At 53.6% G+C, this 47,405-nt stretch carries 37 protein-coding genes, 1 tRNA gene and 2 pseudogenes; 35 read left to right on the forward strand and 5 right to left on the reverse strand.

The window, feature by feature from the left end; genetic code table 11:
• Nucleotides 1-42: 42 nt before the first annotated feature.
• The 3 genes from ENN66_04535 to ENN66_04545 all read right to left on the reverse strand — a co-directional run bounded on the left by ENN66_04535 (nt 43) and on the right by ENN66_04545 (nt 3,026).
• Nucleotides 43-846, reverse strand: coding sequence for a methyltransferase domain-containing protein (locus tag ENN66_04535; GenBank protein HDS15874.1), 804 nt, complete (start codon nt 844-846; stop codon nt 43-45).
• Nucleotides 758-2,071, reverse strand: coding sequence for a DUF1015 domain-containing protein (locus ENN66_04540; protein HDS15875.1), 1,314 nt, complete (start codon nt 2,069-2,071; stop codon nt 758-760). Before ENN66_04540 ends, ENN66_04535 begins: the two co-directional genes overlap by 89 nt.
• A 70-nt stretch (nt 2,072-2,141) precedes the next feature.
• Entirely contained in the window at nt 2,142-3,026 is an 885-nt protein-coding gene (locus ENN66_04545) for a 4-hydroxybenzoate octaprenyltransferase (protein HDS15876.1), read from the reverse strand.
• A 323-nt stretch (nt 3,027-3,349) separates the two neighbouring features.
• Here ENN66_04545 and pdxA point away from each other — a divergent pair, with 323 nt between their 5' ends.
• From pdxA to ENN66_04695, 30 genes and pseudogenes are all read left to right on the forward strand, one after another.
• Nucleotides 3,350-4,354 (forward strand): 4-hydroxythreonine-4-phosphate dehydrogenase PdxA, encoded by a 1,005-nt coding sequence (gene pdxA, locus ENN66_04550; GenBank protein HDS15877.1) that lies wholly within the window; start codon nt 3,350-3,352, stop codon nt 4,352-4,354.
• A gap of 187 nt (nt 4,355-4,541) precedes the next feature.
• Entirely contained in the window at nt 4,542-5,366 is an 825-nt protein-coding gene (locus tag ENN66_04555; protein ID HDS15878.1) for an IclR family transcriptional regulator, read from the forward strand.
• 272 nt (nt 5,367-5,638) lie between these two features.
• The gene (gene hemW / locus ENN66_04560; GenBank protein ID HDS15879.1) at nt 5,639-6,883 is read left to right on the forward strand and encodes a radical SAM family heme chaperone HemW; all 1,245 of its coding nucleotides are present in this window, start codon (nt 5,639-5,641) and stop codon (nt 6,881-6,883) included.
• 55 nt (nt 6,884-6,938) lie between these two features.
• Nucleotides 6,939-7,326 (forward strand): annotated as a pseudogene (locus ENN66_04565) (cytoplasmic protein).
• A gap of 129 nt (nt 7,327-7,455) precedes the next feature.
• Entirely contained in the window at nt 7,456-8,451 is a 996-nt protein-coding gene (gene cysK / locus ENN66_04570; protein ID HDS15880.1) for a cysteine synthase A, read from the forward strand.
• Between the two features lie 300 nt (nt 8,452-8,751).
• Nucleotides 8,752-9,201: a prepilin-type N-terminal cleavage/methylation domain-containing protein gene (locus tag ENN66_04575; GenBank protein HDS15881.1), complete on the forward strand. Its 450-nt coding sequence runs from the start codon at nt 8,752-8,754 to the stop codon at nt 9,199-9,201.
• A 110-nt stretch (nt 9,202-9,311) separates the two neighbouring features.
• The gene (locus ENN66_04580) at nt 9,312-11,732 is read left to right on the forward strand and encodes a tetratricopeptide repeat protein (protein HDS15882.1); all 2,421 of its coding nucleotides are present in this window, start codon (nt 9,312-9,314) and stop codon (nt 11,730-11,732) included.
• A gap of 7 nt (nt 11,733-11,739) precedes the next feature.
• Entirely contained in the window at nt 11,740-12,249 is a 510-nt protein-coding gene (locus ENN66_04585) for a prepilin-type N-terminal cleavage/methylation domain-containing protein (GenBank protein HDS15883.1), read from the forward strand.
• Between the two features lie 73 nt (nt 12,250-12,322).
• Nucleotides 12,323-13,915, forward strand: coding sequence for an oxidoreductase (locus ENN66_04590; GenBank protein ID HDS15884.1), 1,593 nt, complete (start codon nt 12,323-12,325; stop codon nt 13,913-13,915).
• A gap of 26 nt (nt 13,916-13,941) precedes the next feature.
• Nucleotides 13,942-14,889, forward strand: coding sequence for a glycosyltransferase family 2 protein (locus ENN66_04595; GenBank protein ID HDS15885.1), 948 nt, complete (start codon nt 13,942-13,944; stop codon nt 14,887-14,889).
• A 54-nt stretch (nt 14,890-14,943) separates the two neighbouring features.
• Nucleotides 14,944-16,179, forward strand: a complete 1,236-nt coding sequence (locus ENN66_04600) for a glycosyltransferase family 4 protein (protein ID HDS15886.1) — start codon at nt 14,944-14,946, stop codon at nt 16,177-16,179.
• 11 nt (nt 16,180-16,190) lie between these two features.
• The gene (locus ENN66_04605; GenBank protein ID HDS15887.1) at nt 16,191-16,697 is read left to right on the forward strand and encodes a class I SAM-dependent methyltransferase; all 507 of its coding nucleotides are present in this window, start codon (nt 16,191-16,193) and stop codon (nt 16,695-16,697) included.
• Nucleotides 16,698-16,913: 216 nt separating this feature from the next.
• Nucleotides 16,914-18,188, forward strand: coding sequence for a hypothetical protein (locus ENN66_04610; GenBank protein HDS15888.1), 1,275 nt, complete (start codon nt 16,914-16,916; stop codon nt 18,186-18,188).
• 282 nt (nt 18,189-18,470) lie between these two features.
• The gene (locus ENN66_04615; GenBank protein HDS15889.1) at nt 18,471-18,713 is read left to right on the forward strand and encodes a CopG family transcriptional regulator; all 243 of its coding nucleotides are present in this window, start codon (nt 18,471-18,473) and stop codon (nt 18,711-18,713) included.
• The gene (locus ENN66_04620; GenBank protein ID HDS15890.1) at nt 18,710-19,126 is read left to right on the forward strand and encodes a PIN domain-containing protein; all 417 of its coding nucleotides are present in this window, start codon (nt 18,710-18,712) and stop codon (nt 19,124-19,126) included. Before ENN66_04615 ends, ENN66_04620 begins: the two co-directional genes overlap by 4 nt.
• A 449-nt stretch (nt 19,127-19,575) precedes the next feature.
• Nucleotides 19,576-19,887, forward strand: a complete 312-nt coding sequence (locus ENN66_04625; protein ID HDS15891.1) for a hypothetical protein — start codon at nt 19,576-19,578, stop codon at nt 19,885-19,887.
• Nucleotides 19,888-20,084: 197 nt separating this feature from the next.
• On the forward strand, nt 20,085-21,788 hold the full coding sequence (locus tag ENN66_04630) for a glutamine--tRNA ligase/YqeY domain fusion protein (GenBank protein ID HDS15892.1): 1,704 nt from the start codon (nt 20,085-20,087) through the stop codon (nt 21,786-21,788).
• A 117-nt stretch (nt 21,789-21,905) separates the two neighbouring features.
• Nucleotides 21,906-23,420: a UDP-N-acetylmuramoyl-L-alanyl-D-glutamate--2,6-diaminopimelate ligase gene (locus tag ENN66_04635; protein HDS15893.1), complete on the forward strand. Its 1,515-nt coding sequence runs from the start codon at nt 21,906-21,908 to the stop codon at nt 23,418-23,420.
• Between the two features lie 123 nt (nt 23,421-23,543).
• A complete protein-coding gene (tsaD, locus tag ENN66_04640; GenBank protein HDS15894.1) occupies nt 23,544-24,542 on the forward strand; it encodes a tRNA (adenosine(37)-N6)-threonylcarbamoyltransferase complex transferase subunit TsaD in 999 nt (332 codons plus the stop codon).
• A complete protein-coding gene (gene rsmA, locus ENN66_04645; protein HDS15895.1) occupies nt 24,539-25,417 on the forward strand; it encodes a ribosomal RNA small subunit methyltransferase A in 879 nt (292 codons plus the stop codon). Before tsaD ends, rsmA begins: the two co-directional genes overlap by 4 nt.
• Nucleotides 25,418-25,419: 2 nt before the next feature.
• On the forward strand, nt 25,420-27,822 hold the full coding sequence (locus ENN66_04650; protein ID HDS15896.1) for a PBP1A family penicillin-binding protein: 2,403 nt from the start codon (nt 25,420-25,422) through the stop codon (nt 27,820-27,822).
• Between the two features lie 410 nt (nt 27,823-28,232).
• Nucleotides 28,233-28,718 (forward strand): hypothetical protein, encoded by a 486-nt coding sequence (locus ENN66_04655; protein ID HDS15897.1) that lies wholly within the window; start codon nt 28,233-28,235, stop codon nt 28,716-28,718.
• Between the two features lie 129 nt (nt 28,719-28,847).
• The gene (locus ENN66_04660) at nt 28,848-30,890 is read left to right on the forward strand and encodes a flagellar hook-length control protein FliK (protein HDS15898.1); all 2,043 of its coding nucleotides are present in this window, start codon (nt 28,848-28,850) and stop codon (nt 30,888-30,890) included.
• Between the two features lie 24 nt (nt 30,891-30,914).
• Nucleotides 30,915-31,628, forward strand: a complete 714-nt coding sequence (locus ENN66_04665; GenBank protein HDS15899.1) for a hypothetical protein — start codon at nt 30,915-30,917, stop codon at nt 31,626-31,628.
• An 84-nt stretch (nt 31,629-31,712) separates the two neighbouring features.
• The gene (locus ENN66_04670; GenBank protein ID HDS15900.1) at nt 31,713-33,863 is read left to right on the forward strand and encodes a flagellar hook-basal body complex protein; all 2,151 of its coding nucleotides are present in this window, start codon (nt 31,713-31,715) and stop codon (nt 33,861-33,863) included.
• Nucleotides 33,864-34,091: 228 nt separating this feature from the next.
• Complete coding sequence (locus tag ENN66_04675) at nt 34,092-34,772, forward strand: response regulator (GenBank protein ID HDS15901.1); 681 nt, start codon at nt 34,092-34,094, stop codon at nt 34,770-34,772.
• Complete coding sequence (locus ENN66_04680) at nt 34,769-36,235, forward strand: HAMP domain-containing protein (protein ID HDS15902.1); 1,467 nt, start codon at nt 34,769-34,771, stop codon at nt 36,233-36,235. Before ENN66_04675 ends, ENN66_04680 begins: the two co-directional genes overlap by 4 nt.
• Nucleotides 36,236-36,555: 320 nt before the next feature.
• Entirely contained in the window at nt 36,556-38,004 is a 1,449-nt protein-coding gene (locus ENN66_04685) for a DegQ family serine endoprotease (protein HDS15903.1), read from the forward strand.
• Nucleotides 38,001-38,918 (forward strand): 50S ribosomal protein L11 methyltransferase, encoded by a 918-nt coding sequence (gene prmA / locus ENN66_04690; protein HDS15904.1) that lies wholly within the window; start codon nt 38,001-38,003, stop codon nt 38,916-38,918. Before ENN66_04685 ends, prmA begins: the two co-directional genes overlap by 4 nt.
• A 218-nt stretch (nt 38,919-39,136) precedes the next feature.
• A tRNA-Glu gene (locus tag ENN66_04695) sits at nt 39,137-39,214 on the forward strand.
• A gap of 152 nt (nt 39,215-39,366) precedes the next feature.
• On the opposite strand, the pseudogene ENN66_04700 reads toward ENN66_04695, so the two are convergent.
• A pseudogene (locus tag ENN66_04700) lies at nt 39,367-40,523 on the reverse strand (Fic family protein).
• A 586-nt stretch (nt 40,524-41,109) separates the two neighbouring features.
• Here ENN66_04700 and ENN66_04705 point away from each other — a divergent pair.
• The 4 genes from ENN66_04705 (at nt 41,110) to ENN66_04720 (ending at nt 43,883) form a co-directional block, all read left to right on the forward strand.
• Nucleotides 41,110-41,646, forward strand: a complete 537-nt coding sequence (locus ENN66_04705) for a hypothetical protein (GenBank protein ID HDS15905.1) — start codon at nt 41,110-41,112, stop codon at nt 41,644-41,646.
• Nucleotides 41,647-41,927: 281 nt separating this feature from the next.
• Nucleotides 41,928-42,137: a hypothetical protein gene (locus ENN66_04710; protein ID HDS15906.1), complete on the forward strand. Its 210-nt coding sequence runs from the start codon at nt 41,928-41,930 to the stop codon at nt 42,135-42,137.
• Complete coding sequence (locus tag ENN66_04715; protein ID HDS15907.1) at nt 42,092-42,487, forward strand: tail fiber domain-containing protein; 396 nt, start codon at nt 42,092-42,094, stop codon at nt 42,485-42,487. The genes ENN66_04710 and ENN66_04715 overlap by 46 nt, the downstream gene beginning before the upstream one ends.
• A gap of 298 nt (nt 42,488-42,785) precedes the next feature.
• Nucleotides 42,786-43,883, forward strand: a complete 1,098-nt coding sequence (locus ENN66_04720) for a ketoacyl-ACP synthase III (protein ID HDS15908.1) — start codon at nt 42,786-42,788, stop codon at nt 43,881-43,883.
• Nucleotides 43,884-44,016: 133 nt separating this feature from the next.
• On the opposite strand, the gene ENN66_04725 is transcribed toward ENN66_04720, so the two are convergent.
• Nucleotides 44,017-46,230 (reverse strand): hypothetical protein, encoded by a 2,214-nt coding sequence (locus ENN66_04725; GenBank protein HDS15909.1) that lies wholly within the window; start codon nt 46,228-46,230, stop codon nt 44,017-44,019.
• A gap of 763 nt (nt 46,231-46,993) precedes the next feature.
• On the opposite strand from ENN66_04725, the gene ENN66_04730 reads away from it, so the two are divergent.
• The coding region (locus ENN66_04730; protein ID HDS15910.1) for an integrase at nt 46,994-47,405 on the forward strand (412 nt) is incomplete at its 3' end.

The raw sequence follows: 47,405 nt of genomic DNA on the forward strand, positions 1-47,405 counted from the left end.
AAATAAGTATTTTGTCCCTATATTTTTTCATAGATTTTTTCTTTATATCAGAATGGGATTTCCGACCGTGATTCCGGGGGAGCCGTAACGGCGAGCGGCCAGTAACAGGGTCGCCGCCCGGTCCGAGTCGCGCGGGTGAAGGAAGAGCAGTTCCTTGGGCTCAAGTTGAACCCTCTGCAGCTTGGTGAAAAGTTCGCTCAGTCGTTCGGCCGGAAAGATCAGAAAAAAGGTGCCTCGGTTTTTGAGGAAACGGGAAACCGCGGCCAGCAGTTCGTCGAGGTCGCCGGCGATCTCGTGACGGGCAAGGCGTTTCTGAGGGCATTGGTTCAGGCGGCCGGCGGCCGCCGGGTAGTATGGCGGATTACAGACGATGAACTCAAAACGGTTCTGGAATTCGTGTCGTTTCGCCGTTTCACGGTAGTCATCGGTAATGATGCGAATGCGGTCGGCCAAATGGTTGCGTTTGACGTTGGCGGCCGCCAGGTCGGCCAGATCGGACTGAATTTCGAGGCCGGTAAAGTTGAGCCCGGGCAGGGCCCGGGCCAGAAGCAGCGGCAGAATCCCGACGCCGGTGCCCAAGTCGAGGGCTTCCCCGGCGGGGGCGCAGATCCCTTTCTCAAGCCGACTGCGCACGAAACGAAAAAGATGAAAAGGATCCTGGTTGTAGCGGTAACCCTTTTTCGGCTGTTCGATAAGCAGGTCGACGCCGGGAGGGCTTTCCAGGGTGGTCTTCTTGATCGTCAAGGTTCTCGGTTTCTTATTCGAGGTGGTTGATAACCAGGCCGCTGGCCAGCTTGGGATAGAAAAAGGTTGATTTTTGCGGCATTTTCTCACCTTCCCGGGCAACTTCCCGAACCTGCTTAATCAAGGTGGACTTGAGCAGAATCGCGATCTGGGCGTCGCCGCGCGCCACCGCGGCCAGGGCTTCGCCGGCATCCTGGGTGTAGCGGATATAACTTTGTTGTTCCATGTCGGCCGCGCTGATGCCGAGAATATGTCCGAAAACCAGCTGTTGCAGCACTGAAACATCAAGCGCGGCCAGGGCGCGCGGCAGCTGTCCGAGAATTTCGGCCGCGGGTTCCGGTTTCAGGGTCAGCAGCAAAGGTTGTTCAAGGTTGCCGGCCGCCAAAATAAAGCTTGAGTGGGCGCCGCGTTGTTCAAGTCGGGCCAGGAGCTCTGTGACCGGAGTCGGGTCGGCCGGCTTTTCCAGAGTGAAATAGGTTTTCAGTCTCCGCCGCAGCTCCTCGGTTGCCGGCAGGGGGAAATTTGAGAGCAGGCGATGGGTTGGTAAAATGGCCAGGCCGGGGCTTGACATGCTGGAAAAATAACTCATGACGTAATCCCAGGGCCGGTTGTGATCCTGGTTGTCGGGATGGGCGGCATTCATTTCCTGCTGGTAAAGCAAGGCGGTTTCATAGCGATGGTGGCCGTCGGCGATAAAAATTTCCCGGTCTTGAAGATGCTTCTGGGCGGCGGCGATGGCCTTTTTGTCGGTAATGCGCCAGAGCCGCCGCGTGACGCCCTCATCGTCCGTGAAGGTCAGCATGGGTTCGGCGGAACGCGCCTGTTGCAGGGTCTTTTCCAGGGTGTTGCGCTCGTCTTCGTAGAGGGTGAAAATCTGGCTGAAGTTGGCCCGGCAATGGCGGGTCAGTTGCAGGCGGTCTTCCTTGGGGGCGCGCATGGTTTTTTCATGGGGGCGCACCGTGTTTTTTCCCGCTTCAAGTTTAAAGCGGCCGATAAAGCCCCGCCGGCAGTAGTTTTTGCCCAGAGCAGTGAATTCCTCTTCGAGGTCGTAAAGCGCCGGTGTGGTATCGCTGATCAGAATTTTGTCGGCCAGCCATTGCCTGAAGGTGGTCGCGGCGTCGGCGAATTCACTCTCGGGGCGACTGCCGCCCATCTCCTGGGCCGCCTTGCCGAGAATCAGGCGGATGATATTGTAGGGGTTGCGCTTTTCGAGAGCGGATTTGCCGGCGGCAGTGATGACGTCATAGGGCGGCGCCGTTACCGCCGCCATGTCGTCGATCAGTTCAGGATTGTAAAAGATGCCGTTGAAAGCCTCGATCTGGGGCATGGAAATTCTCCGGTTGTGTCTGAAGGTTTGAGTTGATCTCGTTTTTATTTCAATTCAGGCCGTTGCGATTTCAGCCACCCAGAATATCCAGGGCTCCGACCACGAAAAGAATAATGCTGACATAGCCGTTGACCGTGAAAAAGGCGGTGTCGATGCGGCTGAGGTCGTCCGGGCTTAAAAGCTCGTGTTCATAATGAAGCAGGGCGGCAACCACCAGCAGAGCGCAAAAGAAAAGCCAGTCCAGTGCCGGCGTTATGAGAAAGATAACAAACAGGGCCCCGAGCATGAGCAGGTGCAGCTTGCGCGCCAGTGTCAGCGTGGCTGCGACGCCGATGGCGGCGGGGATTGATTTGAGCCCGACGCTTTGGTCGAAGTCGATATCCTGCAGAGCGTAAAGCAGATCAAAACCGCTGACCCAGCAGCCGACCGCCAGCCCCAGAATCAGCGGGGTCGGGGCGAGGGCGCCGGTCACCGCGATCCAGGCGCCGAGAGGAGCCAGGGCCAGGCAGAAGCCAAGAATGTAATGGGTGTGGGGGGTAAAACGTTTTGCCAGGGAGTAGGAGGTCAGAATTATGATAATGTAGGGCGCCAGGTGCAGGCAGAGCGGATTGAGGGCGGCGGCGGCCAGAATGAAAACCAGATAACTGAGCATGGTCAGCCACAGAACCTGGCGGATGGTAATCAGGCCGGCGGGCAGGGCGCGGTCGCGGGTGCGGGGGTTTTTCGCGTCAAAGCCGGCATCCAGCAGGCGATTGGCGCCCATGGCTCCGGTTCGGGCGCCGGCCATGGCGACGATAATCCAGAAGATCTTCCAGATTCCCGGCAGGCCGTCAGCCGCCAGCATGGCGGCCAAAAGAGCAAAAGGCAGGGCGAAAATCGTATGAGAGAACTTGACCATTTCCAGAAAAGTGCGTATCTGAGGCTTGGTTTCTTTGCGGACGGCTTGCTTTTCCATGTTCTTTGTCCTCAAAAAAAAGAATTGTAATGATTCGGTCCCGGGTCTGGGGAAAATGGGTTGTTCCGGGGTCGTTGGCTTAAGACCTGGATTCCCCGGATGACCTGATGGGCTGAATAGTTACAAAAGGGATTTGCCTTTTTGGTTCAGCCGTGCGGGCCGGAATCGGTTACTGTCCGGGACTTGTCCGGTCTTGACGACCGAGCCCCTTTACTCTATTTGGCGTGATGTTGCAAGGGCTGTTTTGCCTGGCCGGGGTTCATCGTCCGGGTTTTCAGTCTTGAGATATTATCGTTTTACGGTTGCTTGCAGGTCGGGAGTTGATGATGGCGGATTTGGCGGTTTCAATGGGGGATCCGGCCGGGGTCGGACCCGAGGTCACGGTTCGGGCCCTGGCGCGGCAGACACCGGAACAGCGTCGGGAGATTGTGGTGGTGGGCGAAGCGGCTTGGTTGCGCCGGGTTGCCGAGCGGCTCGGCGGCGCCGCCCGAAGCCTGGTTTTTGCTGAAACTGGAGGCGGCGAAGCGGATTTAGGCGCCGGGGGTTCGGCTGAGATTGTCAGGGTCAGCAATCCTCTGGCCCGGGCGCTGCCGGCGCTGCTTTTGGGGCTTGATCACGCGGCTTTCGGCGAGGCTTCGTTTCGCTACGTCGAACGTGGAGTGGAACTGGTGCGTCAGGGCCGTTGCCGCGCTCTGACCACCGCTCCGATTTCAAAACATGCCTGGCATCTGGCCGGTCATAATTATCCCGGGCATACCGAACTGCTGGGCGAGCTGGCCGGGGTCGCGGCTGTCGGCATGATGTTCTGGGGCCGTCGGCTGAAGGTTCTGCTGGCGACGACTCATATTCCCCTGGCCCGGGTGGCGGAGGCCCTGACCCCTGATCTGCTGCGCGACAAGGTGCTGATGCTGCATGCTTTCATGGGGAAAATCGGAATGGCCGGGGAGATCGGGGTGGCGGCCTTGAATCCGCATGCCGGCGAACGGGGGGCCTTCGGCGATGAGGATGATCGTCTCTTGCGTCCGGTGTTGGCGGAGCTGCGGCGCGAAGGAGTGCCGGTGTCCGGTCCGGTGCCGGCGGACACGCTTTTTTATCAAGCCTTGCAGGGGCGCTATGCGGTGGTGGTCGCGCTCTATCATGATCAGGGGCTGGCGCCGTTCAAGATGCTCCATTTCCATGACGGGGTGAATCTGTCTCTGGGTTTGCCTTTTTTCAGGACTTCCGCTGATCATGGTACGGCGTTTGATATTTCTCGTGATTTTATCGCCGACAGTCGCAGTATGGAAGAGGCGCTGGATCTGGCCCGCAGATTGTCAAGTAATTATTAAAATATTTTGTTTTAGCATTATTATAAATCCGTTTTGCCGGGCGCATGAAAAGCTTGACAGTGGTTTTTTTTTCGGCTATAACGCTTGCCGTGTAACTTTTTTTTAAGCTGCTGTTTGTTTGTGGCAGGCGCCACTTCGCAGTATTTTTTATTCAGGGTTTGATGCGGCGGGCAAGGGGGCTCGGATGATGGTTAAAAGGGAAAAATCAAATTATATAATTCAGGCCGTGGTGCACGCCCTGTCATTGCTTGAAGAATTCAGCGGGGATGTCGACGAACTTGGGGTCACTGAGCTCAGTAAGCGCCTTAAACTGCATAAAAACAACGTGTTTCGTTTGTTGGCGACGCTGGAGGAAAAGGGTTATATCGAGCAGAATAAAATCACCGAAAATTATCGTCTGGGCATCAAAAGTCTGGAGTTGGGGCAGACCTTTATTCGGCAGATGGGGGTTCTGCGTCAGGCCCATCCGGTGATGGAAAAGCTTTGCAAGGATTTACGCGAGAACGTTTATGTCGGGGTGATCCGCAATCATAATGTGGTTTATCTGGACGTGGTTGAGTCGGATCAGGCGGTGCGGGTGGTTTCCCGGGTCGGCTCGCAGCTGCCGGTCTGGTGTTCCGCCATCGGCAAGGCGCAGGTCGCCTCGATGAATGCCGGAGAACTGGAAAAGATTCTGCCTCCGGTCAAGAACTGGGAGGCCTGTACGCCCAAATCAATTCGGGACAAGGATGCTTTTTTTAGTGAACTGGAGCGGATTCAGGGGCAGGGCTACGCCATCGATGACGAGGAATATGATCATGACGTCAAATGCGTCGGGGCCGCGATCCGTGACTATACTAAAAGGGTGGTGGCCGGGATCAGTGTTTCCGGGCCTTCTTTCCGGTTGACGGATGAATGCATCCAGAATAAGGTCGCGCCGGCGGTCAAACAGGCGGCGGCTGAAATTTCCCGTCGTCTCGGTTATGAAATCACCCTGCAGATCGAAGAAAAAAGCGGGCCGGCATCCGTGTGACCGCTGGCGGAGTTGCAGCTTGCAAAGCATCCTCAGGGGTGAAACTCCGAGGATGTTTTGCTGAAAATGTGTAACCCCGGTAAGGGCCGTGTCAGCAGCTCACAGTTTAGATTGGTTTGAAAAATCAAGTCAATGCAGGGTGAGGGAGCTTGTTCTCAGGCCGCAATAGCCGTTAGGGGCCGGCGGCTTGCTTCGCGTTGAGCTTATGTTTTGGTCCGGTTTCGCTGATGTTCTGAAAAAAAAGTTGTTTTTAACGCCTTGGCGGGTGCAAGTTGAATAAGCCGTCGGCCGCAGGCCATGTCTATATTCATTTACCGTTCTGTCACTCGCGTTGCTCTTATTGTTCCTTTGTCTCGGTCGCCGTTGATCGGGTTCCGGAAGCCGAATACCTGGAGGCTCTGCTGGCCGAGCTTGATTGTCGCCGCCGGCTTTTCCCCGAGCTTTTCCACCCTCTTGCCAGCCTTTATTTCGGCGGCGGTACGCCGTCGCTTTTTTCGCCCTCTTTTTTTTCCAAGATTATCGAGTATCTGAGTGAGACCCCGGGGTTTGCCGAAGACTTCGAAATTACGCTGGAAGCCAATCCCGCCGATGTCGAGCTTTGGCGGATGGAAGGCTATCGCGCTGCCGGGGTCAACCGGGTAAGTCTGGGCGTGCAGACCTTTGACGAGCGGGGTTTGAAAATCCTGGGCCGTCGGCATGATGCCGAGAGCGCGGTTCAGGCAATCTCCGTATTACGTCGGGCCGGATTCGAGAATCTGAGTTTTGACCTGATCTATGCCTGGCCGGAACAAGAAATCAGTCAGCTGGAGGTCGATCTTGAACGATTGGTTTCCCTCGCGCCCGAACATGTTTCCGCCTATGTTCTCTCGCTGGAACCGGGGACTCAAATGAAGGCCGAGGTCGCGGCGGGCCGCTTGCGGTCTTTAAGCGAAGCCGTCCAGCGGGAAATGATGGAACTGGTGAGTCGCCGCCTGGAAAGGGGAGGGCTGCGGCGGTATGAAGTTTCGAACTATGCCCGGGAGCGAAAGTTTCAGGCGCAACACAACCTGGCTTGTTGGCGGATGCGGGATTTCATCGGGCTTGGCGCCGGGGCCTGCGGTAATTGGAAAGGCCGCCGTCATCAGGATTCGTGGGCCGAGCACTATTGCAATCTGGCCGATCCTTTTTTGTATATGGAAAAGCTCGCCGCCTGGCGTCGGGCCGCGGCGGCGGGTTTAGGTTTTCGACCCGAGGACCGGCTTTGGTCGGCGGTCGGCCGGGAGAGTTCCTGGAGCGAGACCGAAACCGTGGACCGCGAGGTTTCTTTTTCGGAAAGTCTGATGATGGGTCTGCGCCTGCGTCAGGGGGTTGAACTGGCTGAGCTTAAGGACGAGTTTGGCTGCGAATTGGTAGCCGACCTGCTGTCGCGGGCCCGTCCGCTCGAGTTGGAAGGTCTGCTGGCCCGCGACCGGCATGCTCTTAAAATAACCGACCAGGGTCTTTTTTTAAGTGACTCTATCCTGGCATTTCTGTTATGAAGATGGGGCTGAAGAGTTGCATTTCAGATAAAATTTCAGACGGAGAGATATAGGCATGAGCGCAAACGCCCGGCAGGCAATGACGGAATTTAAGGTAGACACGGAAAATCTTTATCGGGAAGAAAGCGTGACCGATCTCAAGGTCGCCTCGATCAGGGTTCTGATCCCGATTCACCCCGACGGCAGAGATGAGCTCGATCGCGACCGGGTCTATGTCGGCAGCACCCAGTTGATGTCGCCCGAAGGCCCGATACCGCTGCAGGCGCCGCTGCCCGCGGAGACTCTGGAGGAGGCGATGGCGGTTTTTCCCGAGGCGATGGCGGTTTTTCCCGAGGCGATGCGCCGGGCCCTGAACGACATGGTCGAAAAAAATCAAGGAAATGCAACAACAGCAGAAAATGCAGAGTATGGAAAAATCACGGATTATCATTCCCGGTCGCTGAGTCGGCCGCCGCTGAAAAATTTGGTCGGGTAAAAAATTGGCCGCCGATTAATCGTTGGGCTGAGTTGTGGTGCCGGATTGATAAGGCCGGTTGTCTCGCGTCGTTGGCGGAGGGGGCTGGAGGAAATTTATGAAAATCGCCAACCGTCTGAGTTCCCTGGTGGGAGCGACCCCGCTTTTGCGCCTTGATTTTTTAAGCCGCGAGAGCGGCGCGGAAGTGGTCGCCAAACTGGAGGCTTTTAACCCGCTTTCCAGTATCAAGGATCGGCTTGCGGTCGCCATGATTGATGCCGCCGAGGCGGACGGCGAATTGCTTCCCGGCGGTCTGATTATCGAGCCGACCAGTGGTAACACGGGTGTCGGCCTGGCCTTTGTCGCCGCCGAACGGGGTTATGGCCTGCTGCTGACCATGCCGGAGACGATGAGCCTGGAACGGCGCCGCTTGTTGTGGGCCTTGGGGGCGAAGCTGGTTCTGACTCCCGGTCCTGAAGGTATGAAAGGGGCCATCGCCGAAGCTTGTCGGTTGCAAGGGCAGAACCCCGGCAGCTTCATGCCGCAGCAATTTACCAACCCCGCCAATCCTGAATGCCATCGCCGAACCACCGCGCTTGAAATCTGGCGTGATTGCGGCGGCCGGATCGATTTTCTGGTGGCCGGGGTCGGAACCGGCGGGACGATTACCGGGTGCGGCGAGGTGCTTAAGGAAAAAAAGCCCGGGCTTAGGGTGATCGCGGTCGAGCCGGCGGAGTCGGCCGTGCTCTCCGGAGGCGAGCCCGGACCGCATCGCATTCAGGGGATCGGAGCCGGTTTCGTGCCGCCGGTGCTGAATCCGGCGGTCGTCGATGAAATCGTTAAAATATCCAGTGACGAAGCCGCCGCCATGACGCGCCGCTTGGCGACCGGCATGGGGCTGTTGGTCGGCATTTCCTCCGGCGCCGCCGCCTGCGCCGCCCTGAAAATCGCCGGCCGTCCCGAAAGCCGGGGGAAAATGATAATTGTGATCTTTCCCGACAGCGGCGAGCGCTATCTTTCCGGCGAGCTTTTCGCAAACGGCGCGGGCAAGGATGAAGGCCGTTCGATGAGTCGTCACGTGGTTCAGGGTGACAATCTTTGTCACCCTGACTGACAAATCATGTCGCCTGGGGCCGTGAATGCGGTTTCGATAACGAGAGTCTGCTTTTTGTTTTGGCTTTGCAATGCAGGCTAAGGGGCTGTTTTCCTTGAGCAGAAAAAATTTTTCCGCTTTTTTACCTGAAAAGGTTGCCGTGGTATCAACCTTGCTGTATAGTAATGCAAAAGCAGTGGTATGAAGTGAGCGCTGACTGCTTGAACAAAAAGAATTTTGTTGGTCGGTTATTCATGTTCTAAAGGAATGTTTTTTTTAACCCGTAGATCTTTTAAGCAACGTTTGAAAAGGAGCAAAGTCATGAAGAAGACACGTAAGAACAACCAAGGTTTCACGCTTATCGAATTAATGATCGTCGTCGCCATCATCGGTATTCTGGCCGCCGTGGCGATCCCCATGTACAAAAACTATATTCAGAAGGCCAGGGTCGCGAGCACGGTAATTCCCACGATCCATGCAGTGCAGACCAATATCGCCGCTTACTATGCGACGCACGATGGCGAGTTGCCGACAGCAGATACTTTGCTTACGGCCTTTATCAAGGATGCCGACACTTCGGCGGTCGACTGGAATACCGCTAAAACCAGTGGTGCTACTTATCAGTTCACGGTGAATACTCTCTCCAGCGCTGTCGGAGACATCGCCAAAGCATACGGTACTACTTTGACGGCTACTCCTACGACCTCCGATGAGAAAATTACCGGATGGAAGCTGGGCGGCGCTTTTGGCGATGCCGTTGGACTCAAGTAAACTTTAAATCACATTTATTGACAAAAAAGGGATGCGGTGGCGTCCCTTTTTTGTTGGCACTCACCGATGTCGTTCCCGAGGCCAGAGCAATTTACCTGGACTGATTTGTTATGAAAAGAGATAGCCTGTATTGTCGGAGCGGTATTTTCTCGGGTCTTGCCCGTGAATCATTCCTGTTCTACGCAATCGCGTTCATCATCCTGCCGATCATGGCTTTTTCGGCCTATTCTAACACTTTCAATTCACCTCTGATTCTCGATGATTATCATAGTTTTATTGACGAACCTAAAATTTATATAGATACCTTTGACCGGAATTCACTGCTTAAATTGTCGGAGACCAAGTTTGGCCTAAAGCGCTATCTTCCCTTGCTAACATTTTCTCTAGATCATCTGCGTGGTCGGGGTCGTTTGTCCGTGTATCACTTTACGAACTTGACCATCCATATTTTCGCATATTTAATGCTTTTATTTCTGATCAGTACATTGTTTAAAGTATTTTCCATTGATAGTCCAAAACAAACCAAGATCCCTAACCTCGATATTCTCATTGTTTTCGTCTCCGGTATGTGGCTGTTATGTCCTGTGCAGACCAATGCCGTAACTTATGTTGTCCAGCGCATGACGGCTTTGATGAGTTTGTTTTATTTTTTGTCCGTGGCGGCGTATCTTTTTGCCCGCATCGACCTGGAAAAAAGACAAAAAACAAGCTTGAAATCCATGCTGTTTTTCGCGGTTTCCCTGATGTCGGCCGTTATGGCGTTCTTAAGTAAAGAAAATTCGGCGATGTTGCCGCTGATGTTGTTTGTATCAGAGTTGCTTTTTTTTCGCTCCACAAGAAGGAAATTAAGAACCTGGCTTGGCAACCGGAGAATTATGGTAGTCTTGAGTTTGGTCTCGGTTCTTGTTTTTGTGTTTGGGTACAAATTTCTTTTGCCCGGCATTCTCGATGGTTACGCCAGTCGTCATTTCTCATGGTCGGAGAGACTGATGACTGAAGCCCGGGTCGTGGTCACCTATTTTTCCCTTCTCTTACTGCCCCTGCCGTCTCGTTTAAATCTTGAGCATGATGTAATTGTTTCAACCGGAATATTCTCTCCACCGACTACCTTTTTTTCCATCATTTTTATTGTGGGCATGGTCTCGGCCGCATACTGGATGCCGGAACGGCAAACATTGCTGAAATTTGGTTTGGCTTGGTTTTTTATGAATCTTGTAATCGAGTCAAGCATCGTACCTCTTGAACTGATGTTTGAGCATCGCTTATATCTTCCTTCTGTGGGAATCTTTATCATTCTGGGCATTACGGTTTTTAGTCTGATCAAAAAAATTCGCGGAAATCTATCGGATGATAAGGTCAGAAAAATTCTGATTTCAATTGTTCTTCTGGTTTTTTCAGGTTTAACTTTGTTAACTTATCAACGTAATGTCGATTGGCGCAGTTCGGTTTCAATTTATCGTGATTGTGCTGAAAAAGCCCCCTTGAAAGCGAGAAATTACGCCGGGTTATCCAAGGCTTACAGTTCTGAAGGAAAGTATGAGGAGGCGATAGCGGCCGCTGAACAGGCGATCAGTCTTTCCCGGAAAAACTACGAGGAATACTGGGCTGCGGCATGTAATCTGCTGGCGGCTGAAATATCGGTAAACGGTTATCTCGGTGCAATTGCAAGAGGAGAAGCTCTGCTTGCCGGCGCCCCCAAGGAGGCAAAAAGAGATGCGTTGCCCTTTTTCCTTGGTAATCTAGGCATAGCCTATTTCAAGGTAGGAGAATACGAGAAAGCCATTTCCACGCTAAATGATTCTTTGCGATATTCATTGTTATTTAAAGACCAGTCCGCGACAGTCAAGACCATGGCGCGTTTATTTCTGGCCCATAAGAAACTTTTTGAAGAAAATAAGCAAATCAGTTCTAACCAAGAGTTTGAAAAATGTGCTAATGAATATGCAAGTTTAAAGCTGACAGACGTATTGATTGAATGTTGTGAGTTTGAGCGGGCTTTGAATGTCTGTCGCGCCGGCCTGAGTGCTAATGGTGAAAATTCTCAATTGAAAGCCAGGCTGGAAAACATAGAAAAAACCATTGCATCCAATAATCTGCAGAAAGATAAGGGAACCTTGCAGGAAAAATATTTTTTTAAGGCTTGGCACAGCTCTTCTCATTTTATGATGGGACTGATTTATTTTTTACAAAAATATAATTTCTCCTTGGATCCTTTGCTGGCGTATTGCTTTCACAACCTGGAGGAAAAAGATGTTTTTCCCGTAGACTTTAACTTACTGTATTCCTGGTATTTCTTTAAAAAAAACGACTATCTCACGGCCTTACAAAAAATAGAGGCGGCTTTATCCCTGGATCCATTTTATGCCCAGTTATGGGTTAATAAAGGAATGTATCTGCTGGCGATGGGTGAGCGGGATAAAGCCGGCCGGTCCCTCAAGAGAGCCTTGGAGCTTTTTCCGGCTTATCCTCAAAAAAATAAGGTTCTGGCCATGATACAGCTGGTTGATAGTGATGGTGAAGTAAGGTTCTGAGGTCTTGTTGTTTTTTAGCTCGGCCCTGTTTTTTATGGTGCATTTTTCTGGATTAATGTGGTTGCGGAGGGGAAAAATGAGTGAGAACAAAGCAGTTGATGGTTTTACCCTGGTTGAGTTGATGATTACCGTCGCTATCCTGGCCGTGTTGGCGGCCGTCGCCATTCCGTTGTATGCAAACTATGTCGACCGCGCCAAGCAGGCGGATGCGATTATCGGCCTGAAAGCGGCGCAGATGGCCCAGGAACAATTTTTCAGCGAGAATGGTGTTTATTCGAATACGATTGATATCCTGCCGGGTTTTGCCGATGCGTCGGTAAATAACTCCTATGTCAAGGGTGAATATACGCTCAGTGCGAACGCCACCACAGCGCCATCCTTTTCGATTGTGGCGGTCAGGGTTGTCGGTGGCGCGACCGATCGCTGGACGATCAGTCATACCAATATCGACCCGGTCTGTGATACCTCGGTGGCAGGGATTAAGGGGTATTCGGTTTTCAGATGGATCTTTGATTGAGGTCTTTTGCGCTTGAAATTGTCTGCGATAATACCGGCGGGCTGAGTTACTTTATAGAGGGATGTGAAAATCAATGGTGCAAGAGGCGGTGAAGGTTGCGGTTGTCGGCAGTGGTTACTGGGGGCGGAACCTGGTGCGTAATTTTTATCAATTGGGGGTTTTGGCTGCAGTCTGTGACAGAAGTCCTGAAAGTCTGCAATCTGTCAAACACAGTTTTCCGGAAGTTTTAGTCACCTCGTCATATGATCAGATTCTGTCTGATTCCTTTATTTCCGCTATCGCGATTGCCACCCCGGCGGAAATGCATTACCCGATGGTTTGTAAGGCCCTGGCTGCGGGCAAGGATGTTTTTGTAGAAAAACCTCTCAGTCTGACCGCCGACTATGGTGAAGATCTGGTTCGCAGAGCCTCGGCAGCTAAGGCCATCCTAATGGTCGGGCATTTGCTTTGGTATCATCCGGCCGTGCTTAAAATTAAAGAGATGATAGATGCCGGTTTACTGGGTCGTTTGCAATATATTTATTCAAACCGTCTCAACCTTGGCAAGATTCGTCGCGAGGAAAATATTTTATGGTCGTTCGCCCCGCACGACATTTCCGTAATTCTGGGGTTGGTTGGTGAAACTCCGGATCGGGTTACGGCTGGCGGTGGGAATTTTCTTAATCCCAGGCTTGCCGATGTAACTTTAAGCCAGCTGAGTTTTCCTTCTGGAGTACAGGCCCACATTTTTGTTTCCTGGCTGCACCCGTTTAAGGAACAGCGCCTGGTAGTTGTCGGTGAACGTTGCATGGTGGTTTTTAATGATACCGATCCTGATCCCGATAATAAATTGCTGCTCTATCCTCACACAATTGAATGGCGCGGGGTTGAGCCTGTACCATGTAAGGCTGCTGCGGAAAAAGTTCCTTTGCCGGCCGTAGAGCCGTTGCGTGAGGAACTCAAACATTTCCTTGCCTGTCTGGTGAGTCGCGAGCAACCTCGAACCGACGGGCTTGAGGGGGTTGCGGTGCTCAAAGTGCTGGAACAGTGCCAGTTGTCACTTTCGCGTGACCGCGAGCGCGGCAAGACAATAAATTATTCTACCTCCGCGCGGCTGGCATATGATATCCACCCTACCGCTGTAGTCGAAGAAGGAGTGACGATTGGAGCGGGCGTTAAAATATGGCACTTTTCTCACTTGATGAAAGGCTGTGAAATCGGGGAAAATTCGATCATCGGCCAGAATGTAGTGGTCGCTCCAAATGTCAAAGTTGGCCGAGGTTGTAAGATCCAGAACAACGTCAGTCTTTTTTCCGGGGTTGAGCTGGCGGATGAAGTTTTTCTCGGGCCGTCCATGGTTTTTACAAATGTTATCAATCCTCGAGCTCATATCTCCCGTAAACATGAGTTCCGGCGGACTCGAGTTGGTTATCGGGCCACGATTGGAGCCAACGCCACAGTTGTCTGTGGCAACGATATCGGCAGATACGCTTTTGTCGGCGCGGCCGCCGTGGTCACGCATGCGGTTCCGGACCATGCCCTGGTCTTGGGTAATCCGGCTCGCCAGGCGGGCTGGGTTTGTGATTGCAACCAGCGTCTGGTGTTCGAACAAGCACTGGCCTTATGCCCGGATTGTGGTCGACGTTTCCGCCTTGTCGCAGACCAGGTGTTTGAGATAAAAGAATAATTTTTGTTTATTTTACAGGTGTCAGGATGTTCGCGGACAAGACCATAGCCGTGGTTGTTCCGGCTTATAATGAGGAACTGCTGATTGCTAAAGTAATTAACAGTATGCCGGATTTTGTCGATCATATTGTGGTGGTTGATGATTGTAGTTTTGATCGGACGGTGGATGTTGTCAAAAAACTGGCACAGAACTTGCCGTCCCTGGTGTTGCTGTGCCATGAATCCAATCGTGGCGTAGGGGCCGCGATCGCCACTGGTTATATCTGGGCTCGTGATAATCAAATTGAAGTGACCGCCGTCATGGCGGCCGATTTCCAGATGGATCCGGCGGACTTGCCCCGCATTGTCGAGCCGGTTTGCCTTGGTGAGTGTGATTATGCTAAAGGAAACCGGCTCTTTCGGGGCGAATCATGGGACATGATTCCGCATTACCGCTATATCGGCAATTCCTTTCTGTCGCTGTTTACCAAAATTGCCTCCGGTTACTGGCATGTTGCCGATTCTCAAAGCGGTTACACCGCAATTTCTCTGATTGCCCTGCAGAGCATTGATCTTGAAAATATTTATCCCCGTTACGGAATGCCCAATGATTTACTGATCAAGCTGAATATCGGCTATTTCAGGGTGCGGGACATATCGATCCGGCCGGTTTACAACGTCGGTGAGAAATCCGGTATCAGAGTGCGCGAGGTGGTCTTTTCGATTTCATGGTTACTGGTTAAAGGTTTCTGGCGGCGCATGTTCGAAAAATACGTGATCCGAGATTTCCATCCGTTGCTTTTTTTCTATCTGATGGGTATGACGTTAACGCCGCTGGGATTCATTTTTGGGGGGTATTTAGCGTTGCTTCGAATCTTAGGTGCAGGTGTGGCAACGACCAGCGCCTTGTTTGCCGCCTTTCTTTTTGTCTCCGGTCTGCAATCACTGTTTTTTGCCATGTGGTTTGATATGGAATACAATAAGGAACTACGTTGATTTTAAATCAATGAATTTGTTTTGCGGTGCTGTTCTTGCGATAGGTGTTATATCTTGCCAAAAATTCTTTGTATTACTTCCAGCTTTCCTCAATTTAGAGAGGATTATGCAGGGTCTTTTGTCTATGCCTTAGCTAAAGATTTATCAGAATGTAATGACTTTGACATTGATGTTCTGACCCCGCATACCCCGAATTCACAGCCTGAAGAGACTTGGTCTAAAGTGAGAGTCTTTCGCTACAGATATTGGTGGCCGTTGTCTGGAGAAACTCTTTGTTCTCAAGGAAGTGCCTTAGTCAATCTTAAACAAGGGCTGCATCAGAAATTAAAATTATTTCCATTGATCTTTTTTCAGTTGTTGAATGGGATGTTTTTACAAATAAAGTATCGGTATGACGTTATTCATTGTCATTGGTTATTGCCACAAGGACTTATTGGGCTTGTAATTGCGAAAATTTTTAAATTACCGATTATTGTGACTATTCACGGAGGTGACGTTTTTCGCTTGAATGGCTGGCTTTTTAAGGTCATCAAAAGACTGGTGGTGTCTAATGTTTCATTTATAACGGTGAATAGTTCGGCTACTAAAAAAGCTGTTAACACTCTGGTTCAAAATCAAAAAAATATACAGTTGATACCTATGGGAGTGTCTGCCCCAGTCGCCGTAAGTGAGGATCGGAAATCGGAAATAAGAGAAAAATATGCTGTTGGTGAGGGGCCTTTGTTACTGTTTTTGGGGCGACTTGTTGAGGAAAAAGGTGTAGGTGATTTCTTGCATGCGGTTAAAATATTAGTCCAACAAAATATCAGTGTGAAAGCTTTAATCGTTGGTGAAGGGCAAGATAGAGATAGGTTTGAAAATTTATCAAAGTCATTAGAACTCGAAAATGTTGTTAAGTTTGTTGGGGGGGTTCCGCCAGCCAGGGTATATGACTACTACTCTGCTGCCGATATATTCATTGGACCATCTAAAATCTCTGATGATGGTTGGATAGAGGGTCAAGGTCTGACTTTTATTGAGGCCATGTTCTCAGGCACGCCAGTAGTCGCTACAGATTTAGGTGGAATAGCGGACACTATTACCAATCTTGAAACAGGTGTCCTGGTTCCTGGAAGTTGTCCTGAGAAGATTGCAGATGCTGTTAAAATGTTGTTGCAAGACAAAAGTTTATATGAATCTATCTCAATAAAGGCAAAGTCTTGTGTAGAAGCAAAATTTTCAAGAAAAGTTTCTGCTGTGTCGTTTGCCTCCTTAATAAACGATTGTCTTGCTCTGGTAAATAAGATGTAGTGTATCGAGGAATGAATAAAAAAAGTTACGACGAGTTAAAGCTGTTATATGGTTTGGATTACGTTAATGCGTTTGAGAAAATGCAGTCACCTGCTCGTCTTGAAAGGCTATATGATTATTTTGAATTGGAAGCAGGTTATGTGGTTGCAGACTTTGCTTGTGGAAATGGAATGTTGATGTCCTATCTTTCATCTAGGGTAAAGCATTATTTCGGTATTGATTTTTCAGAACATTTTGTGAAACAGGCCAACGATTCCAAAGATCGACTAATGATCAGTAACGCAACTTTTGTTTGTTCAGATATAGTTGATTTCTGTATTAATAATCCGGGAAAGTTTGATGTTGGTTTTGCTTTGGACTTTAGCGAGCATGTATATGACGATGAATGGTTGGAAATCCTAAGAGCCATTAAGTCATTACTAAAAATTGGTGGGAAATTATACTTGCACACGCCCAATGCTGATTACTTTATTGAGATAATGAAAAAATATAATTTCCTTATTCATTCATCAATTTGAAGAGCATGTTGCCGTTCGAACACCAGAGCAAAACATAAGTTTACTTGAAAAGGCTTTTTTTTCAGATATTAGGTTGAAATTGATCCCACATTACAACCGTATTCTCAAATATTCTCATGCTTTTTCATTTCTTCCTTTATTAGGGAAATATTTTAAATCCAGATTATTTATCAGCGCCATAAATAATGGATAAGAGAGGCAATAGTACATTTTGAAATGTTAAATGGTTTTTTCGCTGTCAGTGTTGTTAATATTTGCGGTCGTCTGCTTAACTTCATTCTTTTTTTTGTTGTTGCTAATCTTTTCGGCGTTTCGGTTTCTACTGACTGGTTTTTCTTCGTTTATGGTGTAGCTTATTTTTTTGTCAGCATCAGTTATTATGCTGCGGAAAGTGCTTTCGTGCCGGAATGGTATCGTTTGGCAGAAGATGAACGAGCCGATTTTTATAGATTTTCTGTAAAGTTATCATTCTGTATAGTAATTATTGCCTGTTCCGCTATGCTGGTGGGTGGGTTTTGGGTCGCTCCCTGGCGCCGGATTCATGTCCCAGATATCGGAATGGCTGCTGTTTGGTCGGTACTTGTTCTTTCCTTGCAGCCTGGGCTGGCTTTTCTCTCTTCTTTGTTTTCAAGTTACCATCAGTATCAGCGCCGTTACATTTTACCCACCATACACATTTCTCTGCGCAGTATTGGAGTGTTAGCTACTTTGCTGCTATTGCCGCAGCGTAACATTCTGGTTCTGTCTGTAGCATTTCTAGTTGGTGAGATTTTACGTTTTATCTGCCTTTTTCCCCGTGACCTTAAAATCAGTTTGAAAAGTGTTCTGCGTCGAAATTCAGATAAGGTGTTTTGGGATGTTTATCGCAATGTCTTGTGGATGACTCTGGTTTTAGCCTGTACCGTTGTAAACCCAATAGTTGATTTGGCAATGGTTGGTAGCTTTTCACCGGGAAGTGTTACGCTGGTTGAGTATGCAGGTAAATTACGCGGAATGCCGGTTCTTGCATTAGTGGGGGTGCTGGTAATTCTGCTGGGTGAATGGGCGCAGCAACATAACTCACCAAGTGTTGACTTTTCCTGGAAGACGGTAGCGCGTGCCTGCTGGCTGACAACCTTATTCTGTTTACCATTTGTTTTGATTTTAATGTTAACCCTGAACATCTGGGTCCCAATAGTATTTCGACCGGGAAATTTTAACGCTTCAAATTTGCAGGAAATTGAAAGGTTGCTCTGGTGGTACCTTATGGGAATCCCTTTTCTGGCATTGTCTCATGTTTTATCACGGGCCATCCTGGTTTTACGGCAAGTTCGTTTACTGGCGTTGGTTTCACTGCTGGCCATGGGAGTTAACTTCTTGGCTAACATCTTTTTGCTTAAATATTGGGGACTCATCGGGGTTGCCATCGCCACTTCGGTTGTCGATGTTTTTGTTTTTCTGTGTTATTTTTTATTCGTCAGGCGTTATATGTCAGATGTTTTAACGTCGTAAAAAGAGTATTTATCGGTAATATGGTTCCTGTTTCAATACCAAGGAGCGGTCTTTCCGGGTGGCGGATTTTTCTCCGGCCCAGGTTGCCGATCTCTACGGCCAGCACACGGCGGAGACCGGGCAGCGCTTTTCGGCCGAGGCCCTGGTGGCTATGCTGCGTGTAGCAGGAGCTCGACTTTAACTATTGCGTATGCCATGCGTGCCGGTGTGGGCAGGGGAAATTTGGCAAAATGTTTGACATTAGGTCCACCTTGTATTACGTTGTGAAATACGGAGGTGGCTATGATAACCCTAAGACTTGATCCCGAACTCGAGCAGGAATTGATTCGCACGGCGAGAAATCTGGGCATGTCGAAATCGGAATTGATCCGCCGGAGTATCGCTGGTTTTCTTGATCGTCTTCCACCGGACAATGCCTGGCAAACGGGAAAGGATCTGTTTGGAAATTATTCCAGCGGACGGGGAAACCTCTCTTCCGATCGCAAGAAGATTCTGCGTGAAAAGCTGAGCGGCAAAAGGGTATGAAAAAGATTTTGATTGATTCAGGCCCGTTGATTGCTCTTTTCGATGCTTCGGACAGATATCACAAGGCTGCGGTTGATTTCATCCAAACCAACGCCGATCCCCTGATTACCACTCTGGCTTCGATAACTGAAGTATTGCATCTTCTTAATTTTAATCGAAACGCCCAGCTGGATTTCCTCGAATGGCTGAGCCGGGGAGGCCTGGAGATACACGAAATCAAGCGACATGATTTTGCCGTGATCAAGGATCTGACGGATAAATACCGCGATTTACCGATGGATTTCGCTGATTCGTGCCTGGTTCTCCTGGCCGAGAAACTTTCTCTGAACCGGATTGCCACCATTGATCGTGATTTTACGATTTATCGGATTCAAGGCAAAAAAACATTCAAAAATGTCTTTCCCGGGTTGTAATATACAGAGTGTTGGTTTAACTGATCAGTTGATTTCTTCAGTAGCCCTGAAAATTGTCGCCGACAGGTGAAACATGCCTAGATTTTTCAATACCGCCGGGCCTTGTGTGCTCAGGGATCACTATACGGCGGATACGGAAAGCCGTTTCGATAACGTCCGCCGCCGGATTGCCGATAAGCGTTATTTCATTCTGCACGCGCCGCGGCAGACCGGTAAGACCACGATTATGCTATACTGAGGCCGCGCACCATTAGACCGTACAGGTTATTTTCTTGTTTTTTCAATGATTTTTTCAACCACAAAAACAAGAAAATGTTAAGTGTTTCACGGGTTATCCCCGAAGGGGATGTCCCGATGAAGAAACTTATCCAGCTCTGTTGGGCCTGATAAGAGTGCTTATTTGCGGGCCGTGAGAAATCATTTGGGTTGCGGGATTATTCCCGCATTAGATGTTCTTGGCCTGGTTGCAGCGGATTGTCAACGGCGGCGGTTACATCAGCCGGGAATACGCCGCCGGGCTGGGGCGGCTGGATCTGTTGATTGAGTTCAGGGAAGAGCGTTTCGCTTTTAAACTGAAGCTTAATCGGGCCGAGGCTCTGGCCGAAGGCCGGGTGCAGCTGGCCACCTATTTCGAGCGTCTTGCCCTTGACTTCGGCCGATTGCTGCTTTTTAATCGCCGGCCGCCGGATAATCCGGATGAAATCGGCCGCCGCGAACAGCTTCAGGAATCCGGCCGCGTAATTGAGGTGATCTATCTGTAGGGTTGTCGGAAAGGCGGTAATCCGATGCAAAACGAATATGCCGCTGTTGGGAAAGAGAAAATTATTGCTGGTCACAGGAAACAGTTAACGAGAGTGGGTCTATGAATTCAGACATGAAACTTGAAGATAAAGACAGTGTAATTGTGCCGGCGGTTGTTGACAATCACGTGGCTGGAGCAAACGAAGTGGCGAACGAGATGGCAAACGGGTCGGCGGCCGGGAGCCCGGCCGGGGCCGCCAATTTTATTCAGGTGCTGATTGATGAGGATCTGCGGGCGGGCAAGAATGAGGGTCGGGTACATACCCGTTTCCCGCCGGAGCCCAACGGCTATCTTCATATCGGGCATGCCAAATCGATCTGCCTTAATTTCGGCCTGGCCGAGAAGTTTCAGGGCAAATGCAATCTCCGCTTTGATGACACCAACCCGAGCAAGGAGGAGGCCGAATATGTAGATTCAATCAGGGCTGATGTCCGTTGGCTCGGATTTGACTGGCGGGAGCGCGAATTTTTTGCTTCCGACTATTTTGAGCAGCTTTATCTTTACGCCGAAACGCTGATCCGGGACGGCAAGGCCTATGTCTGCGATCTCAGCGCCGAAGAAATCAGGGCTTATCGCGGCACTTTGACCGAACCCGGCCGCGAGAGCCCTTACCGGGAACGTTCGACGGCGGAAAATCTTGACCTTTTCCGGCGGATGCGGGCGGGAGAATACGCCGACGGAAGCCGGGTGTTGCGAGCAAAAATTGACATGGCGGCGGGCAATATCAACCTGCGCGATCCGGTCATGTATCGAGTCCTGCGGGCCAGGCATCATCGCAGCGGTGATGCCTGGTGCATCTATCCGATGTACGATTTCGCGCACGGTCTGTGCGACGCGATCGAGGGGATCACGCATTCGATCTGCACCCTTGAGTTCCAGGACCATCGTTCTCTCTATGGCTGGTTTATCGAGAATCTGCCGGTGCCGGCAAGGCCCCGGCAGATTGAATTCGCCCGGCTCAATCTCAGCTATACGGTCATGAGCAAGCGGAAATTGCTGCAGCTGGTCAGAGAAGGGCTTGTCGACGGTTGGGACGATCCCCGCATGCCGACGATTTCCGGCCTGCGCCGGCGGGGCTTTACCCCGGAGTCGATTCGTAATTTCTGTGAGCGTATCGGGGTGGCCCGGCGCAACAGCATGGTTGATATCGGTCTGCTGGAATATGCGGTGCGCGAAGATTTAAACCGGCGGGCGCCGCGTTACATGGGGGTCTTGAATCCGCTGAAGGTGATCATCGAGAACTATCCCGAAGGCTTGGTGGAGGAATTGGAGGCGGTCAATAATCCGGAAGATCCGGCCATGGGCCGCCGCAAGGTTCCTTTTGCCCGGGAACTTTATATCGAACGTGACGATTTCATGGAGGAGGCTCCGAAACGGTTTTTCCGTCTGACTCCGGGTCGTGAAGTCCGCCTGCGCTACGCTTATTTCATTCGTTGCGAACGAGTGGAAAAAGACGCCCAGGGCGAGATCACTGCGCTCTACTGTTCCTACGATCCCGCGACCCGGGGCGGCAACGCTCCGGACGGGCGCAAGGTCAAGGCGACGCTGCACTGGGTGGCGGCGGCGAGCGCGGTTCGTGCCGAGGTGCGTCTCTACGATCGCCTTTTTTCGGTCGAGGATCCCGGAGCCGAAAAGGATGGCCGGCCCTTCACGAGCAAGATCAACCCCAGCTCCCTGATCGTGCTGGATGATTGCCGTCTGGAGCCGGCCCTGGCCGAAGTTCCGTTGGGAGTCTCGGTGCAGTTCGAGCGGCTAGGATATTTTACTCCGGATCGCCGGGTCGAACCCGGCTTGCACCCGGTTTTTAATCGCACCGTGACCTTGCGGGATACCTGGGCCCGGGAAAACGTTAGGGATTAGATTGGTGCCCCACAGTTTATTTTCTGGTTTGCGGATATTCCGGGGACACGACCTGATTTCCAAAGGAAACCGGGAGCGTGTCCCCGGAATATCCGGCGGAATATCCGATAATTTTATCTGAGTTTAAGAAGGACGACCTGTTTGATTGAAGGCTTACGGCTGAAGGATTATCTGCGCTCTCTGGGCGCCGGGCTCGTGGCCTGCCGGGGTGACCCGCGGACTCAGATTCTGGGGGCCACCAACGATTCGCGGCAAATCCGGCCCGGTTGGCTGTTTGTCGCGGTTCGGGGGCAGGCGGATGATGGTCATCGCTATCTCGAAGCGGCGCTCCTGGCCGGGGCGGTGGCGGTGATCAGCGAAAGGTCGTTGCGGTTGCCGTCCGGGGTCGTCGCGATTCAGGTGACGGACGCTTACGCGGCGGCGGGTATCGCGGCTGAAGTCAGCCATGGTTTTCCGGCGACCGCTCTGCAGCTGATCGGCATCACCGGAACCAACGGTAAGACCACAACCGCTTTTCTGCTGCGTGAGATTTTTTCCCGGGTCGACGGCAAGGTCGGCATGCTGGGCACGGTCGGTTACGACTGCGGCGGCACCTGGGAAAGCGCGACCCGGACCACGCCCGATCCTTTTGTCCTGCAGGCGCGGTTGGCCCAAATGGTGGAAAACGGCTGTCGCCGGGCCGTGCTCGAGGTTTCAAGCCACGCGCTGCTGCAGAAACGTCTGGGGCGAACCCGTTTCGCCGGAGCGATTTTCACCAATCTGAGCGGTGATCATCTTGACTATCACGGCAATATGGAAAACTATTATCAGGCGAAAAAGATTCTTTTTCGTCAACTTTTGCGGGATCGGGCTCCGGTGGTGATCAATGGCGATGATGCGTATGGCCGGCGGCTTTTTCGCGAATTGGCCGATAAACGCTGCCTGGTCTGGGGCCGTCGCTATCCGGCCGCGTATCGTCTGCAAGGGCTCAGGGAAGGTCTGTTCGGCCAGGTCTGTCAGCTGGGCGGCGGGTCTGAAGTCCGGCGCTGGCGAACCACTCTGCTCGGAGATTATAACGCCGCCAACATGGCGTCAGCGGCGTTGCTGGCCCGTGGTCTGGGAGTGGACTGGTCGGAGATTGTCGCGGCATTCGCCGCGACGTCGGGAGTGCCGGGCCGGCTTCAGCCGGTGCGTTTTCCCAACCAGGCCCTGGCGCTGGTCGATTACGCGCATACCGATGACGCCTTGTTCAAGGTTTTGCGGAGCTTGAAAAGGATTCCCCATAATCGTCTGCTGGTGCTGTTTGGTTGCGGCGGCGATCGCGACCGCGGCAAGCGCCCGCGGATGGGGCGGGCGGCGGCGGCCTTCGCCGACCGGATTCTGGTGACCAGTGACAATCCTCGCAGTGAGGACCCCGCGAAAATTATCGCTGAAATCGTGGCCGGCATTCCCGCCCGCGTGCCCTGCCGCGTGATTGTCGACCGGCGCCAGGCGTTGACCGAGGCGGTTTGCGGGTTGCAGCCGGGGGACCTTTTGCTGGTCGCCGGCAAGGGGCATGAAAATTACCAGGAAATCGGAAACGAGCGCTTTTTTTTCGATGACCGGGTTGAACTTTTGCGCCTGCGCGAGGAGCTGGCGGCGGCGTCATGCTGACGTTTTTTCTGTGGCGGCGCGGGCGTGAACATGATTCCGGCTTGCAACAGCGCGAGAAGTTTATGGCCGCGGGGCTGTTTTTTCTCTTGTCCCCAGGCTGCAAATAGGTTAGAGAACGCCCCCATGAATCTTCTCGCCATCGAAACTTCCTGTGATGATACCTGCGCCGCCGTTCTTGGTGACGGCGATGAAGTGCGTGCAAGCATTGTTTCCAGTCAGGTGAAGCTCCATGCCGCTTACGGGGGCGTGGTTCCCGAGCTGGCTTCGCGGCGGCATGGCGAGAATATGCGCTGGGTGGTCGAGCAGACCCTGGCGGAAGCTCGGCTGAACCTGACGGAAATCGGGGCGGTTTGTGTCACGCGGGGGCCCGGTCTGGTCGGTTCCCTGCTGGTCGGAGTGGCCTATGCCAAGGCTCTGGCCTACGCCTTGAAAATTCCCCTGGTCGGAGTCAATCACGTCGAGGGGCATTTGCTTTCCCCGTTGCTGACCAATCCCGGTCTCGGTTTTCCTTTTGTCGGCCTGGTGGTTTCCGGCGGGCACACGAGCCTTTACCTGGCGCGGGGCTGGCATGATTATGAGCTGCTCGGGAGCTCGATCGACGATGCCGCCGGTGAGGCTTTCGATAAGGTTGCGAGGTTGCTTGAACTCGGTTTTCCCGGTGGGCCGGTGGTCGAGGAACGGGCGCGAACAGGCGCTGCCGGGGCCGTCAAATTGCCGCGGGCCTGGCTGGGCCGGGAGTCTCTGGATTTCAGTTTCAGCGGCCTGAAAACCGCGGTGCGCACCGCTTTATTGAAGGAAGCCGGGCCCGGCCCGGAGTTTGTCAGTGATCTGGCGGCCTCCTTTCAGGCGGCGGTCAGTGAGGTCCTGGTGCAAAAGACCCTGAGTGCGGCTCGTCGTTGCCGGGTCGGGCAGGTGGCCTTTGCGGGCGGGGTTTCCTGCAATGGCTTTCTGCGCTCCCAAATGGCGGCGGCGGCCCGGGCCGAAGGACTTGATTTTTTTCTCGCGCCTCCTAAATTCTGTACCGACAATGCCGCCATGATCGGCCTGGTCGGACGCCGGCGTCTGGCGGCCGGGTATGTCGATGATCTGACCTTAAATCCCAGCTCACGTCTGCCTTTGTGAAGCATCATCGTCCCTCTTCTGTTCCCGAGGCTTCGGCCCCATTCAAGGTTTCCGCCCGTCGGGCCAAGAAACGTCTAGGACAGCACTTCTTGCGTGATCAGAGCGTGATTGCCCGGATTATCGCTCTTGCCGCCCTGGGTGCGGGCGAAAGGGTGCTTGAAATCGGGCCCGGGGAAGGGGTTCTGAGCGCTGCCCTGCTGCAAAGCGGCGCCCGGGTGCTGGCGGTGGAGACCGATGCCGATCTCTGGGCTCCTCTGGAGAACCGTTTTTGCTCTTTTACGGCGGAAAATTTCTCCTTGATCAGGGGTGATTTTCTGAAAACCGATCTTAAAGCGTTGCTGGCGTCGCAGGCGAACGATCCGGTCGCGGTGGTGGCCAACATTCCCTATCAGATTACCACTCCGATTCTGTTTCGGCTGATCAAATACCGGCAGTTCTTTTCTCGGGCGATTCTGATGATGCAGGAAGAGGTCGCCGCGCGCCTGCTGGCCGAAACCGGCAGTCGGGATTATGGTCGCCTGACTATCGGCGCCGGGCTTTACTGTGATATCCATTCCGGTTTTAAGGTTTCACCGGCGGCTTTTTCGCCCCGGCCCAAGGTCTGGTCCCGGGTTCTGCGCTTTGAATTTCTGGACCAGCCCCGTTACCCGGTGGCGGACCCGCTATTTTTCGAGCAACTAGTCAATACCCTGTTCAGTCAACGTCGCAAACAAATTATCAAACCTCTGAAAGGTCTGCTGCCCTCTCTTGATCGGGAACAGCTGGCGGCCAAACTCCTGGGCGCCGGTATTTCTCCGGAGCTGCGTCCGGCAACCCTAAGCCCGGCCGAACTCGTGCACCTGGCCGACCTGCTGCGCCCTGGGCAAAAAGTTTAAAAATGATCATGCGCTTTTGTAAAATTCTGATGCTGTTGTTGCTTCTGGGCATTTTGTTCGGCGTGGCGGGCGTGGCGGGGGTCTTTTCCTACTATGCCCGTGACTTGCCGAAGATTACCTCGCTGAAGGATTATCATCCTTATACGATGACTGAGGTTTTTGCCGCTGACGGCCGCCTGATTGGTCGTTTTGGCTTGGAAAAAAGGAAGATCGTGCCGATCGAGGAAATTCCGGAACTCCTCAAGAAAGCCTTTATCGCCAGCGAGGACAGCCGCTTTTATGAGCATCAGGGGGTGGATTTCTGGGGGGTCGCCCGGGCCATGCTCAAGAATATCGCCGCCCGGCGGATTGTTCAGGGCGGCAGCACGATCACCCAGCAGGTCACTAAGTCCCTGCTGCTTACTCCGGAACGTAAATTCAAGAGAAAGATCAAGGAAGCCATTCTGGCCTACCGGATTGAAAAATATCTGAGCAAGGATGAAATCCTGTTCATCTATCTCAACCAGATCTATCTGGGGCACGGCATGTATGGGGTCGAAATGGCCGCGCAACGCTATTTCGGGAAAAAAACCCGTGACCTCAATCTGGCCGAGATGACCATTATCGCCGGCATGCCCAAGGCGCCCAGCAATCTTTCGCCGATCACCCATCCCGAGCGTTCGGCCGCGCGGCAGCGCTATGTTCTGGCGCAGATGCTGGAACGGGAATTTATTACCCGCGAGCAGCTTAAACAGGCGCTGCTGACCGAAGTCAGGCTGGCGGCGCCGGCCGATCCCTCGGTTGATACCCCTTACTATACCGAACATGTGCGGCGCTATCTGGAGAAAAAATATGGCTACGACCAGCTCTACAAAGAGGGCTTGCAGGTTTATACCGGAGTCAATGTCGACTGGCAGCAGGCGGCCTGCGCGGCGATTGATCGAGGTTTGCGGAACCTAGCCAAAAGGCGGGGTTTCAGAGGGCCGCTAGAACATCTCGAAGCGAGAACCTGGCCCGAGTTCCTGACGCGCTTACAGGCCGAAAGGGAAGCGCGGTTTCCCGAAGGTCTGCGGGAAGGTGATTATTGTCGGGCCCTGGTGTTGGCGGTCGCTGACGAGCAGGAAAACGTGAGTCTGGATCTGGGTGGCCTGGCGGCGTCCCTTTCCCTGGCCGAGATGGTCTGGGCTCGGCGTCCGGATGCGGATGGCGCCAGGCATGCGCTGGCTCGCATAAAAAAACCTTCCCAGGCCCTGAGCGCCGGCGATGTGGTTCAGGTGCGCATTAAGACTCTTGAAGGCGAAGTCTCGCCCGCGATTACGGTTGCGCTGGAAGAGGAAGCCGAGGCCCAGGCTGCCTTGCTGGCGCTGGAGCCGCAAAGCGGTCTGGTGCGGGCCATGATCGGGGGGCGGGATTTTCAGACCAGCGAGTTCAACCGGGCGATTCAGTCGCGGCGCTCTCCCGGTTCAGCTTTTAAGCCGATTATTTACGCCGCCGGTCTGGATAACGGCCTGACTCCGGCCACCATTTTTCTTGACAGTCCGATCGTCTACAAGGATGTCGGGGATGACTGGAGCTCGGCCTGGAAACCGCGTAACTATGAACAGAAATTCTATGGGCCGACGACCGTGCGGCAGGCCCTGATTCATTCGCGCAATCTGGTGACCATCAAGATGTTGCGGCAAATCGGGGTACAAAAGGTGATCAATTATGCGAAAAAACTTGGTTTCACCTCTCAGCTCAATGCGGACCTGACCCTGGCCCTGGGTTCTTCCGGGGTTTCCCTGATGGAAATGACCACAGCCTATGGCGTTTTCGCCAATCACGGGCGTCGGGTCAAGCCGGTATTCGTCAAGCGCGTCGAAGACCGGCATGGTGAAATTCTTGAAGAACACGAAGGCGTGGGGATCGCCGGGCTGGAACTGACTTCCCTGCTGCCTTTGGAGACGGAAGCCGTGATTCCCGAACCGACCGCTTATCTGATGAGCAGCATGCTTGCCGATGTCGTCAAACGAGGAACCGGCCGCGCCGTCGCCCGGGCTCTGAAACGGCCGTTGGCCGGCAAGACCGGCACGACCAATGATTATCACGACGCCTGGTTCATGGGTTATGCACCGCAGCTGGTCGTGGGGGTCTGGGTTGGTTTCGATGAGCTTCAGCCTTTGGGGCGGCATGAAACCGGGGCTCGGGCCGCATGTCCGATCTGGATCGATTTCATGAAGGTCGCCCTGGACAAGATGCCGGAAATGAATTTTACGGTTCCGCCCGGGATTGTTTTTGCCAATATCGACGAAAACACGGGCCTATTGGCGGTGCCCGAAAGCGAAAAAACCTTTTTTGAATGTTTCAAGGAAGGCACCGTGCCGCTTGCATATTCCCAACCGGTTTCCGCCGAAACGCTGGAAGAGCGTTTATTTCTTGACGAATAAGCTCTCTTGCTGACGGCGTCGTAAGCAAAAAAACACGGCAAACAAATTCGTCCATGCTTTCTCCTGTCCGGACGGAGCGCGGTTTTTGTGCCGGGGGCCGTTTTTTGCACCCTCCGGACTCTGGTTTTACCCTTCTTCGTGGTTACAAGCCTTTTCCTGCCGCCTATCCGGCAAATATTTCCTCTTTGAGATAAGCGCACAAGCTTATCCTGAACCCCGGTTTTGCGGCTAAAGTCCGCATTCAGCCTGCGTTTGTCGGCCGTCCGGGACAATCTTTTTAGTTGGTATCATAGTTGCAAAGGCCTACGTTGCCGGCACCGGCTAAAGGTTTTTTGCCGGGGGGGTGATCACCTGGCGGACGGCGCATTAAGCGGCGTGAATTTTTGACAGGCGCTTGGGGTGGTAAATCAATGATGTTTGCGCGAGTCACTTTTTGGGTTTTGATGATGTTGCTGCTTGCGGTCGCACCGGTCCGAGCGGAAGAGGACTATAACCACGAAAACCTGATTAATCTGGCTGAAGTATTGAAAAACAAGGAAAAAGACCTGGAAAGTCGGGCAGCGGCCCTGGTCGAGGCGGAAAAACGTCTTGCCCTGTTGCACCGGGAGCTTGAGGAACAGCGCTCGGACCTGGAAAAAACCAGACTGTCGGTTGAGACCTTGCTGGCCGAGTACAAGCTGTTGAAAGATGAGGATCTGGGCCGCCTGGTTGAGGTTTATAGCGCAATGAAACCCGAGGCCGCGGCTCCTTTGCTGGCCGAAATGGAAATAAAATACGCGGTTGAGGTGGTGTTGCGGATGCCGGCGAAAAAATCGGCCAAGCTTTTGAGCGCGGTTGAGCCGAGTCGGGCGGCGGCGATTTCACGGGCCATAACCGAGCTTAAACCGGCTCAATGACGGTTGTTTTGTGAAAGTTATTTCCGCCGGAACCGGAATCGTTTTCCAACCTTGAGGGGCTGAGGTGCTGTTGTGAAAACCCTGGCATCAGTTTTGTTGACATCGCTGGCAGCGGGAGAGAACCGTCCGTTGAAAGGTAACGGTGGCGTTGCAAAATCCGTCTATCAAGGCAGTCGTGCAAGCGGCTTTGCCGAGACCTTGGCCGAAGCCTCTAAATCAAGCCACCCGGCAGCCAAAAAGCCTGAGGGGCCGGAGTCGGTCTCCAAAACGGTCGCCGCGGTCGCCGCGGAAGAACCTTCGGGCACAACTGGTGACGGCAGGCTCGAAAACAGCGATGAGGTCTCGGTTCTGCCGGTGAAGGCGACGCAACCAGTGTCTGAAGTATCTGAAGTGTCTGAAGCTGGTGTTGGTGCTGAGGCTGGGGCCGGGAACGATTCATCGGGTGACAAGGAAAACACCGTTGTGGTAGATGCCTGGTTGTTGGTCGAGACGGAAAAAAATGAAAATGTGATCCTTCCCGCCGGAACCTCGATTTCGGTGGTTACCGAGACTACGGTCGGTCAGGGGGCCTCGACCCGGCAAATTGCGGAAATTACTGTGGCAAAGGTTGCTTCGCGTAAAGTCCCGGGGCTGGGCGAGCAGAACCCGGCCGCGCCTTCGGGCGCGGAGGATGGCGCGCCAGGCGGAGCGGCGCTTTCGGCCAAGGCGGCGGCCCGGGACGGACAAACCGGCAATTGCCTGGCCGGTGCAAAGGAAGGACCGGATGGGGCCGGCAGTGGCGAAAAGACTTTATTGACGGATACTCCGGCCCGGGAACCGCAGTTTTCCGAAGCGTCGCTTTTCGCGGGCGGGGGTTCGAGGGAACCTGACGCGGTCGGTTATGGCGGGTCGGAAAACCCGGTTGCGGAAAATGCTGCGGGCCCGGAAAATTTTTCCTCGTGGGCGCGTTTGAGGTCGGAAGACGTGGCCCTGCCGGACGGTGGCCAAGGGGTCTCGCCTGAGTTCGACGCGGCGTTTTCCCCGGGGGTCGTCGAATCCGAGAGTCCGGCCGGGGCGGCGCTTTTTGCTGGTGAAGAATCCGTCGAAGCCGGCAATGACGGCGAGCTCGCGAAAACCGCCGAAAATTTGGGTTTGTCGGCGGAAGGCCATGGCGCCGGCCGGCACGGCCGGAAGGAGCGGGCTTGGCGCGGGGAGCGGGTGGTTTCCCAAAAGATGCATTTCGATAACTCACGTTCGCTGCCGGAAATGCCGGAACGGGCGATTTTTCAGATCAGACGGGATTATTCGGCGGAGTTGAGCGGTGGCGAAAAGACGGCGTCGGCGTCCCGGGACGGAGTCGTTGTTCAAGGTGAAAACCGGGGAAACGGCATTTTGTGGCTGCAGGAACAGGCTCGTCAAAACCAGTCGGTAAATCTGAGGCTGGATGAAAGCGCCGCAACGGTTTCCGAAAGCGCTGCGGCCGAGGACGAAGCTTTATCCCTGACGGCCGCGGCGGAAAAGAAAAGAAATGAACTTTTTCCATTTTCAGCCGAGGTTTATGCTGCCGGCCGTGAAAAAGTGAAGACCGGAGGGGGAGCGGTCGGCAATCACGAAATCGGTGCCGGCGCTGTCGCGGTCAAAGACAATTCAGCAAAAACCGCGGCCGCTCCTTCCCGTGTGCCTTCTTTACCGGTCAGCGATGAGAATCTGCTTGACCAGATTAAAAATGGTTTAACGCGAGGCATTCAGGGACGGCAGACGGTCACGATTCGGCTCTGGCCGGAAAACCTGGGCAAGGTGGAGGTCAGGTTGGTCCTGAAAGAACAGCAGATGACCGCGACCTTTACCGTGGAACAGGCTGAAGTCAAGGAGGCACTGCTGAGAAAGGTCGAAGGTTTGCGGGATGGTTTGGGACTGCGCGGTATTGAGGTCAAGGATATCGAGGTCAAGGTGGCTACGGTTAAATCCGGGGGTAGCCCGGAGCTTTTCCTGCAGGACCAGAATCGAGGCCACGCCGATTTCCGGCACCGGCGGGATCAGGAAGCGTTTTCGCAAACCGGCGCCGGGGTTCGGGGCTCAAACGTGCCGGTAAACGATACTAACGATTCTGAGGTTTCATCCGGTCGAATGGCGCGGGGGAACCCGCTTTTCGGCCTGACGGAGGCATCCGGTTCCTTATATATCATGGCCTAAAGGATAAATTCAGGGAGAAGTCACATGTCAATGTTTAACAGCAATGTCAGCGCGGTTGAAGGCGCGACTTACAGCGATCCCTTCGCGATTCCCACGACCGGGAAAAAGGATGATATCGGCAAGGAAACTTTCCTGCTGCTTCTGGTTGAACAGCTTAAAAATCAGGACCCTCTGGAACCCATGGACGGCACTGATTTCACGGCGCAGCTGGCCCAGTTCAGCTCGCTTGAACAGCAGACGGCCACCAATGAAAATCTGATCCTGCTGCAGGAATATTCGGCCACGCTCAACCGCCTGAACGCCCTCAATATGATCGGCAGGAAAGTTGAGTTTGACGGCAGTGGCTCCGGGTCGGCAAAGATTGCCGGGGACGGGCAGCCGATCGCCCTGAATTTCGAGCTGGCCGATAACGCTCAGGAAGTGACGATTGATATCTACAACCAGGAGGGTGGCCGGGTGGCGACCCTGGAGCTGGGATATTATGATCTGGGCTCCCGGGAATATAACTGGAACGGCAGGGATAGCGAGGGCAACGCCCTGCCTGTCGGCGACTACACCTATGAGGTGTACGCCCGCGACGAGCTTGGGCAACTGGTGGGCGTGACGGTTAACGGCAGCGGCGAGGTCACGGGCATTGAAACCGACCCGAAAAACGGTAATACCCTGCTGGTTTTGCAGAGCGGCACCCGTATCGGGATCGACCAGGTCGTCGCGGTCAAGCAGATTCCGGGGGGCTGAACTCCGGTTTGGGGTGACCATTGAGATTGAAAAACAGACGCATCAAAAGCAACTTTCGGATAATTTCATATAGCTTATTAAACCATGGAGGCGATCATGGCACTTACATCTCTTTACGCGGGCATCAGCGGCCTGAATGTCAACAGCGACGCGATTTCTCTGATCGGTAACAATATCGCGAACAGTAATACCATCGGTTTCAAGGCCGGCCGGATTCAGTTCAAGGATATCGTCAGCAGCAGTCTGGGCGGTGGTTCCTCCGGCCAGATCGGGCGCGGCGCCACCACCGGCGGCATCAGCACACTTTTTACCCAGAGCTCCTTTGAAACCACCACCCGGGGCACCGATCTGGCGATTGACGGCGATGGCTTCTTTGTCGTCGCCGATGGGGGGACCAATTATTATACCCGGGCCGGGGATTTTATTTTCGATAAAGAGGGGCTGCTGGTCAACAGCAGCAATCTGACGGTGCAGGGCTGGAAGGTTACCGAGGATGGACAGACCGTCGGCGATATCGGCGATATCAATATTTCCGATGTCTCTTCGTCCAGCAAGGCGACCTCCAGTGTCGATCTGGGGGCAAACCTCGATTCCACCGCGGAAACCCGAATCGTGATCAACGATTATAACAATCGTTTTGTTCTTAACGACGGAACCAATGATGTGGTCATCAGCCTGGTCAACGGGACTTATACCGGAGAAACCCTGGCCAACGAGTTGCAGAATAAGATTCAGGAGGATCCGTTGTTTGCCGCCGACGTGGCCTCGCCCACCGATTTTACCGTCACCTACAGCAAGGTGACTGGAAAATACACCTTTACCAACAATACCGGCAGCAATATCACACTGAATGTGATGACCGATGCCGGCGCCGAGACGGATTTCACGATGAAGGAGGTCCTGGGGCTTCAGATCAAGGATCGGACTGATCCGGTTGACGGCATCGTCGACAATATTGAAATCGCGACCGGCACCAACTTTATTTCGGATGCGCTGCCGCGCCTGACCGATAAACTTTTTTACGTCAACAATAATAATAATACGATCATTTTCAATGTCGGGACAACGGAATATCAGGCCCTGATTCCGGTTCAGGCCGATCCCTACACGACCTTGTTCGCCGGTGGCGGCACCAACCGGGTTCCGGCGACCGGTTCGATGGCCGCGGCTCTGGCGGACGCGCTCAACGCCGCCACGGAAACCGCCGATGGGGTCACGGGGTTATCCGGCACCGGTCCGACCTTTTCGGTAGAATACGATGATGAAACCGGGCGATTCACGATATTTTCTGCGGATGGGGGCGACGGCGACGATATCCGTTTCAAATGGGAGGATGAGCGGACCTCGGCCGAACAGCTGCTGGGTTTTGCCAGCGAATACGATCCCAACAACACGAAGACCGTCACCAGCTTTTCGATAACCGGCAGCAGCGGCAGCGTGGAGAGCGTCTTTGCTCCGAACACGGTTTTTGATCCGACCGCCACGACCTACTCAACCGCCATGAATGTCTACGATACCCTGGGATCGCCGCATACGGTCACCTATTATTTCAAGAAACAGGGCAGTAATCAGTGGGAGTGGCATGCGGTCATGAGCAGTGCCGACCTTGATAACGGGATTCCCAATGACGACGGCAGCCCGCGTCTGATGGAGGTGGGTTCGGGCGGCATTCTGAAATTCAACCCCAACGGCTCGCTGAAAAGTGAGAGCGGCCATAATGACGTTTATTTCAACTTTGCCGGCGGCGCGACCCTGATGCAGGCAATCGATATCAATTTCGGGGACAGCACCACGGAGGGCGGCAGCGGTCTCGACGGAACCACGCAATACGCGGATTCCTCGGCCACCTTTTCGCAAACCCAGGACGGTTTCCCGGCGGGCTCGCTTTCCGGGGTGAGCATTGCCGCCGACGGGCTGATTTCCGGGATTTTCTCGAATGGAGAGATCAAGCCCATCGCCCGTCTGGCGCTGGCGATGTTCAGCAGTCCCTGGGGGCTGGAGAAGAAAGGCGGCAATATCTGGGCCGAGACGATCGAGTCGGGCAATGTCAGTATCGGCATGGCCGGAACCGCCGGCCGGGGGACGATCGCCTCTAATTCTCTGGAACAGTCAAATGTTGATATTGCCACTGAATTTGTCAAGATGATCGCGGCGCAACGGGCTTTTCAGGCCAATGCCAAGATGATCACCACCAGCGATGAGTTGCTGAACGAGGTCGTTAACCTTAAGCGTTAAAGCCTGAAACCCAAGACCTGAAACCAGATCCGGTAAATAGCGCGCCGCGCCGGGCTCGGCTTTTAACACACGGATAAAATTATAATTTTCTAAAGGGGGTGGATTTAAGATCTGCCCCCTTTACTTTTTTTCGGCCTTTAGTTACTTTAGATTCCGTGATTGAGTTTGGCCCTGCCGAGTTTGAGGGTGGGTCGCGGTTGAGGATGATCTTATCGGAGGTTTTGCCTTATGAAGGTTCTGGTGGTTGAAGACGAGCAGAAGGTGGCGAACTTTCTGCAGAAAGGTTTGAAGGAAGAGCAGTTTGTGGTTGATGTCGCCGGCGACGGTCCCGATGGGGAGCGGATGGCGCTTGAAAATGAATACGACCTGATTCTGTTGGATGTGATGTTGCCGGGTAAGGATGGAGTTCAGGTTCTGGAGGAGCTGCGCACCCGCAAGGTCGAGACCCCGGTCATTATGCTGACCGCCAAGGATATGGTGGTAGACAAACTCAAGGGTTTTGAAGCCGGTTGCGACGACTATCTTGCCAAACCGTTTTCCTTCGAAGAACTGCTGGCCCGGATTCGGGCGGTGCTGCGCCGGCGCAGCGGGACCACCGGTAATGTGCTTAATTTTGCCGATCTGACTCTTGATCTTATTTCCCATAAGGTCATTCGGGGAGGCAATGAGATCGAATTGACAGCCAAGGAGTACGCTCTGATGGAATATCTGATGCGGAATCCGAATCGGGTGCTGACCCGGACCATGATCACTCAGCATGTCTGGGACTATAATTTCGACAGTTTCACGAATGTGATCGATGTCTATGTCAACTATCTGCGCAACAAGGTTGATCGAGGTTTCCCTCAGAAACTGATTCATACGGTCAGGGGGGTGGGTTATATTCTCAAGGAGGGTGACAAAAAGTGAGACCGATCAGTATCAGGTTTAAATTGACGGCCTGGTACGTGCTGGTTTTCAGTGTGGTTCTGGCTTGTTTTTGTTTCAGTATCTACGTGATTTTGGAAAAGAAACTGCTGGATTCGGTTGATCGCCGCCTGCAGACCATGGCGGAGCTGATTTCCAAAACGGAACTCTGTTTGGTGCCCAACTTCCTGCCGCCTGATTTTGAACGGCGCCTGAATCGTATTTTCGGTACCCGGCCGGTGGGTAAGTTTGTGCGGGTGCTTGATTTCTCGGGTGAAATCGGCTCGCGGACCGACAACCTCGACGAAGACCAGATTCCGGTCAACAAGGATCTGGTCCGCGAGGTTATCGCCCGAGGGGAGATCATTTACGAAACCCAGTATCCGCTGGGACGTGACATGCCGATTCGTTTTATTAATTTTCCGGTTAAAAGCTTTAACAGTAAAAATGTTCGGGGGGTGGTTCAGGTGGGGACCTCCCTTGAATTTGTCCGCGAATCGATGCGCAATCTGCTGATTGTGTTCTTTGCTTTGGGCCCCAGCCTGCTCTTTGTCGCGGCGGCGGTGGGTTTTTTCCTGGCCGGCAAGGCTTTGAAGCCGATTCGCGAGATTGCCCGGACGGCTCGGCATATTACCGTCAATAATCTGCAGGAGAGGATCACGGTGCCGGTGGCCCGGGACGATATCGGACAACTGGCCACCACCATTAACGGTATGCTGGATCGATTATCGCTGTCGTTTCAAAAGATTACCCAGTTTACCACGGATGCCTCGCACGAGTTGCGAACCCCGTTGACGATCATGCGGGGAGAGCTGGAAATTGCTCTGCGCGGCGAACGTAGCTCCGAAGAATACCAGGAAACCCTGGGCAGCAGTCTCGAAGAGGTCGAGCGCATGTCCAAGATTGTTAACGATCTGTTGTTTCTTTCCAAAAGCGACATGGGGCAGGAGGAACTGCACTCCGATCCGGTTGATCTGCGCGCCCTGTTATTGAATCTGTTGCCTTATTTCAAGCTTCTGGCCGAGGAACATCGACTTGAGCTTGAAAGTTCCCTGGCGGAGGTGAACTCGATTTATGGGGATCAGCTTAAATTGCGGCAGATGGTGATTAATCTGCTCAGTAACGCGATTCGTTATACCCCGGCCGGCGGCCATGTTAATCTGGGCTTGAAAAACCTTGATGATGGAGTGGAAATTATGGTGGCGGATACCGGCATCGGGATTCCGGAAGAAGCGGTTCCCCGCATTTTTGACCGTTTTTACCGGGCCGATAAGGCCCGTAGTCGTCAGTTTGGCGGCAGCGGCCTGGGTTTGAGCATTGTTAAGTGGATAGTCGATGCGCATCACGGTGTGATCAAGGTTGACAGCGTGGTTGGCGAAGGCAGTGTTTTTCGGGTTTTTCTGCCCGGCGGCTTGCCGGTGAACGGGGAACAGAAGCCTTTTCTGGTGGAAACGGCTCAGCGTTAGCCGCGCCCCCGGGGGGGGGCGGTTTTTGTCGTTGGTAAAAAATGCTTTTTTAAGGAAAAAATAATTTCTCTTTAATCCTCATATAATGTTGGTTTGTTACTATGCTTGATGAAGACTCCTTTTCTTCCTTGTTGGCGGCCGACCCTCTCCTCCTCCTTGTTAAATTTGCTGGCACAGTAAATTTGGGGGGTCGGCCAACCACCCCTTGATCATCGGGTTGGTCAAGGGGTGGTTTTTTTTTATCATGGTTAAGTTCGGTTTCTTTCGGATTCGCATTAATAAACTGTAACGTTAAAAAATTTTTCGGGAGGTATTTCACGATGTTTTTTCAGCGTCCCCTGGCCGCGAGTTTCCATCGCAGCGTAATTATTCATTTCTTGTTGCCGGTGCTTGCCGGTTTGCTGGTGCTGGGAGCTTTTTCGGCAAATGCGGCCTCGATGCCGCCGAGTTTCGCTCCACTGGTCGAGAAACTGACCCCGGCGGTGGTCAATATCAATACCGAGAAAAAGGTCTTGTCGAGCGGCGGGCGGGGGTTTAATTTCCCCGGTCAGGGCTCGGATCCTTTTGAGGAGTTTTTCGGCCGTTTTTTCGGTCAGTTCGATAATTTTCATCGTCGTTCTCAGCCTCGGCCCGTCAAAAGCCTGGGTTCCGGTTTTATCATCAGTGACGACGGTTATATTCTTACCAATAACCATGTTGTCGAAGACGCCGATCAGATCAAGGTTACGCTTTCCGACAAGAACGCCTACGAGGCCCGTCTCATTGGCCGTGACGCCAAAACCGATCTCGCGATCCTGAAGATTGATGTCGATCACGAGCTGCCGGTGGTCAGGATGGGGGACTCGGATTCCCTGAAGGTCGGCGACTGGGTGATTGCCATCGGCAATCCTTTCGGTCTGGCCCGCACCGTGACGGCCGGCATCGTCAGTGCCCGCGGCCGGGTGATCGGTTCCGGGCCTTATGATGATTTTATTCAGACCGACGCCTCCATCAATCCCGGCAACAGTGGCGGGCCGCTGTTTAATCTGGAGGGTGAAGTCGTCGGTATCAATACGGCGATCGTCGCCAGCGGTCAGGGCATCGGTTTCGCGATTCCGGTCAATATGGCCAAAGTTCTGTTGCCTCAACTGAAAACCGGCAAGGTGTCGCGAGGGCGTCTCGGGGTTCATGTTCAGGAAGTAACCGAAGAACTGGCCGCTTCTTTCGGTCTGGAGGAAAAATCCGGGGCGGTGGTTTCCGAGGTCGTCGAAGACAGTCCCGCTTCCCGCTCAGGGCTTCAGGTTGGTGATATTATTCTTGAGGTTGATGGCGAGAAAATTGAGGAAATGCGCTATCTGCCGCGTCTGGTCGCGGCCAAGAAACCGGGGACCAAGGTTGAACTTAAACTCCTGCGGCAGGGTAAAATTGTGAAGACCAAGGTCGTGCTTGACGATCTGGAGAACGAGGGCCTTGAGGAAAGCTCGGCTTTGAGTGATGATCGACTTGGTGAACTGGGACTGGCCGTCCGTAATCTGACCCCGGAACTGGCCGCTCGGCAGCGACTCGGAGTGGAAAACGGGGTTATCATCAGTCGGCTGGATCCCGACGGTCGCGCTGCCCAGGCCGGCCTGCAACTGGGGGATGTAATTCTGATGGTCGATAATGAACAGATTGAAACCGTGAATGACTTCAATAAGGCATTACGGGCCGGAAAACAACGCAGCTACCTGCGCTTTCTGGTTCAGCGTCAGCAGCTCCGCCTTTTTGCCGTGGTCAGGTTGGATAAATGACGACTCGCGATAAATCAAACTGGTGGGCTCTGGTCTGTACTCCTGTGGCCGAGGCTTCGGCCCGGGAGCGCTTGGAAGAAATTCTTTTTGCGCATGATTGCTGTGGGCTCTGGGAGGGGGTCGAAGGCCTGGTCGAGAAGGTTGAGGAGCCCTTGCCACCGGTCGGCTTTCCGGCTTTTCTGACCGCCTATTTCGCCGATGTGGAAGACGGAGCTCTACGGGAACTGGTCCCGTGCCTGCAACAGGAAAACCTGATCACCGGTGAAGTCCGAATCGTCGCCGTTGAGAATCAGGACTGGTTCGAGAACTGGCGGAAAAATTTTGTGCCGGTGGCCTTGACCGCAAAAACCCTGGTCGTGCCGGCCTGGCAGGAAGAGGTGTCCGAGAACGAGGCCACTCGGGTGGTGAAAATTTATCCGGGACAGGGGTTCGGGACGGGAACCCATGAGACCACCCGGCTGGCCGCGCTGAACTTGGAGCGGGAACTGGAAAAAACCGGGCCGTCGGCAACGGTTCTGGATGTCGGCACAGGGAGCGGCATTCTCGCGATCATGGCCGCCGTCCAGGGCGCCGCTCGCGTCCTGGCCCTGGATGTTGATCCGGATGCCCTCGACAATGCCCGGGAAAATTGCGTTCATAATCAAATTGAAGATCTAGTCGAACTTGACTGTCGACCTCTGACCGAAGTTGAGGGCTCTTTCACCCTGATTGTCGCCAATATCATTGCTCCGGTGCTGAAAAGTCTGTTGCCGCAACTTCATCGTCTTCTGGCCGCTTCCGGGCGCTTGATTTTGTCGGGGATATTGCTTGAACAGATAGATGAAATGAAGGAATATTGCGAACGGCGCGGTTTTAAGGTCGAGTTGGTTGAAACCGCCGGCGAGTGGGCCGCTTTTGTCTGCGCCCGGCAGTAAAGACCACGCCGGGATTGAAAATGAGCTTAGTCAGACGGTGGCCCGGGCGTAGGAACCGTGATTTCAACATAACCGGGTTGGCTGAATGGTTGCAAAAAATCTTTGATCTTTCGATTTTTAGCAGTTGACAAGTCGGATTTTTTAAGTTAAAAGACGCCTCCGTTTCACGCAAGAGCCGGCTTGTTTCATCAGGTTCTGCAACGAGAAACAACCCATGCGTCCCCATCGTCTAGCCTGGCCCAGGACACCGCCCTTTCACGGCGGCGACAGGGGTTCAAATCCCCTTGGGGACGCCAACAAAATTAAGCCACTTATGAAACTATTTTTAGCTTTTTGTCGAGCGGGGTGGTTTCTGGGTGGTTTTTTTTGCTTTTTGATCCAGTTCGGGTAGCATCTTCATGGGCCGGTCGAACCGATAGTTTCGTAGAAAGAAAAAACAGTTGCTTGGCTAACCTTCCGGAAATAATCCCGGCAGCCATCTTGAAGCAAGCTTTGTTGGGAACGCCACATAAAGCGGTGCGCGAGAACTTCTGGAGTCAAGGGCTCCGGTTCCAATCAGTGCGGATGTTATGCGTCGGGCATGGCGATCGGTGCTGTTCAAAAGAGTCGCAACATCTCCGCGAGGAAGTTTTCCCCGATACAGAACCGACTCTAAAACCCTGTCCGAATGCAGGGGCAGAGATCCCGTCCGGATCTCTGCTTCGGCCCAGAGCTGGATACGGATTCGCAACTTGTCCGGCTGAATCAGTCCTTCCATGAATTTCACCTGGTCGATGCAGGTTTCAAGAAAATATTTGGTAAAATCGGCCAGTGCCTCTTCGCTCAAGCTGCCTCGGCCATCAAGGTCGTTACGACGGGGCGTGTCGCATTCAGCCAAGTAAGGCTTGTACGCTTCTTGAGTCCGGGCAAGACCACGCGCAACAGACCATATCCCGCCGGTATCAAGTGCATCGAGCAGCATGGCGTGTGACATCAGGCGGGCAACCCTGCCGTTACCGTCCATGAAGGGATGAATCCATAGCAGACGGTGATGAGCTGCCGGAATAGCTAGGATCGCATCTGTCTTGCCAAGACGGCTGTAGACTTGCTCGAAGCGTGTCAGGAACCCTGGACCGCACCTGGGCTTATAGCGACATGATGTCCAACTCGGACATCTCTGTCGCGCAGCTCTCCCGGAGTGATCCCGAACCTCTTGCCGGTATCCGGGTCTTTGGCGTACCGCAGTTCTTTCGGGAGCAGCTCGCAAAACCGGCGATGAATCTCACACACCCCTTCTCGTGTCGCGGCGCGACCGGACAGACTGCCGGCATCTATCCACCGCTGCACTTCGACATGAGCCTTGGCTTCGAGTTGGAGGTTGCGTTTCTCCGGGTCAGAGCTGCAATCGTTTTTTAAAGCTCGTTCTATATCGACTGGGTGAGTGTTGTGATCTTCGATCAGGTTGCTGTAATAGCAGTTCATGACCCTAACCAGTCCGGCCAAGGCTGTAGAAATTTCTTCGGGGAGACTGCGGCGCAAGCCTGCCGCGCTTGCTGCAAGCTCAACCGCCAGGTCCGTTAGCTCCGAGCGGTGTCTGGAGCCTGCCGCAATCAGCATTGGTTCCATCATGTCAGGGCTTTCCATGCCAGGGCTCTCTTTGCGGTTGTCGATGTCCTGCTTATTGTCCTGTTTGATAATCTGTGTAGTTTATGTATAGCATTGCTCTTTGTAGAATGCAAGCTTTGACAGTCGGTGATAAATGTCCGTTATTTTGCCATAGGTTTCAACTCAACCAAGGTGCTTCAACTGCCCGGTAGGGGCTTGACTTTTGCAGATAATCTGCGATAGTATCAGTCTTTTTTAGCTTGGGTGGCTTCTCGGGTGGCCGGCGTGCCGGCTTTTATTGTTCCCTGATGTCCTTTTAGGTTGTGTAAGGTATCTGAAAATGCCGGCGGAGTACTCTACGGGACACCCTTTCACGACGGCGCCAGGGGTTCAAATGCCCTTGGGGACGCAGATTATATCAAACTACTCGGAGGGCTCCTGCACTATGATAAGTTTAAGGCGGCCGCCAAGTGGTTATTTTTTGCGGTCTCGGCCGGGCGGCAAGGGAAGATTGGGGTTGAATCACCACTTCCGGCGCGTATTTTTTGTCCAAGGGTGAGACGGCTCAATTTTTTCGGTCTTGGCCGGAATCCTGAAATGAATTTTTATGAAAGGCGGGTATGGGTATGAGAAACGGTCGGATGTTGAGCTCTTTGGCAATGTTTCTGGTTTTCTGTGCTTTACCGGGGTTGCTCGGCGTCGGCTTCGCGGCCTCGGCCCTCGACGAGGGTCCGCGCTGGTCGCGATCTTGTCGGTGAGCGCGGAACCACTTGATACGATCGAATGGTTGTCGCAAAGGCCGGAGGACGGTTTGGCCCTGATGGTTTCCGGTCCGGGCGAGGTGAGTCTCAAAAGACGTTTTTCTCCCGGCGAAGAGGTTGTTTTTTCGTCTCGCGACGATAACGGCGATCCCCTGCCGGATGGAAATTACAACTATGAGTTTTATGTGTTGCCGGCCTTCGGCGCGCTCAGAAGCGGCGCGGATGACGAAGCGGCGGTTGCGGAGGATGACTCAGGCCCCAACGTGCAATGCGGGTCGTTCGCCATTATCCAGGGAGAGATGGTCATTCCCGTCGAAGGCGAAGGTGAAAACGACAATGCAAGATTGCGGGGCGACATGACATCTTGCATTACGACGATGTGATCGTGACCGGCAGTCAATGTATCGGTTTTGACTGCGCCGATGGCGAAAACTTTGGTTGCTCTACCCTGAAGCTCAAGTAAAACAATCTGCAAATCCTGTTCGAGGACACCAGCACCGGCACTTTTTCGACCACCGACTGGAGAATTCTGGTCAACGATGCGACCAGCGGCGGCGCCGGCTATTTCACCATCTGGGATGTCGACGCCGGCCGTCGTCCCTTTACGATCGAGGCCGGGGCTCCGGCCCATGCCCTGTATGTCGAGGATTACGGGCGGGTGGGGTTGGGAACCTCAATTCTCTACGTCGAACTGCATATCGTCGATGGCGACAGCCCGACGGTGCGGTTGGATCAGAATGGGTCAAATGGATGGGCCCCGCAGAAATGGGATCTTTGTGGCAATGAAACTAATTTTTTCATTCGCGACGTTACTAATGGTTCCGCGCTCTGTTTTCGCATTCAGCCTTCGACGCCCAGCAATACCCTTTGCTGAAAGCCACCGGCAACGTCGGTATCGGTACTTGGGCTCCAACATGCAAGCTGGACGTGGACGGCGATATCAGGGCCAGCGGCGGCCTGGTGGTGGGTTCAAGTCGGGATCTGAAGTTAGACATTGAAGAGCTGCAATCCGAGGACGCCCTGAAAACCTTGCTCGCGCTCAACCCGGTCAACTACCGTTACAAGGCCGATTTGCAGGAAAAGAGGGTCGGTTTTATCGCCGAGAAGGTGCCGGAGCTGGTCGCCATGAACGATCACCAGGGCCTGAGCACAATGGATATCGTCGCCGCCCTGACCAAGGTGGTGCAGGAGCAGCGGAAAAACATTGACAAGTTACGGCTTTAGACAGGTCTGGGCCGGGCGAAAACGGTGAGTCCTGCGGTCTTTGTGGAGGCCGCGCCGTTCTGAGCTTTCATGGCGGTGTTTGGTTGTCGCGGAAAGGCGCTCTGCTTTCGTTCTTTCGTGAAAACGCCGCCCGTCGACATTGATCAACATGGTCGATGAAACTGCTGTTTGCGGTTTTTGCAGGCTTTGCGGAAAGACTGCGGCCGGGTGAAGCGAGAATCTTGTGGGGCTTGTCCCGGATTTTGGGGGCCGGCTCGGAAGATAAATTGTGACTGAAACCTTGACTCAGAGGTAAATTGTGCGCGACCAGAACACCGCCGGATTCAGTCTGCTTAGCCGCCTGCAGAGCTTTCCCATTCCGCGGGCGGAAATCTCCGCCATCGCCGTCGCTCTGCCGGAGACCGAGATTGATAATCAGGCGCTTTCCGCGCTGCTGACCGCCCCGGATGAACTCAGGAAGAGGCTGCCGGGCATCATCGCCCGGACCACCGGTATTCACCGCCGGCGTTTTTCCGCCCCCGGCCAAGCGCCCTCTGATCTGGGTCTGCTGGCTGTCAGGAAGCTCCTGCGTGAGACCGGCACCCATAAGAATGAGATAGACACGCTGATTTTTGCCGGTACCGACCAGGATTGCCTGGAACCGGCCACCGCTAACATCCTGCAACATAAACTCGGCATTCGCACGGTCAATTCTTTCGACGTGAAAAACGCCTGCAATGGTTTTCTGCAGTCCCTCAACCTTGCCAACAGCCTGATTATCTCCGGAGCCGCCCGAAAAATCTGCATCTGTGTCGCCGAGCTTCCCAGCCATTGGTTCTGCCGGGTGCTTCATGGCAAGGAGGATCTTCGCTGTAAACTCGGTGGTCTGACCTTGGGTGACGGCGCGGCCGCGATAATGGTCGAACCGAGTCGGGGGTGCGCCGGAATCACGGAAATCAATCTTTTTGCCCAAGGGGCCCACTGGGAACTCTGCCATGTTCCCGAGGACCCGCACTGGCGCCGGAAAATTCCGTCGAGCATCAATGGCTGGTTTTATCTTGACCTCAGCAATCTGGCCCGGGTCGTGCGTCCTCTGAGTATTAAGTACTTTCGCGAGTACCGGAGTTTCCGGCGGAGGGTGCATGGGGAAACAAATTTTACCGGGCGGCTGGACAAGGTTATTCCCCATCAGATATCACCCCATCTGATTGCAGAGATTGTCAAGATCTTCAGGGAAAAAATGGAGAAGGTGGCGATTACGGCCGACTATCTCGGCAATACGGCGGCGGCAGCGATTCCGATAACCCTCAGTGCCCAGATCGAATGCGGCAATCTGGGTTTCGGCAGCGGGCAGGAAATCCTGCTGTTCGGCGCCGCCAGTGGTCTGGGTATGGGACATGTGCGCATGACTCTTTAACGGCTGAAGGCATAAGTTTTTGCTTTTTGCGCTTTTGCTGGAGATGGAAAGCGTTGCTTGTGAAATGAAGGGCTGGGTGAGAAACCAGGCCCGGAATGTGGATGCGTGATGCTCCCCACTCCGGGCCTTTTTTTTATGGTTGACTTACAATATAGCTGCCGTCACAGGCGTTGGTGAATAGCAGGCTATAGCTTGTCGCCGCCTGGCTCAGATTGATGGTGCCGCTGCTGGGATAGTCGGCGCAGACCGCGGGGTTTAAGGTCAGATTGTTGATGGTGACATTGTAGCCGGCCAGCGATCCGGTCTGGGTGGTGTTGATCACGATAACCTCGTCGCTTGATTCGGTGATGTTCAGACTCAGATTGACCGGGCCGGAATTGGTTTGCAGATTGGCGACCGCCTGATAACTTGAACTGCCGGGCGTCAGGGTTAGAGTGCCGCTGCTGACGCTGTAGGTTCCGGTGCTGAAATTATTAAAGCCGACGCTGATCTGGGCAAAGGAAAAATCGTCCAGGGACAGGTTGCTGGCGTTGATGGTTACCTGGCCGTTCAGGACTATGCCCTCAATGCTTTGCAGATCGGTGAACTTCAGGGTGATTGTTGCCCCATTATTGTCGGCCGACAGATTGCCGGAAACGCTGCCGTTGAGCAGCGGCACGCCGTCGCGGATGAGCTGGGTGGCAGTCAGGGTGAAGTCGGCTGAAATTCCGCTGGACGTCAGAGCCAGATTGGCGAGACTGAGCGTGGCCTGGCCGGAATAGGTGCTGGTGCTGCCCTGTGGTTGACAACCCTGACCGAAGTCGATGGTTACGGTAGCGGTTGCGGGCAGGTGCTCCAGATTGATGGTTGCGGGGTTGCTGGTGACCTCCGGACAGCTTGAACCGTCGCCTTCCATGACGAGAAGGAAGAGGTCCATGATTTCATCCAGAATATCCGCCAGCTCATCGTTGTAGGCGACCAGGTCCAGGACGTTTTCGACTTCGGTGGCCAGACCGGCGGGCAGGGCCGCGTCGCTTGAGGTCGCCGGCGCCTTGAGGCTGGGCATGCCGTCCAGCATGGTGGCGAAATTATCGCCATTAAGCTGAAAGCCCACCAGCTCAAGATCGGAAGCGTATCGGACATAGGTGGCCGTCGCCAGATTCTGAGGGGAGAAGATGTTTTCCGGGGTGCCCAGTTCCTTTTTATGGGCGGCCAGGTTTATGGTTTTGGCGGAGATCTGGTTGCCGTAGTTGTCGTAGGCGGTCAGCGTTACCGTGGCGCTGGTCGCATTGGGGTTAACCAGGGCGATTCCCGTCCAGCCCTGTTTTTCCAGGCGGGCGAAAACGCCGTTTCTGCTTTTGAGATCGACCAGGGAATAGCCTGCCAGCTGCTCACTGTCGTTCGAGCCGAAAAGCTCCAGACTGGTGATGTCGGCGCTGCTGCTGATACTGAACCAGGCGGTGTCGGCCGACAGGCCGAGAGTGGCCGGGGTGCCGATGTATTTTTGTCCGGGGCCCAGGGTTGCGCTCTTGCCAGTCAGGGGCGTGCCGTTGGCGTTGTAGGGTTGAATCGTGAGGTTGGCGGTGTTGCTGGAAGACGGATTGTAGGCGACGATTCCGGTCCACCAGGAAGCGTCGGCGACGACATGGGCGACGTTGATGGTTTTGCCGAGCTTATCCTCAAGCACGACTCCGGAGAGTTGTCGGCTGTTGCCGAAAAGCTCGAGCCCGACCACGCCGTTGGCGTTACTGATAACGCCGGAGTTGATCAGCGGCTTGCTGAGCACGCCGAACAGGCCAGCGATAGTGAAAACCCGGTGTTCTTTGGGACCCAGGCTTAGCGATCGGGTTTCGCCGGTGTTGAAAGTGATGGTCAGATTCTTGGTCGCATCGGTGGTGTTGACCAGGCTGAGACCGGTCCACCAATTACTGTCGGAGGCGATATGGGCGATATAAATGTTGCTGTTGCCGGTTTCGCTCACGGCCGGCACCGCCACCTGGGAAATTCCGTACTGGAAGAATTTGGTATAGCCGACCAGGGAACTTGCATCTGTGGTGAAAATCAGATAGCCGATGTTTTGAGGATCGGCCATTTCCGCGCCGACGTTTACCTGGCGGCGCTGATTGGGACCCAGCTGAATGTCCAGGTTGCCGGCTGGAACGCCGTCGTTGCGGTAGGCTTGCAGTGTGCCGGAAACCGTGGCGCCGGCGCTCGTATTGATCAGGCAGACCTCGGTTCCCCAGGCGGCATTGCTGGCGACATGGGGAAAATAGACATGGGCTTCGGCCTTGAGTCGGCAATCAACCAGGATGAAAGCCAGAACGGCAAGCAGAAAAACAAATTGCAGACGGTTGAAAAATATTTTCATATGACTCTCCTGTGAACATTGTGATTGAAGTGGAAAATTGAATTGGAACTACGCGCTGGTTGTTATGCTCCGCTTCAGCAGTCGCAGAAAACCAATAAAACGCTTTATTTCCTCAGTATACGGCCTTTCCGAGTAGATTTAAAAAATCCTGCGGCGCATGGACACGGACAGCTCGTCTGTGAACTTTAAACCTGAAGTATAACTCTGTGGGAAATCCCTTGACATGGTTCTGACGATGTTTTATGGATGGTTGAAAAGTCAAATCAACTCGGAGCGATAATATCAAAAAGCAGCTTAAAGATCAAGTTGTAAGGTCAAATTTGGCTGATAAAAATATAATGTTAAAAATCGCGCCCCACCTTTGGAGGGTGCGTCGACCTGGCGCAAAACAGTCTCCACCCTCGACTTTCCCTGTAACCAATTGATGTGAAATGAAAAATAATGCTCGCCGACATCTTGCGGCAGCTCATGTCACAGGAAGCGATTTTCTCCCCCGATTTCCCTGCACCGGACGAGGGTAACGGGTTTGCAGTCCGGTCGGATACCGGAAATCGCTCTCCAACTTCCCCGTCTTATTGCCTCCCACCGACATCGTTTCGTTGTATTTTCACCCGATCCGTGGCATGGATTGTCGGCCTCTTTTCGGCCGAGTTCATCGGGAGGTCGAAACCGGGGCTTTCCCAGGGGTGCGGAAACATATGCACCGCTCAAACTGTATTGAAATCAACAGGATATGCATCCCGTGCAGTATCGTGGGTTGGGCATGAAATTCAATCTTTACTTCGTTCTTTTCACCTTTCTGGCACATCGGTTTCTGCCGAAATACGACGTCCGGATGCAGCTGCTGATGTTCCAGATCAAAATGCTGCGCGACCGGATCGAAGACCAGCGCATTGTCCCCACGCCGGAGGAGCGAGCCAAGCTGCTGCGGCTGGGAAACGAGATCAACCACGACGTTGCAGACGTCATGCTGGTGGTCAAGCCGCAGACCTACCGGCGATGGCTGAGTCCGAAAGCCAAAACCCGCAGTCCGAAACCGGCAGGTCGTCCCAGCACCGCCGAGGATATCGTGGCGCTGATCCTGCGCATGGCGACCGAAAACCTCTCCTGGGGCTACAAGCGTATCTTCGGCGAGCTCAAAAAGCTCGGCATTGCCGTGAGGCTTACCACCATCC

Source organism: Pseudomonadota bacterium, assembly GCA_011049115.1.
GTDB lineage: Bacteria > Desulfobacterota > Anaeroferrophillalia > Anaeroferrophillales > Tharpellaceae > DSCM01.

Excerpts from the sequence above, each read along its gene's own strand:
- ENN66_04540 (HDS15875.1), bottom strand. The coding sequence starts at position 2,071 with ATGCCCCAGATCGAGGCTTTCAACGGCATCTTTTACAATCCTGAACTG.
- ENN66_04545 (HDS15876.1), bottom strand. The coding sequence starts at position 3,026 with ATGGAAAAGCAAGCCGTCCGCAAAGAAACCAAGCCTCAGATACGCACT.
- pdxA (HDS15877.1), top strand. The coding sequence starts at position 3,350 with ATGATGGCGGATTTGGCGGTTTCAATGGGGGATCCGGCCGGGGTCGGA.
- ENN66_04555 (HDS15878.1), top strand. The coding sequence starts at position 4,542 with ATGGTTAAAAGGGAAAAATCAAATTATATAATTCAGGCCGTGGTGCAC.
- cysK (HDS15880.1), top strand. The coding sequence starts at position 7,456 with ATGAAAATCGCCAACCGTCTGAGTTCCCTGGTGGGAGCGACCCCGCTT.
- ENN66_04575 (HDS15881.1), top strand. The coding sequence starts at position 8,752 with ATGAAGAAGACACGTAAGAACAACCAAGGTTTCACGCTTATCGAATTA.
- ENN66_04580 (HDS15882.1), top strand. The coding sequence starts at position 9,312 with ATGAAAAGAGATAGCCTGTATTGTCGGAGCGGTATTTTCTCGGGTCTT.
- ENN66_04590 (HDS15884.1), top strand. The coding sequence starts at position 12,323 with ATGGTGCAAGAGGCGGTGAAGGTTGCGGTTGTCGGCAGTGGTTACTGG.
- ENN66_04595 (HDS15885.1), top strand. The coding sequence starts at position 13,942 with ATGTTCGCGGACAAGACCATAGCCGTGGTTGTTCCGGCTTATAATGAG.
- ENN66_04605 (HDS15887.1), top strand. The coding sequence starts at position 16,191 with ATGAATAAAAAAAGTTACGACGAGTTAAAGCTGTTATATGGTTTGGAT.
- ENN66_04610 (HDS15888.1), top strand. The coding sequence starts at position 16,914 with ATGTTAAATGGTTTTTTCGCTGTCAGTGTTGTTAATATTTGCGGTCGT.
- ENN66_04615 (HDS15889.1), top strand. The coding sequence starts at position 18,471 with ATGATAACCCTAAGACTTGATCCCGAACTCGAGCAGGAATTGATTCGC.
- ENN66_04620 (HDS15890.1), top strand. The coding sequence starts at position 18,710 with ATGAAAAAGATTTTGATTGATTCAGGCCCGTTGATTGCTCTTTTCGAT.
- ENN66_04625 (HDS15891.1), top strand. The coding sequence starts at position 19,576 with ATGTTCTTGGCCTGGTTGCAGCGGATTGTCAACGGCGGCGGTTACATC.
- ENN66_04630 (HDS15892.1), top strand. The coding sequence starts at position 20,085 with ATGGCAAACGGGTCGGCGGCCGGGAGCCCGGCCGGGGCCGCCAATTTT.
- tsaD (HDS15894.1), top strand. The coding sequence starts at position 23,544 with ATGAATCTTCTCGCCATCGAAACTTCCTGTGATGATACCTGCGCCGCC.
- ENN66_04650 (HDS15896.1), top strand. The coding sequence starts at position 25,420 with ATGATCATGCGCTTTTGTAAAATTCTGATGCTGTTGTTGCTTCTGGGC.
- ENN66_04655 (HDS15897.1), top strand. The coding sequence starts at position 28,233 with ATGATGTTTGCGCGAGTCACTTTTTGGGTTTTGATGATGTTGCTGCTT.
- ENN66_04665 (HDS15899.1), top strand. The coding sequence starts at position 30,915 with ATGTCAATGTTTAACAGCAATGTCAGCGCGGTTGAAGGCGCGACTTAC.
- ENN66_04670 (HDS15900.1), top strand. The coding sequence starts at position 31,713 with ATGGAGGCGATCATGGCACTTACATCTCTTTACGCGGGCATCAGCGGC.
- ENN66_04675 (HDS15901.1), top strand. The coding sequence starts at position 34,092 with ATGAAGGTTCTGGTGGTTGAAGACGAGCAGAAGGTGGCGAACTTTCTG.
- ENN66_04685 (HDS15903.1), top strand. The coding sequence starts at position 36,556 with ATGTTTTTTCAGCGTCCCCTGGCCGCGAGTTTCCATCGCAGCGTAATT.
- prmA (HDS15904.1), top strand. The coding sequence starts at position 38,001 with ATGACGACTCGCGATAAATCAAACTGGTGGGCTCTGGTCTGTACTCCT.
- ENN66_04705 (HDS15905.1), top strand. The coding sequence starts at position 41,110 with ATGAAAGGCGGGTATGGGTATGAGAAACGGTCGGATGTTGAGCTCTTT.
- ENN66_04725 (HDS15909.1), bottom strand. The coding sequence starts at position 46,230 with ATGAAAATATTTTTCAACCGTCTGCAATTTGTTTTTCTGCTTGCCGTT.